Raw genomic sequence first — 50,741 nt, 5'->3', positions numbered from 1 at the left:
CCCGGGAACGCGCGCGGCGGCTGGGCAACGCCAATCAGATTGCGGCGCGGCAGCACGCCCATCGCCACCAGTGCGTCCAGGCTGTCATAGCGCAACTCGCTGATTTGCTCCGGGCTCGCACTGGCGCGCTCGAACGTGGTCTGCCCCACCGGCGCGTGCTCGCGCTGGCCGTGGCCGGTGCCGATGCGCTGCGGCATCGCCTCCATCGTCATCGCGCGGTCTGCGCTGGCCTTTGCGCCGGCCTCCGCCCGTGGTGCGGCCGCAACCGGCGCCGCTGGCGGCAGCGGGCGCCGCCAGCGTTCGCGGAACACCGCGATGCCGACCACGCCGACGTTGTCCGGCCGCCCGGTGCGTGAGGCGTAGCTGCCTTGCAGATCGGTGAACACGAACTGGGCGATGTCGTCCAGGGATTTGCGCCAGCCGCCGATCTCGGCGCTCTCCCACGGCCCCAGCACATAGCCCGCCTGCGAGGGCGCGGCGGTCTGGCCGCTGACCGCATTCACCCCATCCACCGACAGCACCACCAGCACCCGTTCACCGCTGGTGTTGGTCAGGCGCACCGCGTAGCGATGGCCGGGCGTGCCGGCCACCCAGTCGCGGCCGCGGTGGCGGTATTCGGGCAGGGTCTGGGCGGTGTCGCGGTCCACCAGCGCCAGCTCCACCAGCGGGTAAGCGGGAACCGGCGTGCGCGCGGCGACGGGCGCGCTGGCGGCGATGACGGCAAGGACGAACAGCAGGCGGCGGAACATGGCTTTCTCCGGGGGCGCAGGCATTGCGCTGCACTGCTGTCAACGCGCGGCGCCCGCAAACGGGGTTGCCGGGTGGCGCGGGTACACTGTGCAGCCCGTCTCCCGCGTTCCAACAGCGCCCACCGCATGAGCAAGACCCGCATCCTGACCGGCATCACCACCTCCGGCACGCCGCATCTGGGCAACTACGTCGGTGCGATCCGCCCGGCGCTGGCCAGCGCGCAGGCCGCCGATGTGGAGAACTTCTATTTCCTCGCCGATTTCCACGCGCTGGTGAAATGCGGCGATCCGGCGCGGGTACAGCGCAGCACGCTGGAAATCGCCGCCACCTGGCTGGCCTGCGGCCTGGACGTGGAAAAGAACTGGTTCTATCGCCAGAGCGATATCCCGGAAATCCCCGAGCTCACCTGGCTCCTGACCTGCGTGGCCGGGAAGGGCCTGCTCAACCGCGCCCACGCCTACAAGGCGGCGGTGGACCGCAACCGCGCCGAGGGCGAGGACGACGATGCCGGCGTCAATGCCGGGCTGTTCATGTACCCGGTGCTGATGGCCGCCGACATCCTGATCTTCAACGCCAACAAGGTGCCGGTGGGCCGCGACCAGATCCAGCACATCGAGATGGCGCGCGACTTCGGCCAGCGCTTCAACCATCTCTACGGCGAACATTTCGTGCTGCCGGAGGTGGTGATCGACGACAACGTAGCCACGTTGCCCGGCCTCGACGGCCGCAAGATGAGCAAGAGCTACGACAACACCATCCCGCTGTTCGCCCCGCGCAGCGAGCTGAAGAAGCTGATCGCCGGCATCCTGACCGACTCGCGCGCGCCCGGCGAACGCAAGGACACCGAGGGCTCGGCGCTGTTCCAGCTGTATCAGGCGTTCGCCTCGAAGGAGGAAACCGCCGCCTTCGCGCAGGCGTTCGCCGACGGCATCAGCTGGGGCGATGCCAAACACAAGCTGTTCGAGCGCATCGATGCGGAAGTGGCGCCGCTGCGCGAGAAGTACGAGGCGCTGATGGCAAAGCCGGCGGAGATCGAGGCGGTGCTGCGCGACGGCGCGGCGCGCCTGCGGGCTACCCATGCCACCCCCACGCTGGTGCGCCTGCGCGCTGCGGTGGGCCTGCGCGACCTGTCCACGGTGGCGGTGGATGGCGACAAGGCGGCGGCGAAGAAGGAGGCCGACGCGCTGCCCGCGTTCAAGCAGTACCGCGATGCCGATGGCAAGTTCTACTTCAAGCTGGTGCAGGGCGAGCGCGTGCTGCTGCAGAGCGTGGGCTTCGATTCGCCGCGCGATGCCGGCCAGCGCGTGGCCGCGATCAAGCAAGGCGAAGTGGGCGACGACGCCAGTGACTTCCTGCTTGGCGAGGGCGTGACCAGCGCCGAAGTGAACGCGGCGCTGGCGGCCTTCGTGGCGGCTGCGCTGGAGGGCGAGGGGGGCAAGGCGTGAACAACGTGGCGGCGCTGCCGGCGCTGGCGCTCATCCTGTTCGCGCCGTGGTTCCTGATCCTGTCGGCCCTGTATTGGCTGTATCCGCGCCAGCCGCGCAACGCAGCGCGCCGGCGTTTCGACGGGATCGCCCTGCTGCTGGCCTACGTTGGCTGCCTGCTCAGCCTGTATTGGAGCTTCGATGCGGCGGATCGCAGCCATGGCGCACTGTGGCCGCAGATCCTCGCCACCTCGGTGGGTTACGGGGTGTTCCTGCTGGTGCTGGCGGTGGCGTTCTGGCTGCGACGGCGCTGGCTGGCCAAGGCCTGATCGATCCGGCGGGCTGCACGCTGCGCTCTGGCCTGAAGCGGCTCCTGCAGAGAGCCGATGCCGCCCCTGCATTTTTTGCAGGCAAACAAAACGGCGGGCCGAAGCCCGCCGTTTTGTTTGCCGCCACGGACTGGATTTACTGCGGCAGGGCCAGATCGTCCAGCAGCGCCTTCAGGAAGCGCGCGGCTTCGCCGCCGGTGCAGGCGCGGTGGTCGAAGGTCAGGCTGATCGGCATGCGGCGGTGCACCTCGATGCCGCCCATCACCGCCACCACGTCGTGCGACAGCTTGCCCACGCCGACGATGGCCACGCACGGCGGTACCACCACCACGGTGCCGTAGCGGCCGGCGAACACGCCGAAGTTGGACAGCGAGATGGTGTAGCCGCTCAGCTCCGATGCCGGGATCGAGCGGTCCTCCACCTGCGTGCGCAGGCGGTTGATGCCTTCGCGCAGGCCGCGGCTGTCCAGCATGTCGGCATTGCGCAGCGCCGGCACGAACAGGCCGTCGGGGGTGTCCACCGCCAGCCCCAGGTCCACGTGCGGGTGTTTGGTGAGGGTGAGGTTTTCGTCGTCGAACCAGGCGTTGAGCGCGGGCTCGGCCTTGCAGGCAGCCACGATCGCGCGGATGGTGCGGGCGGTGATGTCCTGCTTGCCCAGCCACTGGTGCAGGTCGGCATCGTCCACCAGGGTGGTCTGCACCACCCGGTCGCGCGCATCGGCCATCACCCGCGCCATGTTGCGGCGCACGCCCTTGAGCTGCTCGGGCTGGCCGCTGGCGGCAACCCCCGGCGGCTGGGTGCGCATCGGCTTGCCGGTCTGCGACAGCGCGCTGCGCTGGGCCGGTGCGGCTGGGGTCGCCGCCGGGGCCGGAGCCGGGGCCGGAGCCGCGGCGCGTGCCACCGGCGCGGCGCCAGGCTTGGCCGAACCGTCGGCCGCCGCGCGCTTCACGTCGTCCATGCTGACCGTGCCATCGATGCCGCTGGCGCGCACGCGGGTGATGTCGACGCCAAGCTTGCGCGCCATCGCGCGCACCGCCGGCACCGCCTTGACCCCGCCGACCGCCACCGCGGCTTCGCTGACCACCGCGTTGCCGACTTGCATCGCGCCGACCACGGTGCCGGCGTCTTCCGGCTCCGCCTTCGCGGCGGCTGCCGGCGCCGGCGCCGCCGGTTCCGGGGCGGCGTGGGACGGGCCGTGGTGGTGGCCGGTGTCCTGGCCTTCCGCGCGCTGCGGCAGGCTGGGGTCGATCTCGAATTCGGCCAGCATGGTGCCGGTGACGATCACGTCGCCGGCGCCGCCGGCCAGCTTCAGCACCTTGCCGGAGACCGGCGAGGGCACGTCGACCACCGCCTTGGCGGTCTCCATCGAAACCAGGTTTTCGTCCAGGCGGATCACGTCGCCTTCCTTGACGTACCACTCCACGATGGTGGCGTCCGGCAGGCCTTCGCCGAGGTCGGGCAGGAGGAACTTCTTGCTCATGGGGCGTCCTTTACGAGTAGGCCATCGCGCGCTTGGCGGCGGCGACGATCTTGTCCACGCTCGGCAGGTACTTCATCTCGAGGCGGAACAGCGGGATGTGGGTGTCGTAGCCGGTCACGCGCTCGACCGGGGCCAGCAGGTCGAACAGGCATTCCTCGGCGACGCGCGCGGCGATCTCCGCGCCGAAGCCGGCGGTCTTGGCGGCCTCGTGCACGATCACGCAGCGGCCGGTCTTGGCCACCGATTCGGCGATGGTGGGGAAGTCCAGCGGGGTCAGCGTGGCGACGTCGATGACCTCGGCGCTGATGCCCTCGGCGGCCAGCTTCTCGGCGGCCTCCAGGGTTTCCTTCACCTGCGCGCCCCAGGTCACCAGGGTCACGTCGGCGCCGTCGCGCAGCACGTAACACACGTCCAGCGGCAACGCCTCGCCGTCATCCGGCACCAGTTCCTTGTACTGGCGGTAGATGCGCTTGGGCTCCATGTAGATGACCGGGTCCGGGTCGCGGATCGCGGCCAGCAGCAGGCCGTAGGCGCGCTGCGGGGAGCTGGGCATCACCACCCGCAGGCCGGGCACGTTGGTGAAGATCGATTCGTTGGCTTCACTGTGGTGTTCAGGCGCGCGGATGCCACCGCCCCACGGCACCCGCAGCACCATCGGGCAGGTCAGCCGGCCGCGGGTGCGGTTACGCATGCGCGCGGCGTGGCAAACGATGAAATCGACCATCGGGTACATGAAGCCGTCGAACTGGGCTTCGGCGACCGGCTTCATGCCCTGGCTGGCCATGCCGACGGTGAGCCCGGCGATGGTGGTTTCATCCAGCGGAGTGTCGAGGATGCGTTCGGTGCCGAACTGCGCGGACAGGCCGGCGGTGGCGCGGAACACGCCGCCGTTGACGCCCACGTCCTCGCCCAGCACCACGACGGATTCGTCGCTGCGCAGCTCGTAGGCGAGCGCCTGGGTGATCGCTTCGATAAGCGTGATGGGAGCGGGGGTGATGGGTTGCGCGCTCATGCCCGGCCCTCCAGCGCGATCGCGGCTTCCCGCTGTGCCAGCACATCGGCCGGCATGTCGCCGTAGAGGTAGTCGAACATCGCTTCCACCGGCTGCACCGGGGTTTCCAGATAGGCGTTGATTTCCACGTCCACGCGCTTGCCGCTCTCCTCGATCCAGGCTTTCTCCTGCGCCTCGTCCCACAGCCCGGCATCGGTCAGGAACTTGCGCAGGCGCAGGAACGGCTCCTTCAGCCAGGCCTGCTTCACTTCGTCCTCGCCGCGGTAGCGGCGGGCGTCGTCGGCGGTGGTGTGGTCGTGCAGGCGATAGGTCATGAACTCGATCACGCTGCCGCCTTCGCCCTTGCGCGCGCGCTCATGGGCGCGGCGCATTGCTTCCAGCACCGCCACCAGGTCGTTGCCGTCCACCTGCAGGCAGTGCAGGCCGCCCGCTAGGCCCTTCTGCGCCAGGGTCTCGGCGCCGGTCTGGGCCTTGCGCGGCACGCTGATCGCCCAGCCGTTGTTGACCACGCACAGCACCAGCGGCAGCTGGTAGGCGCCGGCGGAGTTCACCGCCGCGTAGAAGTCGGTTTTCGAGGAACCGCCGTCGCCGCAGACCGCCACCGCCACCCGGTTCTGCTTGCGCAGCTTGAAGCTCAGCGCGGCGCCGGAGGCCATCAGCATCTGGGTGGAGATCGGCACGCACCACGGATAGTCGTGGGCCGGGGCGCCCGTCAGCAGGTTGCCGCGCTCGTCGCCGCCCCAGTACATCAGCACTTCGCGCGGGCGCATGCCGCGGGCGAACTGCGCGCCGTATTCGCGATAGCTGGGTGCGAACACGTCTTCCGGCTGCATCGACGCGCCGATGCCGACGTGGGTGGCCTCGTGTCCCAGGCAGGCGGCGTAGGTGCCCAGCTTGCCGGTGCGCTGCAGGGCAATGGCCTTGCTGTCGAAGGTGCGCAGGAACAGCATCTGCTTGAACAGCGGCAGCAGCGCCGCGGCATCGGCCACCGCGGGCGGCAGCAGCGCCGCGGCATCGGCCACCGCGGGCGGCAGCGGGCCGGCCAGGGTGCCATCGGGCTTGAGGTATTGCAGGTATTCGATTTCGAAGCTGGCGGCAGTGGTCATGATTGCCTTGATGTTGGAGCAATTGCTCCATGATACCGGCGATGTGTTGGCATTCCGTTGCGCGCTGCGGCATCGCAAGGCACTTGACGGCGGTCAGCGCGTCACTGCAGGACGGCGTGCGAGAATCGCGCGATGAGCAGCGAACACGACACCGCCAGCGCCAATCAGCGCGACCTCGAAGCCGATATCCACACCGACCTGGCCGGGCGCATCACCTACGGCGGCTACCTGCGGCTGGATCGCCTGCTGTCGGCGCAGCAGCCGCTGTCGAACCCGGCGCACCACGACGAGATGCTGTTCATCGTCCAGCATCAGACCAGCGAGCTGTGGCTGAAGCTGCTGATCCACGAGCTGTCCGCGGCGCTGGAGCACCTGCGCAATGACCGGGTTTGGCAATTCGGCAAGGTGGCCGCGCGCTGCAAGCGCGTGCTCGACCAGTTGACCGCGCAATGGTCGGTGCTGGAGACGCTGACGCCGTCGGAATACATGGAGTTCCGCGACGTGCTGGGGCCGTCGTCCGGGTTCCAGTCGCTGCAGTACCGCACGGTGGAGTTCCTGCTCGGCAACAAGAACGCGGCCATGCTGAAAGTGTTCGCCCACGATCCAGCCGGGCAGGCCGCGCTGGAAGCGGTGCTGCGCGCGCCCAGCCTGTATGACGAATTCCTGCGCTATCTCGCCCGCTGGGGCCATGCGGTGCCGGCCGCGCACCTGCAGCGCGACTGGACCCAGCCGCACGTGCTGGACCCGGCGCTGGTGCCGGTGTTCGAGCGCATCTACGAGGACACCGGCCGCTACTGGCGCGAATACCAGCTGTGCGAAGACTTGGTGGACCTGGAAACCCAGTTCCAACTGTGGCGCTTCCGCCACATGCGCACGGTGCAGCGGATCATCGGCTTCAAGCGCGGCACCGGCGGTTCCAGCGGCGTGTCGTTCCTCAAGCGTGCGCTCGACCTGACCTTCTTCCCCGAGCTGTTCGAGGTGCGAACCTCGGTCGGGCCGGGCCGCGACGGCGTCGCCTGAGCCCGTTCGCACGCACCCCGCATGGGGTGATTTGCTGCTTTGCAGCACGATGTCCTGAATGCGCACGGTTTGACGTTGCCTGCGCCTGTCGGCCATTCTCGCCCGGTTCCGCGCCCATCGCAGGCCGGTTCGACATCCTCAATCAACGCTAGAACACAAGGGGGAACGCCGCATGAGCGGAGCCGCTGATACGACGCCGGGCGCAGTTCCGGAATTCAAGCAAGTCATGGGTCATCCACGTCCGCTGTGGATGCTGTTCATGACCGAGTTCTGGGAGCGCTTCGCCTTCTACGGCATGCGCTGGGCGCTGGCGCTGTACATCGTGGCGCAGTTCTTCGGCGGAGATTCCTCCGGCGAGGCCTCGGCCAGCAAGCTGTATGGCGCCTACCTGGCGCTGGTGTACGCGGCGGCGCTGTTCGGTGGTTACGTCGCCGACAAGGTGCTGGGCTACCAGCGTTCGATCCTGCTGGGCGCGGTGGTGATGGCGGCCGGCCTGTTCATGATCACGGTGCCCAGCGAGACGGTGTTCAAGATGGGCCTGGCCACGGTCATCGCCGGCAACGGCCTGTTCAAGCCCAATATCTCGACCATGGTCGGCCAGCTGTATTCGACCGGCGATGAGCGCCGCGACTCCGGCTTCACCCTGTTCTACATGGGCATCAACGCCGGTGCACTGATCGCGCCGGTGCTGACCGGCTTCCTGGCCGAGAACATGTTCGGCGGCTCCTCGGAGATGCCGGCCTACAAGGCGGTGTTCATCGCCTCCGGCATCGGCATGCTGATCAGCCTGGTGTGGTTCTGGATCGGCCGCGCCCAGCTGCAGGGCATCGGTCGTCCGGTCGAAGGCGGCGAAGGCCTCGGCCGCGTACTGATGGTGGCGGTGGGCGTGTTGGTGGCGATCCCGGCGATCTATTTCCTGCTCACCATCGATGCGAACAACCTGCAGATCCTGCTGACCGCGCTGTTCGTGGTGCTGTGCGTGCTGATCCTGCGCGAGGGCTTCGCCAACGGCGCCGTCGCCCGCGACAAGGCGATCGCGATGCTGATCATCTTCGCCTTCAACGTGCTGTTCTGGATGTTCTTCGAGCAGGCGGGCAGCTCGTTCAACTTCCTGGCCCAGAACATCGTCGAGCGCGACTTCGGCGGCTGGACCTTCCCGGTGGGCTGGTTCCAGTCGGTCAACTCGCTGGCCATCATCACCCTGGCGCCGGTGGTCGCCTGGATCTGGATCCGCATGGGGCGCGCCAATCCGTCGATTCCGCGCAAGTTCGGCCTCGGCATCATCTTCAACGGCCTGGCCTTCCTGCTGCTGATGATCGCGCTGTCCAGCATGGTCGATCCGCAGACCATGAAGATCCCGTTCTGGACGCTGTTCATGGTTTACGTGATCCAGTCGGTGGGCGAGCTGTGCCTGTCGCCGATCGGCCTGTCGATGGTGACCAAGCTGGCGCCGATGCGCCTGGTCGGTTTCGGCATGGGCGGTTGGTTCCTGTCCACCGCGATCGGCAACAACCTGTCCGGCATCTTCGCCAGCAGCGTCAGCGGCGAAGCCGGCATGACCGTGGCCTCGGCGCAGGCCGGCTACACCTTCGGGTTCTGGGTGCTGATTGGCGCCGGCGTGCTGCTGTTCCTGATCGCGCCGCTGATCCAGAAGCTGATGCACGGGGTGAAGTAAGGCGTGCCGCCCGCGTCGTGCATCGGCGCGGGATGGTGATGCAAGCGCGGCGGCCCCAGGGCCGCCGCGTGCGTTTGCAGCCGGTGGAAATCAGCCGGCTGCGGCTTGGCTGGTGGCCTCGACCCGAAGTTCCAGCTCGTCCAGCCGGTCGAGCAGGCGGAACAGCAGGGCGCGCTCGTCCGCCGGCATGTCGCCCAGCAGCTGGCGTTCGAAGCCCAGCGCTAGCGGCACGATCTGGTCGTAGATCGCGTAGCCTGCCTCGGACAGGCGCAGCACCGAGCGGCGGCGGTCGTCGTCATCGAAGCTGCGCAGCAGCCGGCCCGATACCAGCAAGCTGGCGACCGCGCGGCTCACCGCCACCTTGTCCATCGCGGTGCGCTGCGCCACCTGGTTGGCCGACAGGTCCGGGCTGCGGCCCAGCACCGCCATCACCCGCCATTCGGTGACGCCCAGGTCGAAGCGCTGCGAATACTCGCGCGCGATCGAGCCGCTGATGCGATTGGAGAGCACGCTGAGCCGGTAGGGCAGGAAGCGTTCGAGGGCGAGGCTGGCGTGGTCGGGCATGCGCGGCGGCCGGAAAAGAGGAGGGAACTTGAGATAGTTGCAAGTGCAACCATAGAATGCGCATTCCCGGCGTTGAGGACACCCCGCATGAGCGCGCAACCCAATCTTGGCATGCAGCCGACCACCTTCGACAACCCGATGGGGATCAACGGCTTCGAATTCGTCGAATTCGCCGCCCCGGCCGGGCAGGGCCCGCGCATGCGCGACTACCTGGAGCAGCTGGGCTTCTCCGCCGTCGCCCGCCACCGCGCGCGCGCGATCACCCTGTTCCGGCAGGGCACGATCAACTTCCTGCTCAACGAGTCGGAAGATTCCTTTGCCGCCGACTTCGCCGCCCTGCACGGCCCGTCCGCTTGCGGCTTTGCGATCCGCTTCCGCGAGCCCACCGACAAAGTGCTGGCCCACGTGTTGGCCAACGGTGGCGCGCAGATCGATCACAAGCCGGAGACCGGCGCGGTGGTCACCCCCGCGATCAAGGGCATCGGCGACTGCATGCTGTACTTGGTCGACGACGGCCGCACCGACCTGTACGCCGACTACGTGCCGCTGCCCGGCGTGGACCAGCACCCGAAGGGCTTCGGCCTGACCTTCATCGACCACCTCACCCACAACCTGTTCGTGGGCAACATGGCGAAGTGGTCGGACTACTACGAGAAGCTGTTCAACTTCCGCGAGATCCGCTACTTCGACATCAAGGGCGCCAAGACCGGCCTGTTGTCGAAGGCGATGACCGCGCCGGACGGCGTGGTACGCATCCCGCTGAACGAGTCCAACGACGACAAGAGCCAGATCAATGAATACCTGCGCGCCTACAAAGGCGAGGGCATCCAGCACATCGCGCTGTTCACCGACGACATCTACGACTCGGTCGAACGCATGCATGCGGCCGGGGTGAAGTTCCTCGACACGCCGGACACCTATTTCGACGTGATCGACGTGCGCGTGCCCAACCACGGCGAGGACGTGGAGCGCCTGCGCAGGAATTCGATCCTGATCGACGCCGACATGGAAACCAAGTCGCGCAAGCTGCTGCAGATCTTCACCCAGAACGCGTTCGGCCCGATCTTCTTCGAGATCATCCAGCGCAAGGGAAATGAAGGCTTCGGTGAAGGCAACTTCCAGGCGCTGTTCGAAAGCATCGAACGCGACCAGATGAAGCGCGGCGTGCTGTGATCCCCGCCCGCCGCGCGGCGGGCATCCACTGAGCGAGCAGACCATGGCGATCCACAGCAACGGCTACCAGACCGGTTTCGGCAATGAATTCGCAACCGAGGCGCTGCCCGGCGCGCTGCCGGTGGGGCGCAACTCGCCGCAGCAGGTGGCGCATGGGCTGTACGCGGAGCAGCTGACCGGCACCGCGTTCACCGCGCCGCGCCACGCCAACCGGCGCAGCTGGCTGTACCGGATCCGCCCGGCGGCGGTGCACGGGCGCTTCGAGCCGTTCGCGCACGCGGGTTTCCACAACGACTTCGGCAGCGGCCCGGTGACGCCGGAAAAGCTGCGCTGGAATCCGCTGCCGCTGCCGGAGCAGGCGGTCGATTTCATCGACGGCCTGTTCACCGTGGCCGGCAACGGCGGCCCGGAGGCCGGCACCGGCGTCGGCCTGCACCTGTACGCGGCCAACCGCGACATGGACGGCCGCTTCTTCTGCAATGCCGACGGCGAGCTGATGCTGGTGCCGGAGCTGGGGCGCCTGCACATCGAAACCGAGCTTGGCGTGCTGGACGTGGAGCCGCAGCAGATCGCGGTGATCCCGCGCGGCGTCCGCTTCCGCATCGCCCTGCCGGAGGGGCAGGCGCGTGGCTATGTCTGCGAGAACTTCGGTGCGCTGTTCAAGCTGCCCGACCTCGGCCCGATCGGCAGCAACGGCCTGGCCAACCCGCGCGACTTCGAATACCCGCAGGCGGCGTTCGAGGACGTGGAGGGCGAGTTCGAGCTGCTGACCAAGTTCCAGGGCCACCTGTGGCGCAGCGACATCGGCCATTCGCCGCTGGACGTGGTGGCCTGGCACGGCAACTATGCGCCGTACCGGTACGACCTGCGCCGCTTCAACGTGATCGGTTCGATCAGCTACGACCACCCGGATCCGTCGATCTTCCTGGTCCTGCACTCGCCCAGCGACACCCCCGGCACCAGCAGCGTGGACTTCGCGATCTTCGCGCCGCGGGTGCTGGCGATGCGCGACACGTTCCGGCCGCCGTGGTTCCACCGCAACATCGCCAGCGAGTTCATGGGCCTGCTGCACGGCGTGTACGACGCGAAGGCCGAAGGCTTCGCCCCCGGCGGCTGCTCGCTGCACAACTGCATGACCGGGCACGGGCCTGACGCCGCCACTTTCGAGAAGGCCAGCACGGCCGACCTGAGCCAGCCGGACTACATCGACGGCACCATGGCCTTCATGTTCGAGACCCGCGCGGTGATCCGCCCGACCGCGCAGGCCATGGCCGCGCCGCATCGCCAGCAGGACTACCCCGACTGCTGGATGGGCCTGCGCAAGCGTTTCCAGCGCTGAACCGCTGGCGCCTCAGCCGCCCACCAGCTTGAGCTGCGGGGCGGCCTCGCGCGGTGCGCGCGGAACGGTGACCGCCTCCAGCCGCGGCAGCAGCGGTTCCGGCAGCACTTCGCCCAGCCGCGCCAGCACGCGCTGGCCGTAGCTGTCGTTGGTCAGCTGCAGCAGCAGCTGCAAGCCGTCGAGAACGGCTTCGATCAGCGCATCGTCGTTGCCGCAGAACTGGATGCGGGCCTTGCGCTCCACTGCGTCCGGGTCGCGCTGCAGCGAAAGCATGTCGATCATGTACATCTTCGCCGCCACCAGCGAGCGGCGCTGGCCGCGCGTGGGCGCAGGCGCGGCGCCAGCCGGCGCCACCGATGGCGCGGTGCCGCCAGCGTGCGCCGGGGAGGCGATCCCGGCCTGCGTCGGCGCCGGCCGCGGGCTGCCGGCACGGATCTGCTCGGTGCGCGCCTGCAGCGCATCGGTGGTGGCGCGCAGCAGGCCGGTGAAGGCGCCGGCGACGCCGCTGGCCGGGGCGCTTGCAGCGGCGTCCCTGGCATCGGCCGGGCGGATGTAGCCGTCCTTCAGCAGGCGGTCGATGGCCGGCAGGATGTCCGGCCCCAGCATCGCCATCACCTCGTTGAGCGTGCGCTTGCCGTCGGTGACGATCAGGATGCGGCGCTCGGCCAGGCTCAGTCCGGCGCTGGAGCCGGCCTGCAAGGCGCTGTGCGCGAGTGCGGTCTTGTTGAGCAGCATGGGGGATCCCCGGTTCGACGTGCGCCACGCTAGCCGGCGTCGATGTCGCGCGGATGACGATCGCGTGGCCGTCACTTCCGAAGGCGCTTCGCGCCGCGTTCACCGCGGCTGGCGACACTGCGGGCTCCGTCGCAACACAAGGAGTTCCGCGGTGCGCCTCCTGCTTCCGCTTGTCCTGTTGGCCATGCTGGCCGCCTGCAAACCCGCTGCAACCCCCGCTACCTCTGCGTCGCCCGCAGAGCCGGTGGCGGCGCCGCAAGCCGAAGCGCCTGGCGCGGCCGCCGCACAGCAAGGATTGGCCGGGTTCGGCGGTTATGGCGATGTCCGGCTTGGCATCCCTGCTGCCGACATGGAGCAGGCCTGGGGCGGGGCGCTGGAGCGGCTGGGGCCGCCGCCTGAGCCGGCCGATGGCTGCCACTACCTGCGCCCGAAGCGCGCCGCGCGGTCCGCCGAAGACCAGGCGTTCATGCTGGAGGGCGGCAGGTTCGTCCGCTATGACATCGAAGGCGAACGCGAAACCGCGCCGGGCGGCGGCAGGATCGGCATGCACAGGTCCGACATCGCCAGGCTGTATCCGAACCAGGTCGAAGCGCGGCCGCACCATTACACCGACGGCGAATACCTGCGCATCCGCGATCCCGCCGGTGGCGCCGGCGTGCTGGTGTTCGAGACCGACGGTCGCGGCGACGACGCCAGGGTGCTGGCGTGGCGGGTGGGCCTGCCGCCGCAGGTGGACTATGTGGAAGGCTGTTCTTGACGCGATCGCGCGGGTAGTCGACGCAGCGGGCCTTCTATACTGCGGAAGATGACCACGCATGCCTCCGTCCTCGCCCGTGCCCAGAGCGCGCTGGCCGAATTCTTCCGCCTTGAAGCCGCCGCCGGCATCATCCTGATCGCCGCCGCGGTGCTGGCGATGATCGCCGCCAATTCGCCGTTGGCGCATGCCTACGAGGTGTTGCGCGACACCCCGCTGGGCGGCGAAGGTTGGGGCAAGTCGCTGCACTGGTGGATCAACGACGGCCTGATGGCGGTGTTCTTCCTGCTGGTGTCGCTGGAGATCAAGCGCGAGGTGATCTCCGGGCAGCTGTCCAGCCGCGATCAGCTGGCGCTGCCGGTGGTCTGCGCCGTGGCCGGGGTGGCGGTGCCGGCGCTGCTGTATACGGCGATGAACCACGGCGATGCCGGGGCGATGCGCGGCTGGGCCATTCCCACCGCCACCGACATCGCCTTCGCCCTCGGCGTGCTGGCGCTGCTGGGTTCGCGGGTGCCGCTGGGAATGAAGCTGCTGCTGTCGACGATTGCGGTGGCCGATGACCTGATCGCGATCCTGATCATCGCGTTCTTCTATTCGCAGGGCCTGCAGTGGGGCGCGCTGGCCGGCGCGGCGCTGGTGGTGCTGGCGATGTTCGTGCTGAACCGGCGCAAGGTGACGCGGTTGGCGCCCTACCTGCTGCTGGGCGTGTTGCTGTGGGTGCTGGTGCTGGCGTCGGGCGTGCACGCCACGCTGGCGGGCGTCGTGACCGGGCTGATGATCCCGCACTACGACCGCCACAACACGATTGACGATGCGGTTGAGCATTCGCCGCTGGAAACCCTGGAGCACGCGCTGCACCCGTGGGTCGCGTTCGCAATCCTGCCGCTGTTCGCGTTCGCCAATGCCGGGCTGGCGATTGGCGCGCTGCAGCTGGACGACCTGTTGTCGCCGCTGCCCGCAGGGATCGCTCTGGGGCTGGTGCTGGGCAAGCCGGTCGGCATCGTCGGCGTGGCGTTGCTGATGCGTACGCTGGGGCTGGCGCAGTTCCCGCAGGGCATGGACCTGCGCGCGATGCTGGGGTTGGGGATGCTTTGCGGCATCGGTTTCACCATGAGCCTGTTCATCGCCTCGCTGGCCTTTGCCGGGCATCCGCTGCATTACACCGAGGGCGTGCTGGGCGTGCTCGGCGCGTCGGTGGTGGCGGCGTTGCTGGGCAGCCTGTGGCTGGCGCTGGTGCTGCCGCGCAACGCCCGCGCATGAACACCGCGCTGGTGTTCGGCGGCAGCGGGCAGATCGGCGCGGCGCTGCTGGCGCGGCTGCGCGCCGAGGGCTGGCAGGTGCTGGCGCTGTCGCGCACGCAGCGCGCCGATGGCCCCGGCCTGCGCTGGCTGCGCGGCGGCTTTCCGCAGCCGCCGGGATTGCCGGAGCAAGTCGATGCGATCTTCAGCTGCGGCCCGCTGGATGCGTTCGCGCAGTGGTACGCGACGGCTGACATCCATTGCCCGCGGGTGGTCGCGTTCGGCTCCACCAGCGTCCACGTCAAGCATGCTTCCGCCGATGCCGGTGAGCGCGACGTGGCGCGGCGCCTGCGCGAGGCCGAAGCTGCCTTGTTCGCGACCGCCGCGGCGCGCGGCGAAGCCGCCATCGTGCTGCGTCCGACGCTGGTGTACGGCGCCGGGCGCGACGCCACCCTGACCCGCATCGCCCGGCTGGCGCAGCGCTTCGGCCGCTTCGTCCTGCCGCGCGTTGCCGCTGGCCGGCGCCAGCCGGTGCACGTCGATGACCTCGCCGAGGCCGCGCTGGCGGCCTGTCGCAGTACCGCCGCCGCTGCGCGTGGCTATGACCTGCCGGGCGGCGAAACGCTGGCCTATGCCGAGATGGTGCGGCGGATGCTGGCCTGCCTGTCGCCATCGCCGCGGCTGCACCTGCTGCCGATGCCGCTGTTCCGCGCGCTGCTGGCGGCGGCGCGTGCCGGAGGCATCGCGCGCGACCTCACCGGTGACGCAATCGCACGCATGCGCGATGACCTGGTGTTCGATGCCGGCCCGGCGGCGCGCGACTTCGGCTATGCACCGCGCGCCTTCGCGCCCGCTGCGGCTATGTTCGACGCGCCTCAGCCCAGCAGCGGCGCCCCGTAGAACCGGCGCAGGTGCGCGGCGACCTCGGGCATCGCCGCCTGCAGCGTGCGTGCGTCGCTGAAGTGGTATTCGGTGCAGACCGCGAAGAATTCCTCCGGCGCTTCCGCGGCATAGGGGTCGATGGCGGTGTCGCGGCCGGCGTCCACCTCGGCGCAGAAGCCGTCGTAGGCGCGCTGGAAATCCGCCGCCCACCGCCGCTGCCAGTCGCGCGGCAGCGGCGGGGTGCCGTCCATCGCGCCGTCCAGTGCGTCGAGCTTGTGCGCGATCTCGTGCGCGGCCACGCAGAAGCCGTCGTTCGGGGCGGCGATGTCGCTGCGCACGTCGGCCCAGGACAGGATCACCGGGCCGCGTTCCCAGGCTTCGCCGATCAGTTCCTCGGCGCCTTCGTGGAGGATGCCGTGGGCGTCGACATGACTGCGCCGGGCGCGGAACGCGGCCGGGTACACCAGCAGCTCCTTCCAGCCGTGCAGGCCCTCGCGGCCGAACTCCAGCAATGGCATGCAGCACAGCATCGCCAGCCGCAGCCGCTGCACCTCGTTCAGTCGCAGGCCGTGCAGCGGCGTGATGGCCTTGTCGGCCAGGAATTCGGCGGCCAGCGTGTGCAGGCGCTGCTGGCGCGGCGGGTCGAGATCGCGCAGCCACGGCAAACCGGCCGCAGCCTGCCGGCACAGCGAAGGGTCAAGTGCGGGAGCAGTGCGCGGGCGGCGCGAGAACGGCCAGATCACGCGGAACCGGATTGCTCAGCGAAACATGCCGGGCAGGAAGCTGTGGAAGCGCGACGGCATCGCGCGGCTGTCGCCGGAAGCGCGGGCCGGGCCCGGTGCCTGCGCCTTCGGGCGCGGTGCGCGCGGCGTATGCGCGGCGGCGGTGACATCGAGGTCGGCTTCGTCCAGCCGCTCCATCGACGCTGGTTGGGGCTCTGCCGGCGGCGTGCTTTCCGGTGCCGTCTGCCGCAGTTCGCTGGCGCCGGCATGGCCAAAGGCGCCCGCCAGGGCAAGGCAGACCAACAGCTGACGCGTCGTGGACAGGCGCATGGAGGGTCACCGGATGAATGGGCGTACGCAGCGCACGGCCCGCCCGCGACTATAGCAGCCGACCGAGCCGGTCGGTGCTGCGCCGCAGCAGGCGCGGATGCGGCCGGCTCTGCACACTGGCGGCATGTCCGACACCGCCCTGACCACCAGCGTCCCGCCCTCCGCCGTCACCGCCGCCGCGCTGCGCCGGGCCCTGATCGCCGGTGCGCGGCGGGTGATCGCCGCGCGCGACGAGCTCAACCGCATCAACGTGTTCCCGGTGCCCGACGGCGATACCGGCAGCAACCTCGCCTCGACCCTGGGCAGCGTGCTGCACGGCGCGCTGAGCCGGCGCAGCCGCCATGCCGGCGAACTGCTGCTGCGGGTGGGCAACGACGCGATCGACGGCGCGCGCGGCAATTCCGGCGCGATCATGGCGCAGTTCCTGATGGGCCTGGGCGAGCAGGCGCGGGCGTTGTCGCAGCTCGATGCCGGCGAGCTGGCGGCGGCGGTGCGACGCGGCGCGGACAGCGCTCGCGCGGCATTGGCGCAGCCGGTGGAGGGCACCATCCTGAGCGTGATCGCGGCGTTCACCGAGGCGCTGGAGGAGCAGGCGCGCAGGGTAGGGGCGAAGCCATGGCAGGCGTTCGCGGCGGCGCTGCCGCGCGCGCGCACCGCGCTGGCCGACACCCCGCGGCAGATGCCGCTGCTGCGCAAGGCGGGCGTGGTGGATGCCGGCGCGCGCGGATTCGTGGACTGGCTGGAGGGCATCGCCGCCTATGCCGAAGGCGGTCCGCGCGTGCTGAACCTGCGCGGCGCGGTCGGCGACGGCGCGGAGGCCGCTGCGGCGCATGTCCATCTGGATGTGGATCCGGGTTGCCGCTATTGCACCGAATGCCTGCTGGTGGGCGAGCGGATCGACCGGGTCGCGCTGCGCACCGCGCTGGCGGTGATCGGCATCGAATCGCTGGTGGTGGCGGGCAGCGACAGCCGGGTACGCGTGCATGGCCACACCGCCCGGCCGCAGGCGCTGTTCGATGCCTGCGCCGGGTTTGGCCGGGTCGAGGCGATGAAGGCCGACGACATGGTCATGCAGCAGCGCAGCGTGGAATCGCCGGGCCGGGTGGCGGTGGTGACCGACAGCGCTTCCGACCTGCCGCAGGCACTGGCCGATCGCTTCGACATCCATGTGGTGCCGGTGCGGGTCAGCTTGGACGGCCGCGATTACCTGGACCGCCTGGGCCTGGGCACGGCCGAGTTCTACCGGCGCATGGCCGCCTCGGCGCAGCTGCCGCAGACCAGCCAGCCACCGCCGGGGGATTTCCGCCGCGTCTTCGAACACGTGCTGGCGCACCAGCCGGCGGCGGTCTACGTGGGCCTGTCGCGGCCGCTGTCCGGCACCCTGCAATCGGCCGAATCGGCGGCGCGCGGGCAGCAGGGGCGGCTGCGCTGCATCGACAGCGGCCACGCCAGCGTCGGTCAGGCGCTGCTGGCATGGCGCGCCGGCGAACTGGCCGCGGCCGGTGCGGAGGCGGACGCGATTGCCGAGGAACTGGCGCGGCTGGTGCCGCAGACACTGACCTGGGCGATGGCCCGCGACATCCGCCACGCCGTGCGCGGCGGTCGCATTCCGCGCTGGGCCGCCCCGCTGGTGCGCTTCAGCGGGCTGACCCCGCTGGCCGCGATCCGCAACGGCGTGCTGAAGGTGGCCGGTGGCCTGTTCGCCCGCCACGGCGCGCCGGAGGCGTTCGCGCGGCACGTGGCGCGGCGGCTGCCGGCGGCACCCGGTTGGCGGCTGCTGGTCGGCCACGCCGATGCGGCGGCGGACGGCGAACGCGTGCTTGCGGCGCTGCGCCGGCTGCTGCCGGTGACCGAGGCGCATCTGGTCGAAGTGGGGCCGGCGATCGGCGCGCATGCCGGTCGCGGTGCCCTGGTGCTGGGGCTGCAGCCCGCGCCCTGACGCGATCCGGGTGCGGGTGGGTGGCCGCGCTGCGTATCATCGAAGGATGTCGCCCGTACTCGTCGCCGCCTGCCTGCTGTGTGTCGCCTACCTGCTGGGCTCGCTGTCAGGCAGCCTGCTGCTGGGCCGGCTGCGCGGGGTCGACGTACGCACCATGGGCAGCGGCAATGCCGGCGGCACCAACGCGCTGCGCACCCAGGGCCTGCGCTTCGCGCTGGGGGTGGTGCTGATCGATGTCGGCAAGGGCGCGCTGGCGGCATGGCTGGCGCTGCGTTTCGCCCCGGGCGTGGCCTGGCCGGCGGCGGGGCTGGCGGTGCTGGGCCACGTCTGGCCGGTCTGGCACGGCTTCCGCGGCGGCAAGGGCGCCGCCACCGCGGTGGGCGCGCTGCTGGTGCTCTGGCCGCTGGCGGTGCCGCTGCTGCTGGGGGTGTGGCTGCTGGTGCTGGTGACCAGCGGCTACGTCGGCCTGTCCACCGTGCTGGCCGCGGCCAGCCTGCCGCCGTGGGCCTGGCTGTTCGATGCCGATGCACCGCGGCTGGCGTTTTCCGTCGCGCTGGCGCTGTTCCTCGCCTTCACCCATCGCGGCAACCTGCAGCGGCTGCGGCATGGCACCGAGTCGCGTTTCGAGCGCGCGCGCCTGCTGCGCCGCCGGGGCGCACGCGCATGAGCGACGCCCGCGGCGAACGCGCGCTGTTGCAGCGTCTGGCTGGCGGGCCAGTCAGTGGCGACGTGCTGGCCGGCGAGGCCGGGCTGACCCGCGCTGCGGTGTGGAAGCGGATCGAGGCGCTGCGCGACGCGGGCATCGCCATCGAGGCGGCGCCGGGGCGCGGCTACCACCTAGCGCAGCCGCTGGACCTGCTGGACGGCGACGCCATCCGCGCTGCCCTGCCGGCAGCGCTGCGCACCGAACTGGCCGATCTGGAGGTGGCGTGGTCGCTGGATTCCACCAACAGCGAACTGCTCCGCCGCGACACCCCTGCGCGCGGCTGCGCGGTGCTGCTGGCCGAACGCCAGACCGGCGGGCGCGGCCGGCGTGGCCGCGAGTGGTCGTCGCCGCTGGCCGCGCACCTGTACCTGTCGCTGGCGCGGCGGTTCGAGGGCGGATTGGCGCGGCTGGGCGGCCTGAGCCTGGTGGCCGGGATCGCCGCCTGCGAAGCGCTGCACGCGCTGGGCTTCGCGCAAATACGGCTGAAGTGGCCGAACGATCTGGTGGTCGACGATGGCGGCGGCCTGCACAAGCTCGGCGGCCTGCTGGTGGAAGGCGGCGGCGAAGCCGGGGGCGCGGTGCGCGCGGTGGTCGGCATCGGCGTCAACGTGCGCATGCCGGCAGCCTTGTCCAGCGCGATCGGCCAACTGTGGACCCAGCTGGCCGCACTGGTACCGCAGCCGGCCGCGCGCAACCTGCTGGCCGCCGCGCTGCTGGAATCGCTGCTGCCGGCACTGGATACCTTCGATGCGCAGGGGCTGGCCCCGTTCCTGCCGCGCTATGCGGCGCTGGACGTGCTGGCCGGGCGACCGGTGCAGGTGCATGAGGCCGCGCGCAGCTGGGATGCGCAGGCGCTGGGCATCGCGGAGGACGGCGCGCTGCTGGTGCGCGACGACGCTGGCGACATCCGCCTGGTGCACGCCGGCGACGTCAGCGTGCGCGCCGCGCCAACGGACGCGGGGCAGGCATGACCACCTGGCTGTTCGATCTCGGCAACACCCGTCTGAAATGCGCGCCGCTGGACCCCGACGGCAGCGTGGGCGAGGTGCGCGCGATCGCCCATGACGATGCCGACGGCTGGCTGGACGCGCTGCCGGCCGGCGCTGTCGCCTGCATCGCCAGCGTGGCCGCGCCGGAGCGGCGGGTGGCGCTGCTGGATGCGCTGTGCACGCGCTTCCAGCGCCTGCATCGGGTGCACACCGAAACGGCGTTGGGGCCGCTGCGGATTGCCTATGCCGAGCCCGGGCACTTGGGCGTGGACCGCTTCCTGGCGATGCTGGGGCTGTGCGGCAGCGCGCCGGCGCTGGTGGTCGGTGTCGGCACCGCGCTCACCATCGACCTGCTGGATGGCGCGGGCCGCCACCGCGGCGGCCGCATCGCGCCGTCCCCCCAGCTGATGCGCGAAGCGCTGCACGCACGCGCGGCGCAGCTGCCGCTGGCCGGCGGCGACTATGCGGAGTTCGCCGACGACACCCATCACGCGCTCGCCTCCGGCTGCGACGGCGCCGCGCTGGCGCTGGTCGAATGCAGCCTGCACGTCGCGCAGGCGCTGCTGGGCGCTACGCCCCTCCTGCACCTGCACGGTGGCGGCGCCGCGGCTTTGCGCTCGCGCTTGCCGGCGCATACGTGGGCGCCGGATGCGGTGCTGCAGGGGCTGGCGCGCTGGCACGCGCTGCGGATCGCATAAACTCGACCGATGCTGCTGCGCGCCGCCATCGTGATCCTCGTGATGCTCAACCTGGGCGCCGCCGGCTGGTGGCTGTTCCAGCCGCAGCCCGGCGTTGCCGCCGGGATGGCCGCTGCCGCGCCGGGACTGCGCCTGCTGAAGGAAGTGCCGGCGCCGTCCCCGCCGGCAGTGGCGGCAACGGCCGACGCGGCGGCCGCACCGTCACCGTCTGCCGCCGCGGCACCGCCGGCTGCGGCGCCCGGCACGCCCATGGCCACGCCCGCGCCCGCTGCCCCCATCGCGGTCGAACAGCCTGCGGTCTGCCTGCGCTTCGGACCGTTTGCTGATCCTGCCGCGCGCAGTGTTGCGCGCACGGCGCTGGCCACGGCCGGCGTCACGGCGGTGGCCTTCGACGAGCGCGCCCGCGGCGTGCGCGGCTGGAAGGTGTTCCTGCCTGCGCAGCCCTCGCGCGAGGCAGCGGTGGCGACGGCAGAGCGGTTGAAGGCCGCGGGCGTGGCCGACCTGTTCGTGATGACCGAGGGCGCGGACGCCAACAGCATCGCGCTGGGCCGCTTCAGCAGCGAAACCGGCGCGCGCAGGCGGCAGGCGGAACTGCAGGGCAAGGGCGTGCAGGCGCAGGTGGAGCCGGTTGGCGGCACGCCTGCGCAGGCGTGGCTGGGCGCGCGCCTGCCGCCGACTGCGGACCGCGCCGCGCTGGCGCGGATCGCGCGCTCGCAGCCGCTGGACTGCGCGCAGCTGCGCTGAGCGCACGCCGGCAGCGGTTCCGGCGGCGACCGGGCCGCCTGATAGAATCGGCCGCCCGCCGCTTTAGCTCAGTTGGTAGAGCAGCTGTCTTGTAAACAGCAGGTCGTCCGTTCGATTCGGACAAGCGGCACCATCTTCCGTTCGCACCCGCGCCGATCGCAGCGCCTGGAGCCACCATGATCCGTGCCTATCCGCCTGTTTCCGTGTTCGGCGTGCCCACCGACATCGGCGCGTCCCGGCGCGGTGCATCGATGGGGCCGGAAGCCCTGCGCGTTGCCGGGTTGGTCGAAGCCATCGCCGCGCGCGGCGTGGATGCGCGCGACATCGGCGATGTCGCCGGCCCGCGCAATCCGGTCAGCCCGCCGGTGGACGGCTATCGCCACCTCGCGGAAGTCACCGCCTGGAATCGCGCGGTATTCGACGCCAGCCTCGGCGAACTGCGCGCCGGGCGCATGCCGATCATGCTCGGTGGCGACCACTGCCTGGCCATCGGTTCGATCGCCGCGGTGGCCGCGCACTGCCGCGACAACGGCAAGAAGCTGCGGGTGCTGTGGCTGGACGCGCACGCCGACTTCAACACCAGCGCGCTCACCCCCAGCGGCAACATCCACGGCATGCCGGTGGCCTGCCTGTGCGGGATGGGCCCGCAGGCGCTGACCACGCTGGGCGGCGTGGTGCCGGCGATCACCCCGGCGCAGGTGCGGCAGATCGGCATCCGCTCGGTCGATCCGGGCGAGAAGCAGCTGGTCAAGGAACACGGCCTCGACATTTACGACATGCGCTTCATCGACGAAGTCGGCATGCGCCGTGCGATGGAAGAAGCGCTGGAAGGCGTGGATGCCGATACCCATCTGCACGTCAGTTTCGACGTCGACATGCTGGATCCGTCGATTGCGCCCGGCACCGGCACCCGCGTGCCCGGCGGCGTGAACTACCGCGAGGCGCAGCTGATCATGGAGATGGTGGCCGACAGCGGCCGCCTGGGCTCGCTGGATCTGGTGGAAGTGAACCCGGCGCTGGACCGCCGCAACGCCACCGCCAGGCTGGCGGTGGATCTGGTGGAAAGCCTGTTCGGCAAGTCCACCCTGATGCGGGACTGATCAAGCCAGCTCGGCCAGCCAGTCGCGCGGACGCAGGTAGTCGGCCAGCCGCGCTTCGGCGCTGCCGGCCTCGGGCTGGTAGCCGTATTCCCAGCGCACCAGCGGCGGCAGGCTCATCAGGATCGATTCGGTGCGGCCGCCGCTCTGCAGGCCGAACAGGGTGCCGCGGTCGAACACCAGGTTGAACTCCACGTAGCGCCCGCGCCGGTACAGCTGGAACTGGCGCTCGCGCTCGCCGTAAGGCATGTCCTTGCGGCGCTCGACGATCGGCAGGTAGGCGTCGAGGAAGCCGTCGCCGACCGCGCGCAGGTAGCCGAAGCAGTCGTCGAAGTCGCCGTGCAGGTCGTCGAAGAACAGCCCGCCCACGCCGCGGGTCTCGTCGCGGTGCTTGAGCAGGAAATATTCGTCGCACCATTTTTTATGCGCGTCGTAGCGGGCCTGTCCGCCGAAAGGCTCGCACAGCGTGCGCGCGGTGCGGTGCCAGTGGAGTACGTCGTCGTCGAACGGATAGAACGGAGTCAGGTCGAAGCCGCCGCCGAACCACCACGCCACCGTTTCGCCGTCGCGCTCGGCGCGGAAGTGGCGCACGTTGGCATGGGTGGTCGGAAGCAATGGATTGCGCGGATGGAACACCAGCGACACGCCCACCGCGCGCCACGACGCGCCGGCCAGTTCCGGGCGTCCGGCGCTGGCCGATGGTGGCAGTCGGTCGCCGGCCACGTCGGAAAAACCGATCCCGGCCTGCTCGAACACCGCGCCATCGCGCAGCACGCGCGTGCGCCCGCCACCGCGGATCGGCGAGCTGGCGGGATCCTTCGTCCACGCGTCCTCGCTGAAGCGCGCGCTGCCGTCGGCGCGCTCGATCTCGCTGCAGATGCGGTCCTGCAGGCCGGTGAGGTAGTTGCGGACGCTGTCGATATCGGGGATGTTCATGCGCGCATTGTAGGACCCGCGCCGCTCAGCCCAGCGCCAGCAGCGCGATCGCCGCCAGCGCCAGCAGCAGGCCGGCGGCATTGATCCGGCTCAGGCGTTCGCGGAACAGCGCAACACCTGCCACCGCGCCCAGCGCCACCACGCCGAGGTTCATGCTGGCGAACACCAGCGACGGGCTGTCCGGCAGCGCGCGGTGGGCGCGCAGGTAGAACAGGATGTTGGCGAAGTTGACCGCGCCGAGCAGCAGCCCGCCCAGCGCGCTGCGCGCGGTGAAGCGCACCCGCCGAAGCAGCTGCAGGGCAAAGGCCACCAGCAGCGCCAGCGCGAACACCGCCAGCAGCGCGCTGCCCAGCGGCAGGCCGCCGGCGGCCACGCGCTTGAACAGCACGTCGATCAGGCCGAAGCCGGCGAACACCGCCAGCGGCCAGCCCCAGCGCGCGCCGCCGTTGCCGCCGGCATCGCGCCCATCGCGCCAGACCATGCCGGCCAGCGCCAGCAGGCCCAGCGCGCAGCCGGCCAGCTTCAGCGGCGCCAGGGCTTCGCCGAACAGGGTGAACGCGGCCAGCAGCGGGATCAGCAGCGACAGCCGTTGCGCCGCGTCGCTGCGCACGATGCCGGCGTGGCGCACGGAGGCCGCCAGCGCCAGGAAGATGGTCGGCAGCAGCAGGCCCAGCGCGGCGAGGGTGAGCCACGGCGCATCCGCCTGCCGCAGCGGTTGCAGCGACGGCTGCAGGACCAGCAGCGTGAGCGCGCCGGTGGCGACGTAGTTCCACGCCACCGCCTGGCCGACGTCGATATCGAAACGTCGGGCCAGCTTGAGCAGCACCGACACCAGCACGCTGCACAGTGCGGCCAGCAGGACATGGATCATGGATGGCGTCCGCAGAGGGAAAGAGCCGTTGCCCGCGTGGGCCCGGAGGACACCTATTTTCGCCGAACGGCGCCGGCTGCATCGGCGCGTTGCGGCGTGCGGTCAGTCGGCCAGACGCGGCAAGCCGAAGCGATCGCGCGTTTCGACGTGGGTGTCCGCCGGCTGCGCGGGAGGGGCCGCGTCGACGGGATCCACCGCGACATCACCGCGCTGGCTGCGCAGCGCATTGGCATAGCAGCGCTGCGCACGGACATGGTCGTCCAGCTGCGCGGCGCCATCGCCCAGCGCTTCCCAAGCGGGCGCGCCGGCGCCTGCAGTCAGCGCGCGATTCAGGGCGTCCTCGGCCGCCAGCCAGCGGCCCCGCCGCTGGTCGATGCGGGCGCTGGCAAGCAGCAGCGCCGGGCTGGCCGGGCGTGCCTGCAGCCAGCGCTCCAGCTGCGCATGGCGATGTTCGATGCGGTCGACGTCGAGCTGTCCGTACAGCGCGGCCAGCGCTTCATCCCATTCGGCATCCAGGGCCTGCTCGATGCTCGTTGTGGCCGCATCGTGCCAACCCAGCGCGGCGGCGCGACCGGCATAGGCGGCCGCCACGTCGGGATGCGTGCGCAGTGTCGGCGGCAGCGCATCCCACAGCGCGGCGACGGTGTTGCCGTCGTCGGCTTCACGCAGTGCCTGCGCCGCCCAGCGTGCCGGTAGCGATTCGCCTTCGGCCGCCGGCAGCGCCTGCTGCTGGCGCAGCGCGCCAAGCAGGCCGTAGGCCTCGGCGCTGCGTGCGCTGGCCAGCAGCGCCTGCGCGCGCAGCCACAGGCCGCGCGGCGGCAGCGGCTGCGCCGGCGCGGCGTCGAGCGCTTGCAGTGCGGCTTCCGGCTGCTGCCGGGCCAGCGCGCGTTCGGCCAGCACCACCGCGCGGATGCCGGCGTGCCGATGTTCGAACCCCGCCAGCAGCGCTTCGCCTGCTGCGTCGTCGCCGCGCATGAACGCGGCGCGTGCCGCCTGCGCGCGGGCCACGGCTTCCGCCGCGGGATCGTCTGCGGCTTGCCGCAGCAGCTGCCCGGCGCGCAGGTAGTCGCCGCGCTCGAATGCCGTCAGCCCATCGATCAGCTGCGCCCGCGCACGCCGCCTGCGGCGCCGGTTCCACAGCCGGAACGGCAGCCGCAGCGCCGTCCACAGCAGCGCCAGCGCGAACAGTCCCGCCAGCAGCAGGCCGATGCCCACCGCCAGGGTGGTGCTGTAGTCGGTGCCGCGGTAACGCACCAGCAGATAGCCCGGGTCCTGCAGCAGGTACTGCACCAGCACGGCGCCCAGCACCGCCAGCAGCAGCCAGACCAACACGTTGCGGAACAGGTTCATCGCGGTGTCTCCCGAGTGTGCGGCGCGTGATGCGCGCGTCGGCGAACGCGGAGCGTGATCGCGACGGCAGGGTGGAAGCCAGTGTACGCAGCGAGACGGAAGCCGATGTCCACGGTGCGCGCGCGGCGGCGCAACGACCCGCGCTTCAACCGTCGCGCTGCGCGCGCAGCTGCGCCAGGGTGCTGCCGGACAGCGGCGCGGCTGGGTGCAGGGTGATGGCGTGCAGCTGCGCGATCAGGCGCTGGCGCTGCGCGAGCTGCGGCGAACCGGCCAGCAGGCGCTGCAGCCAGCCGTCGATGCGGGTCAGTGCCTGCTGCAGGCCGGCACCGTCGCGGCGCTGGATGGCGGCGCGCGCCAGTGCGGCTTCCAGCTGCAGGGCGGCCAGCGCGGCCTGCCGGTCGGCGTGGTCGCGCAGGCCGGCGCTGGCGGTGGGCTGCACGCGCACGATGCGATCCAGCAGCCGCGCGAACCACGGCGTGGCCTGCGACTGGTTGGCGCTGGTGATAGCGCCTTGCTCCAGTGGGATATCGGCAACCAGTCGTTCGAGCAGTGACTCTGCAGTGCTGCGCGGATCCGCTCCCAGCGCCTCCAGCGCGGCCTGCTCCTGCGCCAGCGTCTGCTTGAGGTTGAGCCAGGCCGAATCATCGACGCTAGCCAGCAGTGGCGCCGCCAATGCCAGCGCGCGCCGCGCGCCGTCGAGGTCGCCGTCCAGCTGCAGGCGCTGCTGGCCGATCGCCAACAGCAGTTCAACCTGGTCCAGCCGTAGCGACAGCGCGCCGTGGCGGTCGGCATCGGCCAGCCGCGACACGCTGTCTTCGATCGCCGCCGCGCGCTGGCCGAGGCCCAGCAGCTCGTCGCGCAGCACCCGGTTGGTGGCTTCGGCCTGCTGCAGCCGCTGCGATTGTGCGCGCTGCGCCTGTCGCAGGCTGTCGATGCGCGCGTCCAGCGCGTCGCGCTGCTGCTGGCTGCGCGCCCGCTCCTGCGCCTGCAGCGCCTGCCACTGGCGCCAGCCCAGCACGCCGGCGGCGGCCAGCGTGATCAGCAGCAGCGCCAGCAGCAACAGGCCGCCGGCGCGCGAGCGGCGCGCCGGCGAAACGGGGGAGTCGGATGTGTCGGAGGTGTCCACGGCGATGATGTTAATCGTGGCCGGCGAAGGCGTCGGCGGCTGCGCGCAGCAGCGCGGCCGGGCGCGCGTCGCTGGCCAGCGCGATGCGGGTGAAGCCCGCGGCACGCGCCGCCTCGCCCAGACGGGCGCTGGCCGCAACCACCGCGACCTTGCCCACGCCGCGCGCCGGCAGCTGCGCCAGCAGCGCGTCCAGCGCTTCGCCGCTGCTCAGTGCCAGCAGCACGCGGTCGGGATTGCGCAGCGCTTGTTCCAGCGCGGCGCGCCGCGCCGGCGGCAGCGTGACGGCGCGACGCGCGTACACGTTCGCGCGCAGCACTGTCGCGCCGCGTGCCGCCAGCGACGGCGCCAGCAGGCCGCGGCCGCCTGGGGCGGTAATCAGGCCGATGCATTTGCCGCGCACTTCCGCCAGCTGCGGCAGATCCAGCAGGCCTTCGCTGTCCATCCGCGCCGGCGCCACCGCGTCGATGCCGCTGCGCGCCAGCGCGCGTCGGGTGCCGGCGCCGACCGCCAGCCAGTGCTGGCCGCGACGTGGCCGCAGCGGTGCCAGTGCCGCCGCCGCGCGCACCGCATTCGGGCTGGTGAACAGGAGGATGTCGGCGGCCAGCGCTGCGGCCAGGGATTGCCGCGCGTCGCTGTCGTCGAGGATGTCGATGGCGATCGGCGACAGCGCCAGCAAGCGCGCGCCGGATCGCGCCGCCGCCGCGCGCAAACCGGCGTGCTGTCCGCGCGGTCGCAGCGACAGTACGGTCCAGTGTTGAAGCGGAAGTGCTTGATCGGCAAGGCGCGACATGCACACAGCTTGGCATGGCGTCGACGTTTGCGTCAGGCTTCGCGGATGAATGCAATCGAGAACCTCGACGCCGCGTTGGACGCATTGGCCCGGCATTTCGCCGGCATGCCGCCGGTGGCCGCCATGCAGCCGCAGGTACTGGAGTGGCGCGATGGCGTGCTGCGCGTGCGCGCGCCGCTGGCCGCCAACGTCAATGACAAGCACTGCGCGTTCGGCGGCAGCCTGTCCTCGCTGATGACCATCGCGGCGTGGGGGCTGGTGTCGTTGGAGCTGGAAACCGCCGGCCTGCATGCGGACGTGTTCGTGGCCGACAGCCGGGTGCGCTATCTCAAGCCGGTGTTCGAGGACATCGTGGTCGAAGCCACGTTCGACGATGCGGTGGAGCACGCCGCGCTGGCGGACACATTGCGCCGGCAGGGTCGCGCCGGCATCCGCCTGCAGGCGAAGACGCTGCTCGCTGACGGCGCGGTGGCGGCAACATACACCGGCCGCTACGTGGCGATCGGCAAATCCTGACGGCGCGGCGACGGGGGAGCCTGCCGCAAGCGGTTAGGATGCGTCGTCCCCTGGCGGAGAATCCCGATGTCCCGATGGCTGCTGCGCTGCCTGTTGCTGTGCTGCCTGGCCCTGCTGGCCGGTTGCCCCAAGTCCGCGAGCAAGGGCAGTGCGCTGGACGAGGCGCAGTACAGCTATTCGGCGGCGATCCGCTGGGGGGATTTCGAAGGCGCGTGGAACCTGGTCGATCCCAAGGTGCGCAAGGAACATCCGCTCACCGACATCGATTTCTCCCGCTACAAGCAGGTGCAGATCTCGTCCTACCGCGACAGCGGCGGCACCACCCTGGGCAACGGCGAGGTGGTGCGCGACATCGAGATCGGCGTCATCAACCGCAACACCCTGGCCGAGCGCAGCGTGCGCTACCGCGAGCGTTGGCGCTACGACGAACCCTCGCGCAGCTGGTGGCTGGTCAGCGGCCTGCCAGACCTGTGGGGCGAATGAGGCGCGAGGTGCGGCTACAATTGCCGCCCCGTCTTGACCGGTCGATGCCGTGACCTTCGCCGAACTGGCCGCCTTTGCCGGCCGCCACCCCATGCTGTCGCTGGCCCTGGCCGGCATCACCGTTGCCCTCATCGGCAACGAGCTTGCCACTCTGTTGGGCGGTGTGCGCCGGATTGGCCCGGCCCAGCTGACCGGGCTGATCAACCGCGACAACGCGCTGGTGGTGGACCTGCGTGCGCCCGGCGAGTTCGAGAAGGGCCATATCGCCGGCTCGAAGAACGTCCAGCCCAGCCAGTTCGACCCCGAGCACAAGCAGCTGGCCGCCGCCAAGGCGCTGCCGGTGGTGCTGGTGTGCCGGGTCGGGCAGACCGCCAGCGGCGCCGCCAAGCGCCTGCGCAAGGCCGGTTTCGCCCACGTCAGCGTGCTGGAAGGCGGCATCCAGGCCTGGCAGGGCGCCGACCTGCCGCTGGTCAAGGGCCGCTGATCCGGCCCTGCGGCGGGCTTGTGTTCCGCGCCCGCACGCCCCACGTCGGAAGGGCCGCACCGGGTTCGGTGCGATAATCGACGTTTCCCATTTCCTTCGCTGCACTCGAGAATTCCCATGTCCGATGAAAACCTGAACGGCATCGTGCCGGCCGCCGACGCCCAGCAGGGCCCGACCTTCACCGTCGAAAAGCTGTACGTGAAGGACGTCTCCTTCGAAGCGCCGAATGCGCCGCAGGTGTTCAACGAACAGGGCCAGCCGGACCTGCAGATGAAGCTGAACCAGAAGGTGCAGCGCCTGGCCGACAATGCGTTCGAAGTCAGCCTGGGCATCACCCTGACCTGCACCCTGAACGACAAGACCGCCTATCTGGCCGAAGTCGAGCAGGCCGGCGTGTTCGGCCTCGGCGGCATGGACGACCAGATGCTGGACGCGATGCTGGGCATCCAGTGCCCGAACATCCTGTACCCCTACGCTTCGGCCACCATCGGCCAGCTGATCACCTCGGGCGGTTTCCCGCCGTTCCCGATGCAGCCGATCAACTTCGAGGCGCTGTACGCCGAGACCCTGCGCCAGCGCGTTGCGCAGATGTCGCAGGGCGACTCGCTGGCCGACGCCGAAACCGCCGGCAACGCCTGATCCGCGACGCATGACGGCGTCTGCCAAACCGAAGGTCGCGGTCCTCGGCGCGGGCTCCTGGGGCACCGCGCTGGCGGCGCTGATCGCCCGCCACGAACATCCCACCGTGCTGTGGGGCCGCGATGTCGCCACCGTGGCGGCCATCGAGGGCGGCGGCGAGAACCCGCGCTACCTGCCCGGCATCGTCCTGCCGGGCGCGCTGCGCGCCACCACCTCGCTGCACGAAGCGCTGGCCGACGCCGAGCTGGTGCTGGTGGTGGTGCCCTCGCACGCCTTCGCCGAAACCCTGCGCGCGCTGGCGCCGCTGCGCCCGCCGCAGGCCGGCGTGGCCTGGGCTACCAAGGGCTTCGAGCCCGGCAGCGGGCGTTTCCTGCATGAAGTCGCCGCCGAAATGCTGGGCAATGAGGTGCCGCTGGCTGTGGTCACCGGACCTTCGTTCGCCAAGGAAGTGGCCGAGGGCCTGCCCACCGCGCTGACCGTCCATTCCGACGATGCCGCGTTCTGCCGGCAGGTGGCCGACGCGCTGCACGGCCCGGCGTTCCGCGCCTACACCGGCAACGACATGCGCGGCGCCGAACTCGGCGGGGCGATGAAGAACGTGCTGGCGGTGGCCACCGGCGTGGCCGACGGCATGGGGCTGGGCCTGAACGCCCGCGCCGGCCTGATCACCCGCGGCCTCAACGAGATGCTGCGCCTCAACATCGCCCTCGGCGGGCGCCCGGAAACCCTGATGGGCCTGGCCGGTCTTGGCGATCTGGTGCTGACCTGCACAGGGGACCTGTCGCGCAACCGCCGGCTGGGCCTGGCGCTGGGGCGCGGCGCCACGATCGCCGATGCGGTGCGCGAGATCGGCCAGGTGGTGGAATCCCTGCAGACCGCCGACGAAGTGATGCGGCTGGCCAATGCCCACGGCATCGAACTGCCGATCGCCGAAGGCGTGCGCGACGTGCTGCACGGCACGGTCACGCCGGCGGAAGGGCTGGCGCGGCTGATGGCGCGCGAGCGCAAGGCGGAATACCCGCAGTCGCTGTTCGGCTGATCCGCCGAAGCTGCGCGGATCGCACCACGCGCAAAAGAAAACGCCCGGCAATGCCGGGCGTTTTTGCATGGCTTGGCGGATGCCTTACCAGGTGAAGCGCGGGCCAACGAACCACTGGGTATCGCCGCCGTTGACCAGCTTGACCTCGGCCGCGGCGCCCCAGTTCTGGTTGAACTTGACCGCTGCGCCCAGGCGGCCGTAGGCATCGCCGTCGAAATCGTCGCCGTCCTGGTAGCCCAGCATCGCGTAACCCTCGATGTTCGGGGTCATCATGCTGCGCACGCCGGCTTCGGCGCTGTAGCCCTCGGCCTTGATGCCGGCGCCGGCATCCAGCTTCTCGTAGGCCAGCTGGCCTACGAAATCGGTGCGGTCGGAGATGCTGCGGTTGTAGCCGCCGCCCACCCGCCACTGGTCGAAATCGACGCTGGTGTTGTCGATCTTCTGGTTGGCGTAGTCGGCGAACAGGTGGAAGTTCGGGTGCACGGCCACCGAGCCGCGCAGGCCCCAGCCGTCGGCGTCGCCGGCGTCGGTGTTGGTGGCGACGTAGCCGCCCTGCACGTAGTTGTACTTGATGCCGTCGGCCGCGGAGGCGGCGAAGGGCATGGCGGCGGCGAGGGCGAAGGCAAGGATGTGACGCTTCATGAGGTGGACCTCCATGTTGTTGTTTTCCGTCCAGCCGGATCGGCGGGACTTGCGGGCATTCTTTGCGCCCGGTCACAACATGGACTGAATCCCGCCCGGCACGGTACAGCCGTCATTCGGGTTGGGTGTTGTACTTCGCGCGCGCCTGCCGCAGGCGCTATTCGCCGCCCGCGAAACCCGCCTGCCGCCAGGCCTCGAACACCATTACAGCCACTGCGTTGGACAGGTTGAGGCTGCGGTTGTCCGGCCGCATCGGCAGGCGCAGGCGCTGCGCTTCGGGAATGCTTGCCAGCACCTCCGGCGGCAGGCCCGCGGTTTCGCTGCCGAACAGGAAGGCATCGTGCTCGCGATAGTCCGGCGCATCGAAGCGCACGCGCCCACGCGTGGACAGCGCGAACACCCGCGGCGGCGTGCCCGCCTGGCCGGTGATCGCGGCCAGTGCGGCATCGAGGTCGTCGTGCACCTGCATGCGCGCGTACTCGTGGTAGTCCAGCCCGGCGCGTTTCAGCTGGCGGTCGTCGATGTCGAAGCCGAGCGGGCGCACCAGGTGCAGCTGCGCGCCGGTATTGGCGCACAGGCGGATCACGTTGCCGGTGTTGGGCGGGATTTCCGGGCGATGCAGGATGACGTGCGGCATGTGTTCCTACTCCCTCCCTTTCGCGCAGCGAAGGGGAGGGCTGGGGAGGGGTGCTTTGCAAGCGAGTGAATTCGTCAACGTCACCACGGCAGTACTTCGCCGCGCCAGTCGAAGAATTGGCCGGACTGCGCGGGCGTGGCGGCGTCGATCAGCCGCAGCATGCCCGCGACCACGTCGGCCGGCGCATCGGGTGCCTTCCCGCCGCCCATGTCGGTCTGTACCCAGCCCGGGTGCAGCGACAGCACCACGATGCCGCGCGCGGCCAGCGCCTGCGCCAGCTGCGCGCTGGCCATGTTCTGCGCGGCCTTGCTGATGGCATAGCTGGGTGCGCCGAAGCGGTTCGCGCCGCCGCTGCCCGCGAAACCCGAACGCAGGGCAGGACCGCTGCTTGTGGTATCCGCCGCACGGGCACCACCGGAGCCATGATCAAGTCGCTCCACGTGATTCGCTTGGTTGATCACGGCTCCGGTGGTGCCCGTGCCCGCGACATCCTCGTTGCCGCCGGCAGCGCGGTTGCCGTCCCGCAGCAACGGCGCCACCGCCTGCGCGAGCAGCAACGGGCCGATGGCGTTGATGCGCAGGCTGTCTTCCAGCGTCTCCTGCCGCAGCTGGCCGAAGCGCTCGCCCGAATGCAGCACGCCGGCGTTGTTGATGAGCAGATCCAGGCGTCCGTCCTCACCGAGGACCAGCGGCAGTTCGCGCACCAGCTCGGCGCGGGATCTGTCGTTGGCGACGTCCAGCGGCAGCACGTGCAGCCGGCCGGGATGCTCGCCTCCCAGCGCGTTCAGCGCAGCGGCCTTGCCGGGGTGGCGGCAGGTGGCGATGACGTGGTCGCCGCGCGCCAGCAGCTGGCCCGCGAACGCCAGGCCGATGCCGCGGTTGGCGCCGGTGACAAGGACGGTGCGGCTCATGCGGGACTCCCGGGGATGGCTTCCGGCCTAGTGTATCGGCCATGCACGCGGTCTATCATGGGAAAGTCGCTGTCCGTCACGTTGTTTCCCACAGGAGTTGCCCATGTCCGTGCTTCGTCCCGCCGCGCTTGCGCTTGCGCTCGCCACTGCCCTGACCGCCGGCGGTTACGCCCCCACCGCACGGGCCTCCAGCGCCCCGGCCGTCGACATCCCCTACGAGACCTTCACCTTGCCGAACGGCCTGCGCGTGGTGGTCCACACCGACCGCAAGGCCCCCATCGTGGCGGTCAATGTCTGGTACCACGTGGGCAGCAAGGACGAACCGGCCGGCCGCACCGGCTTCGCCCACCTGTTCGAGCACCTGATGTTCAACGGCAGCGAAAACGCGCCGGGCGAATTCTTCACCCCGTTCAAGGCCATCGGCGCCACCAACCAGAACGGCACCACCAACTCCGACCGCACCAACTACTTCGAGAACGTGCCCACAACCGCGCTGGACACCGCGCTGTGGATGGAATCCGACCGCATGGGCCACTTGCTGGGCGCGATCGACCAGAAGACCCTGGACGAGCAGCGCGGCGTGGTCCAGAACGAGAAGCGCCAGGGCGAGAACCAGCCCTACGGCCAGGTCTGGGACGTGCTGGGCGCGACGATGTACCCCAAGGGCCACCCGTACCACCACAGCACCATCGGTTCGATGAACGACCTCAACGCCGCTTCGCTTGCGGACGTGAAGACCTGGTTCAAGACCTGGTACGGCCCGAATAATGCGGTGCTGGTGCTGGCCGGCGACATCGACCTCGCCACCGCCAAGGACAAGGTGGCGAAGTTCTTCGGCGACATCCCGGCCGGCCCGAGCATGGCCCAGCCGAAGGTGGACGTGGCCGCGCGTAGCGCCGATTCGCGCTCGGAAATGACCGACCAGGTGCCGCAGTCGCGCATCTACCGGGTGTGGAACGTGGCCGAATACGGCCAGCCGGATCTCGACCGCCTGCAGCTGCTCGCGCAGATCCTGGGCGGCGCCAAGTCCTCGCGCCTGGACAAGCGGCTGGTGCACCAGGACAAGCTGGTCGACAACGTCAGCGCCGGCGCCTACGGCTCGCAGCTCAGCAGCACCTTCATGATCACCGCCGCGGTGAAGCAGGGCGTGGACGTGGCCAAGGTGGAAGCGGCCATCGACGAGGAGCTGAAGAAGCTGCTGGCCGAAGGCCCCACCGCCGAGGAAGTGGCGCGCAACCGCACCGCCGTCGAGGCCGGCTGGATCCGCGGCGTCGAGCGTATCGGCGGCTTCGGTGGCAAGGCCGATGCGCTGGCCGAATGCGCCGTGTTCATGGGTGATCCCGGCTGCTTCCGCGAAAGCCTGAAGACCCTGGCCGAGGCCACGCCGGAGGCGCTGCGCGCCACCGGCAATGCCTGGCTGGGCGCCGGCAAGGGCAGCCACACGCTGGTGGTGAACCCGGGCAAGCGCGTGGCGCTGCAGGAAGAGCCCGCGGCCACCCCGACCCCGTTCCAGACCCCGAAGGCAGATGCGAAGTACAAGACCGTCGCCTCCTCCGTCGATCGCAAGACCGGCGTGCCGATGCCGGCCAGCTTCCCCGACCTGAAGTTCCCGCAGCAGCAGCACGCCACCCTCAGCAACGGCACCAAGGTGGTGCTGGCCGAGCGCCATGACATCCCGGTGGTGCAGATGAGCTACGAGTTCCGCGGCGGCCAGGCGGCCGACCCGAACGGTAAGCCGGGCATGGCCAGCTTCACCATGAGCCTGCTGGACGAAGGCGCCGGCGACCTCAATGCGCTGGCCTTCGCAGACCGCGCGCAGTCGCTGGGTGCCAACCTGGGCGCCAGCGCCAGCCTGGACAGCAGCAGCGCCTACCTGTCGGCGCTGAAGCAGAACCTGGAACCATCGGTGACCCTGTTCGCCGACATGCTGCGCAAGCCGCGCTTCGAGCAGGCCGACATCGAGCGCGTGCGCGGGCAGTGGATCGCCGGCATCAAGCAGGAGAAGGCCAACCCGAACGGCATCATCCAGCGCGTGCTGCCGGGCCTGGTGTTCGGCGCCGGCCATCCCTACGCCGCCCCGCGCACCGGCAGCGGCACCGAGGCGTCCATCGCCGGGCTGACCCGCACCGACCTGCAGGGCTGGCATGCCGGCGCGCTGCGTCCGCAGGACGCCACCCTGGTGGTGGTGGGCGATACCACCCTGGCCGAGATCGTGCCGGTGCTGGAGAAGAACTTCGGCGGCTGGAAGGCCAGCGGCAATGCCAGCGCCGCCGCTGCGATCCCGCAGGTGGCCGCGCAGGCCAAGCCGCGGGTGTTCCTGATCGACCAGCCGGGTGCGGTGCAGGCCAACATCGTTGCCGCCAAGACCCTGCCGTCCAGCGCCGATCCGAAGACCGTGCAGTACGACATGGCCAACATGATCGTCGGCGGCGACTTCACCGCCCGCCTGAACATGAACCTGCGCGAGGACAAGCACTGGTCATACGGCGCCCGCAGCGGGGCCGGCGGTTCGCTCGGCCAGCGCCTGTGGAGCGCCTCGGCGCCGGTGCAGATCGACAAGACCGGCGAGGCGATGGCGGAAATCCAGCGCGAGCTGGCCGATTACGCCAGCGGCAAGGCCCCGGCCAGCAAGGATGAGGTGGAAGGCATGGAAAAGGTGCTCACCCTGACCCTGCCCGGTGCCTACGAAACCGCGTCCTCGGTGATGAGCACCATCGCCAGCAACGTGCTGTACAGCCGCCCGGACGACTACGTGTTCCAGCGCACGGCGGAGATCGAGGCGATGACCCCCGAACAGGTCAACGCCGCGGCCAAGGCGCTGGACCCGGCCGGCCTGACCTGGGTGGTGGTGGGCGACCTGTCCAAGACCGAAGCGCCGATCCGCGCGCTGAACCTGGGCGAGGTCACCATCGTCGACGCCGACGGCAAGCCGGTGGCGAAGAAGTAAGCCATCGCCCCACTCCCTCCCTGCTTGCAGGGGGCGGAGCCGCGCGCTGCGATGCCGGCTCTTGTCTTCCTCCCCTGCCTGCAGGGGAGGGTAGGGGAGGGGTCGCTTTTGCACGATTCAGACGCACCGGGCCACAATCCGGTGCGTCTTCTTTTTTTTCGGGAACCCGAGCATGCCCCTGCCGATCCGCTTTGCCGCCGTCCTGCTGGTGCTTGCCCTGCCTGCCTGCACCTTCGTGAAGATGGCGCCCGGCGCGCAGCAGGTGAAGGTGCTGTCGGTCGCGCCCACCGGCTGCGAGAAACGCGGCGACGTGGCGGTGTCCATCACCCATCGGGTGGGCTTCTACGAGCGCGACGACACACGCGTGCGCGACGAGCTGGAGCTGCTGGCCCGCAACGAGGCCCCCGGCCTGAATGCCAACCGGATCAGCCCGCTGGGCCCGCCGGAAGATGGCAGCCAGCGCTGGGCGATGTGGCGCTGCAACTGAATGCGCGGCTAGCGGCGGGTGTGACTGCGCCCGCAGTTTCCACAGTACGCAACCGCATGGTTTGACAAGGCGCTATCCTATGCGGTTCCGGCGCCGCCTTGGCGCCAGTGCGAGTGCCACCCCATGCTGTTCCAACATGTCGCCATTGCCGGCTTGGCCCACATCGACGCGCCGCGTCGTTTGTCGTCGGATGAGATCAACGCGCGCCTGCGGCCCACGCTGGATCGGCTGGGTATCCGCGTCGACGTGCTCGGCGACATCGCCGGCGTGCATGCGCGCCGCCTGTGGGACGACAACGTGCAGGCTTCCGACGCCGCCACCCTGGCCGGCGTGAAGGCGCTGGCCGATGCCGGCATCGACCCGGACAAGGTCGGCCTGCTGGTCAACACCTCGGTCAGCCGCGACTACCTGGAGCCTTCCACCGCTTCCATCGTCAGCGGCAATCTCGGCCTGCCCGACACCTGCCAGAACTTCGACGTCGCCAACGCCTGCCTGGCCTTCATCAACGGCATGGACATCGCCAGCCGCATGATCGAGCGCGGCGAGATCGACTACGCGCTGGTGGTCGATGGCGAAACCGCCAACATGGCCTACGAAAAAACGCTGGAGCGCATGACCCGCACCGACGTCACCGAAGCCGACTTCCGCAGCGAAATGGCCACGCTCACGCTGGGCTCCGGTGCTGCCGCGATGGTGCTGGCGCGCAGCGAACTGGCGCCCGGCGCGCCGCGCTACAAGGGCGGCGTCACCCGTGCCGCCACCGAGTGGAACAAGCTCTGCCGCGGCAACCTCGACGGCATGATCACCGACACCCGCCTGCTGCTGATCGAGGGCATCAAGCTGGCCACCAAGACCTTCGAGGTGGCCAAGCTCAAGCTGGGCTGGGTGGCCGGCGAGCTGGACGAGTTCGTCATCCACCAGGTCAGCAAGGTCCACACCGCCGCCTTCACCAAGGCCATGGGCATCGACCCCAAGAAGGTCATGACCATCTTTGCCGAACACGGCAACATCGGCCCGGCCAGCGTGCCGATCGTGCTGAGCAAGCTGCGCGAGATGGGCCGCCTGAAGAAGGGCAGCCGCGTCGCCCTGCTCGGCATCGGCTCGGGGTTGAACTGCTCGATGGCGGAAGTGGAGTGGTGATTTCCCAAGGCCTGTACTTGGGTTCTTTTAAGTAAAAAATGGGTGTGATATTTTCCTTGTGATGCCGTCACTGGCGCGCAAGGAAAGTTGATGGGTACGCGCATTACCGGGCGCTATGTCCCCGGCTCGATGGCGGAAAGCCGCTACCAGGCGTTTATTCCGTCGCCCCTGCCGCCCGATCCGCCGCTGGATCTGACGGGCAATGAACTCATCGCGCGCAAGGAGCGGGCCGACCAAGCCTTGGGGCGGCTCGACGGCATCACCTTGATGTTGCCGGATCCGCAGCTGTTCCTTTACCAGTACGTCCGCAAGGAAGCCTTGCTGTCCTCGCAGATTGAAGGAACGCAGTCCTCGCTGTCCGATCTGCTGCTGTACGAGCTGGACGAAGCACCCGGCGTGCCGCTGGACGACGTCGAGGAGGTGTCCAACTACGTCTCCGCGCTCAACCATGGCCTGCGTCGCCTGCGCGAGGACGACTTTCCGCTGTCCTTGCGCCTGATCCGCGAAATGCATGCGCTCCTACTGCAGGGCGGTCGCGGCGGCAACAAGCATCCGGGCGAATTCCGCACCGGCCAAGTGTTCGTGGGTGGAGGCTTCGGCGCGCTGGCGCATTTCATCCCGCCGCCGCCGGACGCGCTGCCGGAGGCCTTGGCAAGCTTCGAGCGCTTCCTGCATGCCCCGCGCGGGGAAATGCCGCCACTGGTAAAGGCGGCGCTGGCGCACGTGCAGTTCGAGACCATCCATCCCTTCAACGACGGCAACGGCCGCCTGGGCCGGCTGCTGATCGCGCTGATCCTGTGCAACGAAGGCGTGCTGCGCGAGCCCAATCTGTACCTCAGCCTGTACTTCAAGCGCCAGCGCGCCGCCTACTACGACCACTTGAATGCGGTGCGCGTGGCTGGCGACTGGGAAGGCTGGTTGGGCTTTTTCCTGGATGGCGTGGCCGACACCGCGCAACAAGCCGTGGACACCGCGCAACGCCTGCTGGCCTTGCTGGCCGCGGACCGCGCGCGCATCGCGGCGCTGGGCAGCCGCGCCGGCAATGTCGGTCTGGTGTTTGAACTGTTCGCGCGCCGGGTGTTGCTGGGTGTGCCGCAGATACTCCCGCAACTCGCCCTGAGCGCGCCCACCGTGCGTTCGGCCATCCGTACCCTGCAAAACATGGACATCCTCAACGAGTTGACCGGCCAGCAGCGCAACCGGGTGTTCGCCTACCAGCGCTATTTCGAAATCCTCAACGAAGGGGCACAACCGCTGTGACCGATGCCGCCGCGCAAGCCGCCGATGCCTTCATCGCCAAGTGGAAAGGCACCGCCGCCAGCGAGTTGTCCACCTCGCAGAGTTTCCTGATCGAGCTGTGTGAGCTGCTGGGCGTGGAGCGCCCGCACGCCACCGCCGAACAGGACTACATGTTCGAGCGCCCGCTGACGTTCCACCATGCCGATGGCAGCAAGAGTCCGGGCCGCGTGGACTTGTACCGGCGCGGGGCGTTCGTGCTGGAGTCGAAAAAGCTGAAGGCCGGCGCGCACACCCGTGGCTTCGACGAAGCCATGCTGCGCGCGCATTCGCAGGCGCAGAACTACGCCCGCGCGTTGCCTGCCGCCGAAGGCCGGCCGCCGTTCCTGGTGGTGGTGGACGTGGGCCACCGCATCGAGCTGTATTCCGAATTCAGCCGCAGCGGCGGCAGCTACGTGCCGTTCCCGGACCCGCGCAGCCACCGCATCGCGCTGGACGACCTGCGCGATGCCGCCATCCGCGAACGCCTGCGCAAGGTCTGGCTGGAGCCGCTGGCGCTGGACCCCAGCCGCGAATCCGCCCGCGTCACCCGCGAGATCGCCGCGCGCCTGGCGGAACTGGCCAAGTCGCTGGAACGCAGCGGCCACGATGCCGAAGCCGTGGCGCAGTTCCTGATGCGCTGCCTGTTCACCATGTTTGCCGAAGACGTGCGCCTGTTGCCGAAGGACAGCTTCCGCAGCCTGTTGCAGACGCATGCGGAGAAGCCCGAGGTGGCCATGCGCATGCTGGCCCAGCTGTGGCGCGACATGGACGGCGGCGGCTTCTCGGCGGTACTGGCCGCCGACGTGCTGCGCTTCAACGGCAAGCTGTTCAAGCAGCCCGATACCCTGCCGCTGGACAAACCGCAGATCGACCTGCTGATCGACGCCGCCCGCGCCGACTGGAAGCACGTGGAACCGGCCATCTTCGGCACCCTGCTGGAGCGCGCGCTGAGCCCCGGCGAGCGCCACAAGCTGGGCGCCCACTACACCCCGCGCGCCTACGTGGAACGGCTGGTGCTGCCCACCGTGATCGAACCGCTGCGCGGCGAATGGAGCGATGCCAAGGCTGCCGCGCTGGTGCAGTTGGCGGAAGCCGAGTTGGCGCGCGAAGAAGGCATGCGCGGCACCGGCATGAAGTCCAACGCCGAGCGCTTGAAGCAATACAACGCGGAACTCCACAAGGCCCGCGACATCCTGCTGGATTTCCACAAGCGACTGTGTGGCGTGCGCGTGCTGGACCCGGCCTGCGGCAGCGGCAACTTTTTGTACGTCACCCTGGAGCACCTCAAGCGCCTGGAAGGCGAGGTGCTCAACACGCTGGAAGAATTCGGCTTGAGCAGGCTAGGCGTTTCCGAGCAGACCGGGCTGGATATCGGCGGCGAGCGCGCCATCTCGACGGAGGCCCAGACCGTGGACCCGCACAACCTGTTGGGTATCGAGCTGAACCCGCGCGCCGCCGCGATTGCCGAGGTGGTGCTGTGGATCGGCTACCTGCAATGGCACTTCCGCACCCGCGGCGACGTGCGCCCGCCGCAGCCGGTGATCCGCGACTTCCGCAACATCGAGAACCGTGACGCGGTGCTGGCGTATGACCGCGTGGAGTACGTGACCGACGCGCACGGCGTGCCGGTGACGCGCTGGGACGGGGAGACGATGAAGGTCTCGCCGGTGACCGGCGAGAAGATTCCGGACGAGAGCGCGCGCAAGCCGGTGGAGCGTTACGTAAACCCGCGTAAGGCGGCGTGGCCAGCGGCGGATTTCGTGGTTGGGAATCCGCCGTTTATTGGTTCTAAGCGAATGCGCGACGCGCTTGGTGATGGCTACGTTGATGCGATCCATGAAGCGTGGCCGGAGGTTTCGCAGGCGACCGACTTCGTTATGCGCTGGTGGCATCACGCTGCGTTGTTGACGGCGCGGGGGGCGCTGCAACGGTTCGGGTTGATTACCACCAACAGCTTGCGGCAAGCCTATGTGCGCCGCGCTGTGGAGCCGCATCTGGTCGGCACTCCGCCGCTGTCATTGGTGTTTGCCGTGCCCGATCACCCGTGGGTTGATAGCGAGGATGGCGCCGCCGTGCGCATCGCGATGACCGTTGGGGAAGCAGGGCGGAAGTCGGGTCGCCTCGTCGCTGTGATAGGGGAACGCGCCGAAGCGGAAGAAGGCAACGACGACCTCGTCATTTCAACTCAAGCGCAAACTGGACGCATCAATGCCGATCTGACGGTGGGCGTCGATCTGACGCAAGCCGTCCCGCTGGACGCCAACGCAGATCTGTGCTCGGTGGGAATGAAAACCATCGGCGCCGCATTTCAGGTTGAGCGCGACCGGGCAATGGCGCTGGGACTCGGTGTCGTGCCCGAACTGGAGCGCCACATCCGGCCGTATATAAACGGTCGCGACGTGTCGCAGAGCCCGCGAAATCTCTACGTAATCGATTTCTTCGGACTGGAAGTGGATCAAGTGCGTGCCCGATATCCGGCGGCGTATCAACACCTTTTGGAGAGGGCGAAGCCGGAGCGCGACCTTAATCGCAATGCGATCTTCCGGGATCGATGGTGGGTCATCGGGCATCCGCGGCAGCAATTCCGGACTGCCACGGCCGGCTTGTCGCGCTATATCGCAACCCTGGAAACATCGAAGCATCGGTTCTTCGTGTTCCTGCCTATCGACGTAACGCCGGACAGTTCGCTAGTCACGGTGGCTGATGAGCGGGCCGAGACACTAGGCGTACTTTCGAGTGAGATTCACGTGGTTTGGGCGCTTGCGACTGGCGGCACGTTGGAAAGTCGCCCCCGCTACAACAAGACCCAGTGTTTTGAAACCTTTCCTCTCCCGGATTTCCATTTCCTCGATAAGTACTGCGGCCCCATGGGGGGCGGCACCATTACTTCGTCCGATGGCACCGTGCGCCAGAATCCGGTGATCGGCGAATACCCCTCCGACCGCATCCGCACCCTCGCCGAACAACTCGACACCCACCGCAAGCGCCAACAAGCCCAATACCCCGACCTCACCCTGACCGGCATGTACAACGTGCTGGACAAACTCCGCAGCGGGCAGCCCCTCACCGCCAAGGAACGCACGATCCACGAACAGGGCCTGGTCTCCGTCCTGCGCCAGCTCCACGACGACCTCGACGCCGCCGTCCTCGGCGCCTACGGCTGGTCCGACCTGCTGCCCCTGCTGCGCATAGGTCACGGCAACCATGCGATTGGCTCCTCCCCCTGCGTGCAGGGGGAGGTTGGGAGGGGGTGCGATGCGCGCAGCGCTGAGCATTCAGACCAGGAACAACCCCTCCCCAGCCCTCCCCTGCAAGCAAGGGAGGGAGCACAAGCTGACGCCAAGCGCGCCTTCGACGACGCCATCCTCGAACGCCTGGTCGCCCTCAACGCCGAACGCGCCGCCGAGGAAGCCCGCGGCCATATCCGCTGGCTGCGCCCCGCGTTCCAGAACCCGCAGGCCCGCGGAGCGGCCACCGACGCGCCCGCCCCCGAGCAGGCCAGCTTCGATACCAGCACCGCCGACGAGGACGAAAGCGCGCCCGCCACGCCTGCCGCCAGCAAGCCCGCACCCTGGCCCAAGGACACCGTGGAGCAGGTCCGCGCGGTCGCCGACCTGCTGGCCGCCAGCCCCGCACCCCTCACCCTGGACGACATCGGCAACCGCTTCACCGCCCGCGGCCCGTGGAAAAAACGCCTGCCGCAGCTGCTGGACATGCTGGTGGCGCTGGGGCGCGCGGACGCCCGCGAAGACGGTACTTACGCGGCGGGGCGGTAGCGCGCGATGGGCGGCAAAGGCAGCGCACCGCGTCGCCTCCGCGACCGCGTCCTGCTCCCCGCATCGGCAGGGCTGTTGTGCGGGGCCTTGTTGTTCGCAGGCGTCTTCGCCTGGCATGCGCTGCTGGCCCCGGCGGCAGCACCTACGTGATGGTGTCGGCGTGGGTGGCGGGCCTGTTCGGCCTCGCCAGCGCCTTCGTGGTGGTCACGGTGGTGCGGGGCCGGCGCGCGGACCCGCCCGGCACGCGCTGGCCGCTGGCGGTGTGGCTGGTCGCGGTGGCGTGGCTGGTGGTCGGCCTGGTGTGGGTGGCGGCGGGGCTGGGGTAGAGCGGTGGCGGGAACTGCAGAACGACGCCCGGGAGGTTGTGTGCGAACCGTGTTGCTCGTCCGGCCGACATCTGGCCCACTGCCTGTACCGATCACGTCCTGGGGAGTCCGCAATGAACGCAGTACCCGCTTGGTTCAAGGTGGTCGCAGTGCTGGCGCTGTTGTGGAACGTGCTGGGCTGCGTGGCGTTCTTCGCGGATCTGCGCCTGTCGCCCGCGGACGTGGCGCAACTGCCCGAGGCGCAACAGGCGCTGTATGCCGCGCGCCCGGCGTGGGCGGTGGCTGCCACCGGGCTTGCGGTGTTTGGCGGCGTGCTGGGCTGCCTGGGGCTGCTGTTGCGCCGGAAGTGGGCAGTGGCCGTGCTGGCGATCTCCCTGCTGGGCATCCTGGTACAGGACTTCGGGCTGTTCGTGCTGGTGGACGGCGCCACCCTGGCCGGCCCGGTGGCGGTGGTGATGCAGGGCGTAGTGCTGCTGATCGGTATCGCGCTGCTGCTGCTGGCGCGCAAGGCCAGCGCGCGCGGCTGGCTGGTCTAGCCGCCCGGAGTTCTCGCGGGAACCACGACGGTGGGGCGGCGGACGCCATCCGCAGCCCGATGAAGTGGGGTGGCTTGGAGAATCCCCGCGCCGCTGGCTATCCTCCGGTGGGGCGGCGGGGAGCGCGCCGGCTCGCACCGTGACGTCAACAGGGGGATGCAATGGCAGACAACGAGAACAGCCCGGCGATGGCGCCGGCGGCAGCCGCACGGCCGGGCATGCTGCGGCGCGCGCTGCAGTGGTACTGGGGCCAGCGCGACAGCGCCGAGCACGGCGAGCCGGTCAAGCGGACGCTGGTCGCGTTGGTGCTGCTGGCCCTGGGCGTGGGCGGCAGCGAGGCCTATGGCTATGTGCGCGACAAGTTCCGCGATCCCGACGCCTACCTGGTGCAGATGAAGCAGGACCAGGACGCCGCGTTCAAGAAGCTGCAGGGCAGCCTGGACGCGCTGGGCAGTTCAGTGGAGGGCAACGGACGGCAGGCGCTGTCGCAGGTCAGGAGCGCGGTCAGCGAGATGAAATCCGCCAATGCGGGGCTGATGGCGCAGCTGGCCCTGGCCAAGCAGGAGAACGTGCGCCTGTCGCAGGTAGCGGGCCAGCAGGCGGGGGTGAGTGGCGGCTACGACATCATCCTGTCCCAGAACACCGGACTGGCGCTGGATGCCTCATCGGTGCTGGGCGTCCGAGGTGTTTCCAGCGGTGGGGCGTATGTGACCGTGAGCGCCGCGGGCGCCGGCGACCAGCGGAAATTCCTGCAAAGTGGCGAGTCCATTACCTATCGCGGCGCCGCTGGCCGTGAATGCCGGATCAGCCTGTTGTCCGTGTCGGGTGGCGAGTCGGCGTCGTTCAAGACGAGCTGCGGTTGATGGGGGCAGCGGGTGCAGGGCCGCATTCGGTCGGTCGGGCCGAGTGCGATCGTGCCGGGCACAGCGAAGTGGCGGCCCCCGCCATCTGCCCGCTGTGCGGGAATGCGACCCGCGCCTTCTGCGAGGACCGCGCACGGCGCTACTTCGAATGCCCGGGCTGCGGGCTGGTGTCGGCCGACCCGGCGTCGCAGCTGTCGCCGGAAGACGAACGCGCGATCTACGACCTGCACCGGAACGACCCCGCCGATGCGCGCTATCGCGCTTTCCTGGCAAGGCTGGCCCATCCGTTGCTGGCCAAACTGGCGCCGGGCATGCGCGGACTGGATTTCGGCTGCGGGCCGGGGCCGGTGCTGTCGATCATGCTGCGCGAGGCGGGCATGGCGATGGCCGATTACGACCCGTGCTACGCGCCCGACGCGGCGCTGCTGGACGCGCAGTACGATTTCGTGACCTGCACCGAGGTGGTGGAGCACTTCCGCGACCCGCTGGTGGGCTGGACGCAGCTGGCGTCGCTGGTGCGTCCGGGTGGCTGGCTGGGGGTGATGACCCAGCTGGCGCCGGAACTGCCGGCGAACTTCCTGCGCTGGCGCTACCGCGACGACCGCACCCACGTCAGCTTCCACCGGCTGGCCACCTTCGACTGGCTGGCGGTGCGTTTCGGATTCGCGCTGGAGCAGGTGGAAAGCCAGGCCTTCCTGCTGCGCAAGCAGGGCTGAGGCCGGCGCACCGCCTACAATGGGCGGATGCGCTTCCCCGACTATCCGTTCACCCCGCAACGCTTCGAAGTCCGCCCCGGCATCGCCATGTCCTTCCTCGATGAAGGCCCGCGCGACGGCGAGGTGGTCGTGATGTTGCACGGCAATCCGTCGTGGAGTTTCTATTGGCGGCATCTGGTGGCCGGCTTGCGCGACAAGTACCGCTGCATCGTGCCGGACCATGTCGGCATGGGCCTGAGCGACCGGCCGGATGACGCACCATCGGCGCGGCCGACCTACGACTACACCCTGCAGTCGCGGATCGACGATGTGGATGCGCTGCTGAGGCATCTCGGCATCGATGGCCCGGTGACGCTGGCGGTGCACGACTGGGGCGGGATGATCGGCTTCGGCTGGGCGCTGCGCGATCCCGCGCGCATCAAGCGGCTGGTCATCACCAATACCGCCGCTTTCCCGCTGCCACCGGCCAAGCGCTTCCCGGCGCGGCTGGCGATGGGGCGTGATTCGCGCCTGGGTGGCTGGCTGATCCGCCGCCTCAACCTGTTCGCGCGCGGCGCGGCGTGGATGGGCACGAAGCGTTCGTTGCCGAAGGACGTGCGCGCCGCCTATGCCGGCGTGTACGACGGCTGGGACAGGGCGATCTCCACCCTGCGCTTCATGCAGGACATCCCGCTGCACGACGGCGACCGTGCGATGCCTCTGGTGCAGGCCAGCGCGAAGGCGCTGCCGGGCTATGCGGACCGGCCGGCGTTCATCGGCTGGGGGCTGCGCGATTTCGTGTTCGACAAGCACTTCCTCGACGGCTTCCGCAACGCGCTGCCGAACGCGGAAGTGCATGCGTATGCCGATGCCGGCCACTACGCGCTGGAGGACAAGCACGAGCTGCTGGTGCCGCTGGTCCGGGCGTTCCTGGAGCGCAATCCGCTGTAGCGGTTGTTCCACCGCGGGAGTATCGACGGAAGGACGGCACCACAAGTTGCGAGGCCAGCCGGACGGCAGCGGCCTCGCAACCAAGCGAGTATCGGGGAGCGACTTGCGAGGCCGCTGCCGTCCGGCTGGCCGGCTCCCGCGGTGATTGCTGGCGTTAGAGAATCCAGCCGCCGTCCACCGTCAGCTCCGCGCCGGTGACGAAGCCGGCATCCGGGCCGGCCAGGAAGGCCACCGCGGCGGCGATTTCCTCGGGCTTGCCGATGCGCTTGAGCGGCGTGGCTTCGATGCCGGCCTGGTTGGCCTCCGGCGGGTTGTTGTCCAGCATCGGCGTGTCGATGAAACCCGGATGCACCGAGTTCACCCGGATCTGCGCGGGCGCCAGTTCCAGCGCGGCGGTCTTGGTCATCCCGCGCACCGCCCACTTGGTGCCCACGTAGGCGGCCGCGTTGGGGAAGCCCAGCTGGCCGGCGATCGAGCTGATGTTGACGATGCTGCCGCCGCCAGCCGCGCGCAACGGCGCCTGCGCATGCTTCATGCCGAGGAAGGGGCCCAGCTGGTTGACCCGGAACTGCTGCTCGACGTCGCTGACCGCAGCGTCGGCGATCTGGCCGGGATGGAAGATGCCGGCGTTGTTGACCAGCACGTGCAGGCCGCCGAAGCGGGCGGTGGCCGCTGCCAGCGTATCCACCCACGCGGCTTCGTCGCCGACGTCGTGGTGGAAATACGCGGTGCGTTCGCCCAGTTCCGCCGCCAGCGCGCGGCCGGCATCGTCCAGCACATCGGTGATCGCAACGCGGGCGCCATCGGCGTGCAGCCGGCGGACGATGGCCGCGCCGATCCCGCGCGCGCCGCCGGTGACCAGGGCGACCTTGCCTTCCAGTTTTCCGCTCATCTCGCACTCCTCCGCATGGGTGGATGGCCAGCCTGCGCGCCCGTGCCGGCGGGCGTTTTGATCGGGATCAACCGGACGCTCAGGCGGCGACGGGCGGCATCGCAGGCGGCAACGGGCTGTTGCCGCTGTCGTCCGGGTGGTCGTCGTTGTCGGCGCAGTCGCGCCAGCGCCAGTCGGCGGCAGTCAGCACGTGCAGGCCGAACGCCAGCCGCGCCTTGTCGCACTGCGCGCTGGGGCGGCCGAATTCGAACGAGGCTTCGACCTCGCGGCAGACCGATGGCCGGTTGGGATGGATGCTGCAGCGCGAGTACTTGCCGATGTCGGCATCCAGCGCCACGCAGCGGATCGGCGCGGAGAAGGTGCCCTGCATGCACAGGCGGTGGCCGTCGAGTTTCTCGGTGAGCGCGGCCGGCACGCCGCCGGGCGTGACCTCGTCCGATTCCATCCAGTGGAAGGCAACGCGGTACTGGGTGCAGCAGGCGCCGCAGGTCAGGCAGGGATGCATGGAAGGCCGGGCCTTGCGCGGCGAAGATCGGGACAGGGACGCGATTTTTTTCCGTGCCGGGCCGGCGCGCAAGGGGGGCGGGCGATAATGCCGGCATGACCGAACCCTGCAACATCGCCGCCGCGCTGCCGCGGCTGGCCCGCCAGCACCCCGACCAGGTGGCGATGCGCTGCCCCGGCGCGCGCGGCCGCTATGAGGTGGCGCTGACCTATGCCCAGCTGGACGCGCGCAGCGACGCCATCGCCGCGGGCCTTGCCGGACGCGGCATCCGTCGCGGCACCCGCGCGGTGGTGATGGTGCGGCCGACGCCGGAGTTCTTCCTGCTGATGTTCGCGCTGTTCAAGGCCGGCGCGGTGCCGGTACTGGTGGATCCCGGCATCGACAAGCGCGCGCTTAAACAGTGCCTGGACGAGGCGCGGCCGGAAGCGTTCATCGGCATTCCGCTGGCCATGCTGGCGAAGGCGCTGCTGGGCTGGGCGAAATCAGCATCGGTGCGCATCAGCACCGGACGCTGGCCGCTGCTGGCCGACACCACCCTGGCGCGCGTCGAGGCCGAAGGCGCCGGCGCCGGCCCGCAGCTGGCCGCGACCGACGGCGAGGACGTGGCCGCGATCCTATTCACCAGCGGCAGCACCGGCGTGCCCAAGGGCGTGGTGTACCGGCACCGGCACTTCGTCGCCCAGATCGCGATGCTGGGAGAGGCGTTCGGGATCGGCGCGGGCGGCATCGATTTCCCCACCTTCCCGCCGTTTGCCCTGTTCGACCCCGCGCTGGGGCTGACCAGCATCATTCCCGACATGGACCCCACGCGCCCGGCCAAGGCCGATCCGCGCAAGCTGCACGCGGCGATCGAACGCTTCGGCGTGACCCAGCTGTTCGGCTCTCCGGCACTGATGGGCGTACTGGCCGCGCACGGCGAAAAGCTGCCCACCGTGAAGCGCGTGACCAGCGCCGGGGCGCCGGTGCCGCCCGACGTGGTGCGGCGGATGCTGGAGCTGCTGCCGGCCGATGCGCAGCTGTGGACTCCCTACGGCGCCACCGAATGCCTGCCGGTGGCGGTGATCGAGGGCCGCGAACTGCTGATCCTGCGCGCGCGCACCGAAGCGGGCGCGGGCACCTGCGTGGGCCGGCCTGTACCCGGCAACACCGTGCGCATCATCCGCATCGACGACGCCGCGATTCCCCACTGGAACGACGCACTGCAGGTCGCGCCCGGGCAGGTCGGCGAAATCACCGTCGCCGGTCCCAGCGCCACCGACACCTACTTCAACCGCGACGCGCAGACCGCGCTGGCGAAGATCCGCGAAACCCTGCCCGATGGCAGCACGCGCATCGTCCACCGCATGGGCGACCTCGGCTGGTTCGACGGCGAAGGCCGGCTGTGGTTCTGCGGGCGCAAGTCGCAGCGGGTGGTCGTCGATGCGCAGACCACGCTGTGCACCGAGCAGGTCGAACCGGTATTCAACACCCACCCGCAGGTGCTGCGCACGGCGCTGGTCGGCATCGGTGCCAAGGGCGCGCAGACGCCGGTGCTGGTGTTCGAACTGAAGCCGGGCGCGCAGGCCGAGGTGGCGGAAGTCGCCGACGAGCTGCGCCACATCGCGGAAGGCTTCGTGCACACCGCCAGGATCGAGCGCTTCCTGCACCACCCCAAAGCCTTCCCGGTGGACATCCGCCACAACGCCAAGATCGGCCGCGAGAAGCTGGCGGCATGGGCGGCGGCGCAACCCGCGGGGGGCAGGGCATGAAGCTGCTCGTCACCGGTGGCGGCGGTTTCCTCGGCCAGGCGCTGTGCCGCGCGCTGCTGGCGCGGGGACAAGAGGTCGCCAGCTTCAGCCGCAGCCGCCACGCGGCGCTGGACGCACTGGGCGTGCGCCAGCTGCAGGGCGACCTGGCCGACCGCGAAGCGGTGCTGGCGGCGTTCGCGGAAGGCTTCGACGCGGTGCTGCACAACGCCGCCAAGGCCGGCACCTGGGGCAGTTACCAGAGCTATTTCGATGCCAACGTGACCGGCACCCGCAACGTGATCGCCGCCTGCCGCGCGCACGCGATCGGCCGGCTGGTCCACACCTCCACCCCCAGCGTTGCCCATCGCGCGACCCATCCGGTGGAAGGCGCGTCGGCTGACGAAGTGCCCTACGGCGAGGGCGTGAAGGCGCATTACGCCACGACGAAAATCATCGCCGAACGCGAAGTCCTGGCCGCCAACGACGCGGCGCTGGCCACCATCGCGCTGCGCCCCCGGCTGATCTGGGGGCCGGGCGACACCCAGATCCTGCCCAAGCTGGTGGAGCGCGCCCGCAGCGGCCGCCTGCGGCTGGTGGGCAGCGGCGACAACCTGGTCGACACCACCTACATCGACAACGCCGCGCAAGCCCACGTGGATGCACTGGATCACCTGCATGCGGGCGCCACCTGCGCCGGCCGCGCCTACTTCATCAGCAACGGCGACCCCTGGCCGCTGCGCGACGTGCTCAACGGCCTGCTGCGCGCGGCGGGTGCACCGGAAGTGCATGCAACCCTGCCGTTCCGCGCCGCCTATGCGATCGGTGCAGTCTGTGAAGCGCTGTGGACCGCGCTGCCGCTGCGCGGCGACCCACCGATGACCCGCTTCCTGGCCGAGCAGCTGAGCACCGCGCACTGGTATTCGATGGCGCCGGCCACGCGCGACTTCGGCTACCTGCCGAAAGTGACGATGGCCGAGGGACTGGCGCGCCTGCAGGCTTCGCTGGCACGCTGATTCGCGACAGCGCGCGGCGGCGCCCGGCCGCGGCTCCGCCGCCAGCCCGGCGGGTGCGCTTTCACTCCGATGTGATCGCTGCGCGGCCAGCTGGCGACGCGTCGATCCGGCGCGGCCAAATGGAAGGGTCCGATCCTGCATTACGCCGTTGTTTTCATGGTCATCGCGCTGATCGCCGCCTTCCCCGGGTTCAGCGGACTGGCCGGCATGGCGGCCCACATCGCCAAGGTGCTGTTCGTCGTGTTCCTGATCCTGGCGGTGGCTGCCTACCTGCGCAAACGGGCCTGAACACTCCGCTTTCAGGTGGGCGCTGCCATCGCGCCAGCGGCCCTACAATGCGCCCATGACCGAGCCCGCCTTCAACTGGAAAAAACCCGCCGGCCGCGCGCTGGAGCTGGCGCTCAACCGCGCGCTGGCGCTGGATGAAGATACCCGCACCGGCCTGCGTGCGCTGGACGGCCAGCGGGTCGTGCTG

At 69.9% G+C, this 50,741-nt stretch carries 52 protein-coding genes and 1 tRNA gene (1 of these 53 only partly in view); 35 read left to right on the top strand and 18 right to left on the bottom strand.

The window, feature by feature from the left end; translation table 11 throughout:
• Positions 1-749: hypothetical protein (locus G582_RS16125; protein ID WP_038053533.1), on the bottom strand; the 749-nt coding region annotated here is incomplete at its 3' end.
• 126 nt (positions 750-875) lie between these two features.
• On the opposite strand from G582_RS16125, the gene G582_RS0108950 reads away from it, so the two are divergent.
• Positions 876-2,195 carry a tryptophan--tRNA ligase gene (locus G582_RS0108950; RefSeq protein ID WP_028839548.1) on the top strand — a complete coding sequence of 440 codons (1,320 nt, stop codon included), beginning with the start codon at positions 876-878 and terminating at the stop codon, positions 2,193-2,195.
• A complete protein-coding gene (locus G582_RS0108945; protein WP_028839547.1) occupies positions 2,192-2,503 on the top strand; it encodes a hypothetical protein in 312 nt (103 codons plus the stop codon). Before G582_RS0108950 ends, G582_RS0108945 begins: the two co-directional genes overlap by 4 nt.
• Before the next feature lie 136 nt (positions 2,504-2,639).
• Here G582_RS0108945 and G582_RS0108940 read toward each other — a convergent pair whose 3' ends face one another.
• The 3 genes from G582_RS0108940 to G582_RS0108930 are packed head-to-tail and all read right to left on the bottom strand — an operon-like array spanning position 2,640 to position 6,101.
• A complete protein-coding gene (locus G582_RS0108940) occupies positions 2,640-3,983 on the bottom strand; it encodes a dihydrolipoamide acetyltransferase family protein (protein ID WP_028839546.1) in 1,344 nt (447 codons plus the stop codon).
• 10 nt (positions 3,984-3,993) lie between these two features.
• Positions 3,994-4,995, bottom strand: coding sequence for an alpha-ketoacid dehydrogenase subunit beta (locus tag G582_RS0108935; protein ID WP_038053531.1), 1,002 nt, complete (start codon positions 4,993-4,995; stop codon positions 3,994-3,996).
• Positions 4,992-6,101 carry a thiamine pyrophosphate-dependent dehydrogenase E1 component subunit alpha gene (locus G582_RS0108930; RefSeq protein WP_028839544.1) on the bottom strand — a complete coding sequence of 370 codons (1,110 nt, stop codon included), beginning with the start codon at positions 6,099-6,101 and terminating at the stop codon, positions 4,992-4,994. Before G582_RS0108930 ends, G582_RS0108935 begins: the two co-directional genes overlap by 4 nt.
• 132 nt (positions 6,102-6,233) lie before the next feature.
• Here G582_RS0108930 and G582_RS0108925 point away from each other — a divergent pair, with 132 nt between their 5' ends.
• A complete protein-coding gene (locus G582_RS0108925; protein ID WP_028839543.1) occupies positions 6,234-7,121 on the top strand; it encodes a tryptophan 2,3-dioxygenase in 888 nt (295 codons plus the stop codon).
• Positions 7,122-7,293: 172 nt separating this feature from the next.
• Entirely contained in the window at positions 7,294-8,796 is a 1,503-nt protein-coding gene (locus tag G582_RS0108920) for a peptide MFS transporter (protein ID WP_028839542.1), read from the top strand.
• Positions 8,797-8,886: 90 nt separating this feature from the next.
• On the opposite strand, the gene G582_RS16120 is transcribed toward G582_RS0108920, so the two are convergent.
• Positions 8,887-9,360 carry a MarR family winged helix-turn-helix transcriptional regulator gene (locus G582_RS16120; RefSeq protein WP_038053530.1) on the bottom strand — a complete coding sequence of 158 codons (474 nt, stop codon included), beginning with the start codon at positions 9,358-9,360 and terminating at the stop codon, positions 8,887-8,889.
• A gap of 87 nt (positions 9,361-9,447) precedes the next feature.
• Between G582_RS16120 and hppD the strand changes: the two genes are divergently transcribed.
• Positions 9,448-10,533, top strand: a complete 1,086-nt coding sequence (gene hppD, locus G582_RS0108910) for a 4-hydroxyphenylpyruvate dioxygenase (protein WP_028839541.1) — start codon at positions 9,448-9,450, stop codon at positions 10,531-10,533.
• Between the two features lie 43 nt (positions 10,534-10,576).
• Positions 10,577-11,872 (top strand): homogentisate 1,2-dioxygenase, encoded by a 1,296-nt coding sequence (hmgA, locus tag G582_RS0108905; protein WP_038053529.1) that lies wholly within the window; start codon positions 10,577-10,579, stop codon positions 11,870-11,872.
• A 12-nt stretch (positions 11,873-11,884) separates the two neighbouring features.
• Here the strand turns inward: hmgA and G582_RS0108900 are convergent, their stop codons facing one another.
• On the bottom strand, positions 11,885-12,607 hold the full coding sequence (locus tag G582_RS0108900; protein ID WP_028839539.1) for a hypothetical protein: 723 nt from the start codon (positions 12,605-12,607) through the stop codon (positions 11,885-11,887).
• A 151-nt stretch (positions 12,608-12,758) separates the two neighbouring features.
• On the opposite strand from G582_RS0108900, the gene G582_RS0108895 reads away from it, so the two are divergent.
• Genes G582_RS0108895 through G582_RS16115 form a run of 3 tightly spaced genes read left to right on the top strand, consistent with a single transcriptional unit; the run spans position 12,759 to position 15,499 of the window.
• Positions 12,759-13,364, top strand: a complete 606-nt coding sequence (locus G582_RS0108895) for a lectin (RefSeq protein WP_248642746.1) — start codon at positions 12,759-12,761, stop codon at positions 13,362-13,364.
• Positions 13,365-13,412: 48 nt separating this feature from the next.
• On the top strand, positions 13,413-14,621 hold the full coding sequence (nhaA, locus tag G582_RS0108890; protein WP_028839537.1) for a Na+/H+ antiporter NhaA: 1,209 nt from the start codon (positions 13,413-13,415) through the stop codon (positions 14,619-14,621).
• A complete protein-coding gene (locus G582_RS16115) occupies positions 14,618-15,499 on the top strand; it encodes an NAD-dependent epimerase/dehydratase family protein (RefSeq protein WP_156880383.1) in 882 nt (293 codons plus the stop codon). The genes nhaA and G582_RS16115 overlap by 4 nt, the downstream gene beginning before the upstream one ends.
• Here the strand turns inward: G582_RS16115 and G582_RS0108880 are convergent.
• The gene (locus G582_RS0108880; RefSeq protein WP_028839536.1) at positions 15,475-16,224 is read right to left on the bottom strand and encodes a zinc-dependent peptidase; all 750 of its coding nucleotides are present in this window, start codon (positions 16,222-16,224) and stop codon (positions 15,475-15,477) included. The two genes, G582_RS16115 and G582_RS0108880, sit on opposite strands and share 25 nt — an antisense overlap.
• A 15-nt stretch (positions 16,225-16,239) precedes the next feature.
• Entirely contained in the window at positions 16,240-16,533 is a 294-nt protein-coding gene (locus G582_RS0108875) for a hypothetical protein (RefSeq protein WP_028839535.1), read from the bottom strand.
• A 124-nt stretch (positions 16,534-16,657) separates the two neighbouring features.
• On the opposite strand from G582_RS0108875, the gene G582_RS0108870 reads away from it, so the two are divergent.
• The 7 genes from G582_RS0108870 to rocF all read left to right on the top strand — a co-directional run bounded on the left by G582_RS0108870 (position 16,658) and on the right by rocF (position 22,709).
• Positions 16,658-18,472, top strand: a complete 1,815-nt coding sequence (locus G582_RS0108870; protein ID WP_028839534.1) for a DegV family protein — start codon at positions 16,658-16,660, stop codon at positions 18,470-18,472.
• 46 nt (positions 18,473-18,518) lie between these two features.
• On the top strand, positions 18,519-19,139 hold the full coding sequence (gene plsY, locus G582_RS0108865; RefSeq protein ID WP_028839533.1) for a glycerol-3-phosphate 1-O-acyltransferase PlsY: 621 nt from the start codon (positions 18,519-18,521) through the stop codon (positions 19,137-19,139).
• On the top strand, positions 19,136-20,149 hold the full coding sequence (birA, locus tag G582_RS0108860; protein ID WP_028839532.1) for a bifunctional biotin--[acetyl-CoA-carboxylase] ligase/biotin operon repressor BirA: 1,014 nt from the start codon (positions 19,136-19,138) through the stop codon (positions 20,147-20,149). Before plsY ends, birA begins: the two co-directional genes overlap by 4 nt.
• Positions 20,146-20,865: a type III pantothenate kinase gene (locus tag G582_RS0108855; RefSeq protein ID WP_028839531.1), complete on the top strand. Its 720-nt coding sequence runs from the start codon at positions 20,146-20,148 to the stop codon at positions 20,863-20,865. The genes birA and G582_RS0108855 overlap by 4 nt, the downstream gene beginning before the upstream one ends.
• 9 nt (positions 20,866-20,874) lie before the next feature.
• Positions 20,875-21,609, top strand: a complete 735-nt coding sequence (locus G582_RS17240) for a hypothetical protein (protein ID WP_051247061.1) — start codon at positions 20,875-20,877, stop codon at positions 21,607-21,609.
• 57 nt (positions 21,610-21,666) lie between these two features.
• Positions 21,667-21,742, top strand: a tRNA-Thr gene (locus G582_RS0108845).
• A 43-nt stretch (positions 21,743-21,785) separates the two neighbouring features.
• On the top strand, positions 21,786-22,709 hold the full coding sequence (gene rocF, locus G582_RS0108840) for an arginase (protein WP_028839530.1): 924 nt from the start codon (positions 21,786-21,788) through the stop codon (positions 22,707-22,709).
• On the opposite strand, the gene hemF is transcribed toward rocF, so the two are convergent.
• From hemF to G582_RS0108815, 5 genes are all read right to left on the bottom strand, one after another.
• The gene (hemF, locus tag G582_RS0108835; RefSeq protein WP_425476544.1) at positions 22,710-23,642 is read right to left on the bottom strand and encodes an oxygen-dependent coproporphyrinogen oxidase; all 933 of its coding nucleotides are present in this window, start codon (positions 23,640-23,642) and stop codon (positions 22,710-22,712) included.
• 25 nt (positions 23,643-23,667) lie between these two features.
• Positions 23,668-24,513, bottom strand: coding sequence for an EamA family transporter (locus tag G582_RS0108830; protein ID WP_028839528.1), 846 nt, complete (start codon positions 24,511-24,513; stop codon positions 23,668-23,670).
• Positions 24,514-24,615: 102 nt separating this feature from the next.
• Positions 24,616-25,863 (bottom strand): heme biosynthesis protein HemY, encoded by a 1,248-nt coding sequence (locus G582_RS0108825; RefSeq protein ID WP_028839527.1) that lies wholly within the window; start codon positions 25,861-25,863, stop codon positions 24,616-24,618.
• Positions 25,864-26,008: 145 nt separating this feature from the next.
• On the bottom strand, positions 26,009-26,989 hold the full coding sequence (locus G582_RS0108820) for a coiled-coil domain-containing protein (protein WP_028839526.1): 981 nt from the start codon (positions 26,987-26,989) through the stop codon (positions 26,009-26,011).
• A gap of 10 nt (positions 26,990-26,999) precedes the next feature.
• Positions 27,000-27,779, bottom strand: a complete 780-nt coding sequence (locus G582_RS0108815) for a uroporphyrinogen-III synthase (protein ID WP_028839525.1) — start codon at positions 27,777-27,779, stop codon at positions 27,000-27,002.
• A 45-nt stretch (positions 27,780-27,824) separates the two neighbouring features.
• On the opposite strand from G582_RS0108815, the gene G582_RS0108810 reads away from it, so the two are divergent.
• The 5 genes from G582_RS0108810 (at position 27,825) to G582_RS0108790 (ending at position 30,940) form a co-directional block, all read left to right on the top strand.
• Complete coding sequence (locus G582_RS0108810; protein ID WP_028839524.1) at positions 27,825-28,295, top strand: YiiD C-terminal domain-containing protein; 471 nt, start codon at positions 27,825-27,827, stop codon at positions 28,293-28,295.
• 66 nt (positions 28,296-28,361) lie between these two features.
• The gene (locus tag G582_RS0108805; protein ID WP_028839523.1) at positions 28,362-28,778 is read left to right on the top strand and encodes a hypothetical protein; all 417 of its coding nucleotides are present in this window, start codon (positions 28,362-28,364) and stop codon (positions 28,776-28,778) included.
• Positions 28,779-28,827: 49 nt separating this feature from the next.
• Positions 28,828-29,262 carry a rhodanese-like domain-containing protein gene (locus G582_RS0108800; protein WP_028839522.1) on the top strand — a complete coding sequence of 145 codons (435 nt, stop codon included), beginning with the start codon at positions 28,828-28,830 and terminating at the stop codon, positions 29,260-29,262.
• A 117-nt stretch (positions 29,263-29,379) separates the two neighbouring features.
• On the top strand, positions 29,380-29,901 hold the full coding sequence (secB, locus tag G582_RS0108795) for a protein-export chaperone SecB (RefSeq protein WP_028839521.1): 522 nt from the start codon (positions 29,380-29,382) through the stop codon (positions 29,899-29,901).
• A gap of 10 nt (positions 29,902-29,911) precedes the next feature.
• Entirely contained in the window at positions 29,912-30,940 is a 1,029-nt protein-coding gene (locus tag G582_RS0108790; RefSeq protein ID WP_028839520.1) for an NAD(P)H-dependent glycerol-3-phosphate dehydrogenase, read from the top strand.
• Positions 30,941-31,024: 84 nt separating this feature from the next.
• Here G582_RS0108790 and G582_RS0108785 read toward each other — a convergent pair whose 3' ends face one another.
• The 3 genes from G582_RS0108785 to G582_RS18455 all read right to left on the bottom strand — a co-directional run bounded on the left by G582_RS0108785 (position 31,025) and on the right by G582_RS18455 (position 33,130).
• On the bottom strand, positions 31,025-31,582 hold the full coding sequence (locus tag G582_RS0108785; protein WP_028839519.1) for a porin family protein: 558 nt from the start codon (positions 31,580-31,582) through the stop codon (positions 31,025-31,027).
• A gap of 157 nt (positions 31,583-31,739) precedes the next feature.
• On the bottom strand, positions 31,740-32,219 hold the full coding sequence (locus G582_RS0108780) for a tRNA (cytidine(34)-2'-O)-methyltransferase (RefSeq protein WP_028839518.1): 480 nt from the start codon (positions 32,217-32,219) through the stop codon (positions 31,740-31,742).
• A gap of 80 nt (positions 32,220-32,299) precedes the next feature.
• Positions 32,300-33,130, bottom strand: a complete 831-nt coding sequence (locus G582_RS18455; protein WP_028839517.1) for an SDR family oxidoreductase — start codon at positions 33,128-33,130, stop codon at positions 32,300-32,302.
• Positions 33,131-33,233: 103 nt separating this feature from the next.
• On the opposite strand from G582_RS18455, the gene G582_RS0108770 reads away from it, so the two are divergent.
• The 10 genes from G582_RS0108770 (at position 33,234) to G582_RS0108725 (ending at position 46,129) form a co-directional block, all read left to right on the top strand.
• Positions 33,234-36,077 carry a M16 family metallopeptidase gene (locus G582_RS0108770; protein WP_028839516.1) on the top strand — a complete coding sequence of 948 codons (2,844 nt, stop codon included), beginning with the start codon at positions 33,234-33,236 and terminating at the stop codon, positions 36,075-36,077.
• A 172-nt stretch (positions 36,078-36,249) separates the two neighbouring features.
• Complete coding sequence (locus G582_RS0108765) at positions 36,250-36,564, top strand: DUF4156 domain-containing protein (protein ID WP_028839515.1); 315 nt, start codon at positions 36,250-36,252, stop codon at positions 36,562-36,564.
• Between the two features lie 123 nt (positions 36,565-36,687).
• A complete protein-coding gene (locus tag G582_RS0108760) occupies positions 36,688-37,704 on the top strand; it encodes a 3-oxoacyl-ACP synthase III (protein WP_028839514.1) in 1,017 nt (338 codons plus the stop codon).
• A 90-nt stretch (positions 37,705-37,794) separates the two neighbouring features.
• Positions 37,795-38,964 carry a Fic family protein gene (locus tag G582_RS0108755; protein ID WP_028839513.1) on the top strand — a complete coding sequence of 390 codons (1,170 nt, stop codon included), beginning with the start codon at positions 37,795-37,797 and terminating at the stop codon, positions 38,962-38,964.
• Positions 38,961-42,758, top strand: a complete 3,798-nt coding sequence (locus G582_RS16105) for a DNA methyltransferase (protein ID WP_038053526.1) — start codon at positions 38,961-38,963, stop codon at positions 42,756-42,758. Before G582_RS0108755 ends, G582_RS16105 begins: the two co-directional genes overlap by 4 nt.
• A 149-nt stretch (positions 42,759-42,907) precedes the next feature.
• A complete protein-coding gene (locus G582_RS17915; RefSeq protein WP_156880379.1) occupies positions 42,908-43,084 on the top strand; it encodes a hypothetical protein in 177 nt (58 codons plus the stop codon).
• A 113-nt stretch (positions 43,085-43,197) separates the two neighbouring features.
• Entirely contained in the window at positions 43,198-43,620 is a 423-nt protein-coding gene (locus tag G582_RS0108740) for a hypothetical protein (protein ID WP_028839512.1), read from the top strand.
• 161 nt (positions 43,621-43,781) lie between these two features.
• The gene (locus G582_RS0108735) at positions 43,782-44,483 is read left to right on the top strand and encodes a hypothetical protein (protein ID WP_028839511.1); all 702 of its coding nucleotides are present in this window, start codon (positions 43,782-43,784) and stop codon (positions 44,481-44,483) included.
• A 68-nt stretch (positions 44,484-44,551) separates the two neighbouring features.
• Positions 44,552-45,199: a class I SAM-dependent methyltransferase gene (locus tag G582_RS0108730; RefSeq protein WP_248642742.1), complete on the top strand. Its 648-nt coding sequence runs from the start codon at positions 44,552-44,554 to the stop codon at positions 45,197-45,199.
• 27 nt (positions 45,200-45,226) lie between these two features.
• On the top strand, positions 45,227-46,129 hold the full coding sequence (locus tag G582_RS0108725; RefSeq protein WP_028839509.1) for an alpha/beta fold hydrolase: 903 nt from the start codon (positions 45,227-45,229) through the stop codon (positions 46,127-46,129).
• Positions 46,130-46,283: 154 nt separating this feature from the next.
• Here G582_RS0108725 and G582_RS0108720 read toward each other — a convergent pair whose 3' ends face one another.
• Positions 46,284-47,021, bottom strand: a complete 738-nt coding sequence (locus tag G582_RS0108720) for an SDR family NAD(P)-dependent oxidoreductase (protein ID WP_028839508.1) — start codon at positions 47,019-47,021, stop codon at positions 46,284-46,286.
• Between the two features lie 79 nt (positions 47,022-47,100).
• On the bottom strand, positions 47,101-47,526 hold the full coding sequence (locus G582_RS0108715) for a YkgJ family cysteine cluster protein (protein WP_038053524.1): 426 nt from the start codon (positions 47,524-47,526) through the stop codon (positions 47,101-47,103).
• A 95-nt stretch (positions 47,527-47,621) separates the two neighbouring features.
• Between G582_RS0108715 and oleC the strand changes: the two genes are divergently transcribed.
• The 4 genes from oleC to G582_RS0108695 form a co-directional block, all read left to right on the top strand.
• A complete protein-coding gene (gene oleC, locus G582_RS0108710; protein WP_028839506.1) occupies positions 47,622-49,274 on the top strand; it encodes an olefin beta-lactone synthetase in 1,653 nt (550 codons plus the stop codon).
• Complete coding sequence (oleD, locus tag G582_RS0108705; RefSeq protein ID WP_028839505.1) at positions 49,271-50,266, top strand: 2-alkyl-3-oxoalkanoate reductase; 996 nt, start codon at positions 49,271-49,273, stop codon at positions 50,264-50,266. The genes oleC and oleD overlap by 4 nt, the downstream gene beginning before the upstream one ends.
• A gap of 132 nt (positions 50,267-50,398) precedes the next feature.
• Complete coding sequence (locus G582_RS17535; protein ID WP_028839504.1) at positions 50,399-50,554, top strand: DUF1328 domain-containing protein; 156 nt, start codon at positions 50,399-50,401, stop codon at positions 50,552-50,554.
• 55 nt (positions 50,555-50,609) lie between these two features.
• A protein-coding gene (locus G582_RS0108695) for a ubiquinone biosynthesis accessory factor UbiJ (RefSeq protein ID WP_028839503.1) crosses the window boundary here: on the top strand, positions 50,610-50,741 show its beginning. Its footprint extends 507 nt past the window's final position; 132 of the gene's 639 nt are visible here — the first part of the coding sequence; it begins with the start codon at positions 50,610-50,612; the stop codon falls past the right edge of the window.

The organism is Thermomonas fusca DSM 15424, from assembly GCF_000423885.1.
GTDB classification, from domain to species: Bacteria; Pseudomonadota; Gammaproteobacteria; order Xanthomonadales; family Xanthomonadaceae; genus Thermomonas; species Thermomonas fusca.
This window is presented reverse-complemented; position numbering and strand designations above follow the sequence as displayed.

What these genes read in the sequence shown, in the direction of transcription:
- G582_RS0108785 (WP_028839519.1), bottom strand. Translation starts at nt 31,582, where the DNA reads ATGAAGCGTCACATCCTTGCCTTCGCCCTCGCCGCCGCCATGCCCTTC.
- G582_RS0108935 (WP_038053531.1), bottom strand. Translation starts at nt 4,995, where the DNA reads ATGAGCGCGCAACCCATCACCCCCGCTCCCATCACGCTTATCGAAGCG.
- G582_RS0108950 (WP_028839548.1), top strand. Translation starts at nt 876, where the DNA reads ATGAGCAAGACCCGCATCCTGACCGGCATCACCACCTCCGGCACGCCG.
- G582_RS0108735 (WP_028839511.1), top strand. Translation starts at nt 43,782, where the DNA reads ATGGCAGACAACGAGAACAGCCCGGCGATGGCGCCGGCGGCAGCCGCA.
- hemF (WP_425476544.1), bottom strand. Translation starts at nt 23,642, where the DNA reads ATGAACATCCCCGATATCGACAGCGTCCGCAACTACCTCACCGGCCTG.
- G582_RS0108755 (WP_028839513.1), top strand. Translation starts at nt 37,795, where the DNA reads ATGGGTACGCGCATTACCGGGCGCTATGTCCCCGGCTCGATGGCGGAA.
- plsY (WP_028839533.1), top strand. Translation starts at nt 18,519, where the DNA reads ATGTCGCCCGTACTCGTCGCCGCCTGCCTGCTGTGTGTCGCCTACCTG.
- rocF (WP_028839530.1), top strand. Translation starts at nt 21,786, where the DNA reads ATGATCCGTGCCTATCCGCCTGTTTCCGTGTTCGGCGTGCCCACCGAC.
- G582_RS16115 (WP_156880383.1), top strand. Translation starts at nt 14,618, where the DNA reads ATGAACACCGCGCTGGTGTTCGGCGGCAGCGGGCAGATCGGCGCGGCG.
- oleC (WP_028839506.1), top strand. Translation starts at nt 47,622, where the DNA reads ATGACCGAACCCTGCAACATCGCCGCCGCGCTGCCGCGGCTGGCCCGC.
- G582_RS0108760 (WP_028839514.1), top strand. Translation starts at nt 36,688, where the DNA reads ATGCTGTTCCAACATGTCGCCATTGCCGGCTTGGCCCACATCGACGCG.
- G582_RS0108930 (WP_028839544.1), bottom strand. Translation starts at nt 6,101, where the DNA reads ATGACCACTGCCGCCAGCTTCGAAATCGAATACCTGCAATACCTCAAG.
- hmgA (WP_038053529.1), top strand. Translation starts at nt 10,577, where the DNA reads ATGGCGATCCACAGCAACGGCTACCAGACCGGTTTCGGCAATGAATTC.
- G582_RS0108870 (WP_028839534.1), top strand. Translation starts at nt 16,658, where the DNA reads ATGTCCGACACCGCCCTGACCACCAGCGTCCCGCCCTCCGCCGTCACC.
- G582_RS0108825 (WP_028839527.1), bottom strand. Translation starts at nt 25,863, where the DNA reads ATGAACCTGTTCCGCAACGTGTTGGTCTGGCTGCTGCTGGCGGTGCTG.
- G582_RS0108810 (WP_028839524.1), top strand. Translation starts at nt 27,825, where the DNA reads ATGAATGCAATCGAGAACCTCGACGCCGCGTTGGACGCATTGGCCCGG.
- G582_RS18455 (WP_028839517.1), bottom strand. Translation starts at nt 33,130, where the DNA reads ATGAGCCGCACCGTCCTTGTCACCGGCGCCAACCGCGGCATCGGCCTG.
- G582_RS16120 (WP_038053530.1), bottom strand. Translation starts at nt 9,360, where the DNA reads ATGCCCGACCACGCCAGCCTCGCCCTCGAACGCTTCCTGCCCTACCGG.
- G582_RS0108805 (WP_028839523.1), top strand. Translation starts at nt 28,362, where the DNA reads ATGTCCCGATGGCTGCTGCGCTGCCTGTTGCTGTGCTGCCTGGCCCTG.
- G582_RS0108855 (WP_028839531.1), top strand. Translation starts at nt 20,146, where the DNA reads ATGACCACCTGGCTGTTCGATCTCGGCAACACCCGTCTGAAATGCGCG.
- G582_RS0108725 (WP_028839509.1), top strand. Translation starts at nt 45,227, where the DNA reads ATGCGCTTCCCCGACTATCCGTTCACCCCGCAACGCTTCGAAGTCCGC.
- G582_RS17915 (WP_156880379.1), top strand. Translation starts at nt 42,908, where the DNA reads ATGGTGTCGGCGTGGGTGGCGGGCCTGTTCGGCCTCGCCAGCGCCTTC.
- G582_RS0108790 (WP_028839520.1), top strand. Translation starts at nt 29,912, where the DNA reads ATGACGGCGTCTGCCAAACCGAAGGTCGCGGTCCTCGGCGCGGGCTCC.
- G582_RS0108780 (WP_028839518.1), bottom strand. Translation starts at nt 32,219, where the DNA reads ATGCCGCACGTCATCCTGCATCGCCCGGAAATCCCGCCCAACACCGGC.
- G582_RS0108815 (WP_028839525.1), bottom strand. Translation starts at nt 27,779, where the DNA reads ATGTCGCGCCTTGCCGATCAAGCACTTCCGCTTCAACACTGGACCGTA.
- G582_RS0108920 (WP_028839542.1), top strand. Translation starts at nt 7,294, where the DNA reads ATGAGCGGAGCCGCTGATACGACGCCGGGCGCAGTTCCGGAATTCAAG.
- oleD (WP_028839505.1), top strand. Translation starts at nt 49,271, where the DNA reads ATGAAGCTGCTCGTCACCGGTGGCGGCGGTTTCCTCGGCCAGGCGCTG.
- G582_RS0108900 (WP_028839539.1), bottom strand. Translation starts at nt 12,607, where the DNA reads ATGCTGCTCAACAAGACCGCACTCGCGCACAGCGCCTTGCAGGCCGGC.
- G582_RS0108765 (WP_028839515.1), top strand. Translation starts at nt 36,250, where the DNA reads ATGCCCCTGCCGATCCGCTTTGCCGCCGTCCTGCTGGTGCTTGCCCTG.
- G582_RS17240 (WP_051247061.1), top strand. Translation starts at nt 20,875, where the DNA reads ATGCTGCTGCGCGCCGCCATCGTGATCCTCGTGATGCTCAACCTGGGC.
- G582_RS0108715 (WP_038053524.1), bottom strand. Translation starts at nt 47,526, where the DNA reads ATGCATCCCTGCCTGACCTGCGGCGCCTGCTGCACCCAGTACCGCGTT.
- G582_RS0108770 (WP_028839516.1), top strand. Translation starts at nt 33,234, where the DNA reads ATGTCCGTGCTTCGTCCCGCCGCGCTTGCGCTTGCGCTCGCCACTGCC.
- G582_RS0108740 (WP_028839512.1), top strand. Translation starts at nt 43,198, where the DNA reads ATGAACGCAGTACCCGCTTGGTTCAAGGTGGTCGCAGTGCTGGCGCTG.
- nhaA (WP_028839537.1), top strand. Translation starts at nt 13,413, where the DNA reads ATGACCACGCATGCCTCCGTCCTCGCCCGTGCCCAGAGCGCGCTGGCC.
- secB (WP_028839521.1), top strand. Translation starts at nt 29,380, where the DNA reads ATGTCCGATGAAAACCTGAACGGCATCGTGCCGGCCGCCGACGCCCAG.
- G582_RS0108720 (WP_028839508.1), bottom strand. Translation starts at nt 47,021, where the DNA reads ATGAGCGGAAAACTGGAAGGCAAGGTCGCCCTGGTCACCGGCGGCGCG.
- birA (WP_028839532.1), top strand. Translation starts at nt 19,136, where the DNA reads ATGAGCGACGCCCGCGGCGAACGCGCGCTGTTGCAGCGTCTGGCTGGC.
- G582_RS0108830 (WP_028839528.1), bottom strand. Translation starts at nt 24,513, where the DNA reads ATGATCCATGTCCTGCTGGCCGCACTGTGCAGCGTGCTGGTGTCGGTG.
- hppD (WP_028839541.1), top strand. Translation starts at nt 9,448, where the DNA reads ATGAGCGCGCAACCCAATCTTGGCATGCAGCCGACCACCTTCGACAAC.
- G582_RS0108875 (WP_028839535.1), bottom strand. Translation starts at nt 16,533, where the DNA reads ATGCGCCTGTCCACGACGCGTCAGCTGTTGGTCTGCCTTGCCCTGGCG.
- G582_RS0108925 (WP_028839543.1), top strand. Translation starts at nt 6,234, where the DNA reads ATGAGCAGCGAACACGACACCGCCAGCGCCAATCAGCGCGACCTCGAA.
- G582_RS0108940 (WP_028839546.1), bottom strand. Translation starts at nt 3,983, where the DNA reads ATGAGCAAGAAGTTCCTCCTGCCCGACCTCGGCGAAGGCCTGCCGGAC.